At 71.9% G+C, this 55,839-nt stretch carries 56 protein-coding genes and 1 tRNA gene (1 of these 57 running past the window's edge); 25 read left to right on the forward strand and 32 right to left on the reverse strand.

The genetic code is table 11. The features are described 5' to 3' along the window. The first annotated feature begins 706 nt into the window (after nt 1-706). The 4 genes from ctaD (at nt 707) to ACZ63J_RS27500 (ending at nt 5,165) form a co-directional block, all read left to right on the forward strand. Nucleotides 707-2,494: an aa3-type cytochrome oxidase subunit I gene (ctaD, locus tag ACZ63J_RS27485; protein WP_465406260.1), complete on the forward strand. Its 1,788-nt coding sequence runs from the start codon at nt 707-709 to the stop codon at nt 2,492-2,494. Between the two features lie 244 nt (nt 2,495-2,738). Beyond that, complete coding sequence (gene serB / locus ACZ63J_RS27490) at nt 2,739-3,968, forward strand: phosphoserine phosphatase SerB (RefSeq protein WP_465402206.1); 1,230 nt, start codon at nt 2,739-2,741, stop codon at nt 3,966-3,968. Continuing rightward, on the forward strand, nt 3,965-4,744 hold the full coding sequence (locus tag ACZ63J_RS27495) for a peptidyl-tRNA hydrolase (RefSeq protein ID WP_465402204.1): 780 nt from the start codon (nt 3,965-3,967) through the stop codon (nt 4,742-4,744). Before serB ends, ACZ63J_RS27495 begins: the two co-directional genes overlap by 4 nt. Before the next feature lie 16 nt (nt 4,745-4,760). Next, complete coding sequence (locus ACZ63J_RS27500; RefSeq protein ID WP_465402203.1) at nt 4,761-5,165, forward strand: OsmC family protein; 405 nt, start codon at nt 4,761-4,763, stop codon at nt 5,163-5,165. On the opposite strand, the gene ACZ63J_RS27505 is transcribed toward ACZ63J_RS27500, so the two are convergent. From ACZ63J_RS27505 to ACZ63J_RS27520, 4 genes are all read right to left on the reverse strand, one after another. After that, entirely contained in the window at nt 5,162-5,410 is a 249-nt protein-coding gene (locus ACZ63J_RS27505) for a hypothetical protein (RefSeq protein WP_465402202.1), read from the reverse strand. The two genes, ACZ63J_RS27500 and ACZ63J_RS27505, sit on opposite strands and share 4 nt — an antisense overlap. A 1-nt stretch (nt 5,411) precedes the next feature. Beyond that, nucleotides 5,412-5,753 carry a hypothetical protein gene (locus ACZ63J_RS27510; RefSeq protein ID WP_465312632.1) on the reverse strand — a complete coding sequence of 114 codons (342 nt, stop codon included), beginning with the start codon at nt 5,751-5,753 and terminating at the stop codon, nt 5,412-5,414. Nucleotides 5,754-5,811: 58 nt separating this feature from the next. Then, entirely contained in the window at nt 5,812-7,863 is a 2,052-nt protein-coding gene (locus tag ACZ63J_RS27515) for an ATP-dependent DNA helicase (RefSeq protein ID WP_465402200.1), read from the reverse strand. 638 nt (nt 7,864-8,501) lie between these two features. Continuing rightward, a complete protein-coding gene (locus tag ACZ63J_RS27520) occupies nt 8,502-9,089 on the reverse strand; it encodes a biotin transporter BioY (RefSeq protein WP_465402198.1) in 588 nt (195 codons plus the stop codon). A gap of 206 nt (nt 9,090-9,295) precedes the next feature. On the opposite strand from ACZ63J_RS27520, the gene ACZ63J_RS27525 reads away from it, so the two are divergent. Beyond that, on the forward strand, nt 9,296-9,913 hold the full coding sequence (locus ACZ63J_RS27525; protein WP_465402221.1) for a choice-of-anchor P family protein: 618 nt from the start codon (nt 9,296-9,298) through the stop codon (nt 9,911-9,913). Here ACZ63J_RS27525 and ACZ63J_RS27530 read toward each other — a convergent pair whose 3' ends face one another. The 3 genes from ACZ63J_RS27530 to ACZ63J_RS27540 are packed head-to-tail and all read right to left on the reverse strand — an operon-like array spanning nt 9,914 to nt 12,455. Then, on the reverse strand, nt 9,914-10,558 hold the full coding sequence (locus tag ACZ63J_RS27530; RefSeq protein ID WP_465402196.1) for a bifunctional 4-hydroxy-2-oxoglutarate aldolase/2-dehydro-3-deoxy-phosphogluconate aldolase: 645 nt from the start codon (nt 10,556-10,558) through the stop codon (nt 9,914-9,916). Continuing rightward, on the reverse strand, nt 10,555-11,124 hold the full coding sequence (locus ACZ63J_RS27535) for an isochorismatase family protein (RefSeq protein ID WP_465402194.1): 570 nt from the start codon (nt 11,122-11,124) through the stop codon (nt 10,555-10,557). The genes ACZ63J_RS27530 and ACZ63J_RS27535 overlap by 4 nt, the downstream gene beginning before the upstream one ends. A 29-nt stretch (nt 11,125-11,153) precedes the next feature. Beyond that, a complete protein-coding gene (locus ACZ63J_RS27540; RefSeq protein ID WP_465402192.1) occupies nt 11,154-12,455 on the reverse strand; it encodes a nicotinate phosphoribosyltransferase in 1,302 nt (433 codons plus the stop codon). A 73-nt stretch (nt 12,456-12,528) separates the two neighbouring features. On the opposite strand from ACZ63J_RS27540, the gene clpS reads away from it, so the two are divergent. The 6 genes from clpS (at nt 12,529) to ACZ63J_RS27570 (ending at nt 16,131) form a co-directional block, all read left to right on the forward strand. Continuing rightward, complete coding sequence (gene clpS, locus ACZ63J_RS27545; protein WP_465312625.1) at nt 12,529-12,828, forward strand: ATP-dependent Clp protease adapter ClpS; 300 nt, start codon at nt 12,529-12,531, stop codon at nt 12,826-12,828. Continuing rightward, complete coding sequence (locus ACZ63J_RS27550) at nt 12,825-13,382, forward strand: DUF2017 domain-containing protein (RefSeq protein ID WP_125313000.1); 558 nt, start codon at nt 12,825-12,827, stop codon at nt 13,380-13,382. The genes clpS and ACZ63J_RS27550 overlap by 4 nt, the downstream gene beginning before the upstream one ends. After that, on the forward strand, nt 13,379-14,362 hold the full coding sequence (locus ACZ63J_RS27555; protein ID WP_465402191.1) for a P1 family peptidase: 984 nt from the start codon (nt 13,379-13,381) through the stop codon (nt 14,360-14,362). Before ACZ63J_RS27550 ends, ACZ63J_RS27555 begins: the two co-directional genes overlap by 4 nt. Before the next feature lie 68 nt (nt 14,363-14,430). Beyond that, nucleotides 14,431-14,838: a M67 family metallopeptidase gene (locus ACZ63J_RS27560; RefSeq protein WP_465312623.1), complete on the forward strand. Its 408-nt coding sequence runs from the start codon at nt 14,431-14,433 to the stop codon at nt 14,836-14,838. A 66-nt stretch (nt 14,839-14,904) separates the two neighbouring features. Then, nucleotides 14,905-15,177 (forward strand): MoaD/ThiS family protein, encoded by a 273-nt coding sequence (locus tag ACZ63J_RS27565; protein ID WP_086679767.1) that lies wholly within the window; start codon nt 14,905-14,907, stop codon nt 15,175-15,177. Nucleotides 15,178-15,180: 3 nt separating this feature from the next. Continuing rightward, nucleotides 15,181-16,131, forward strand: coding sequence for a PLP-dependent cysteine synthase family protein (locus tag ACZ63J_RS27570; protein ID WP_465312622.1), 951 nt, complete (start codon nt 15,181-15,183; stop codon nt 16,129-16,131). Nucleotide 16,132: 1 nt separating this feature from the next. Here the strand turns inward: ACZ63J_RS27570 and ACZ63J_RS27575 are convergent, their stop codons facing one another. After that, nucleotides 16,133-16,960 (reverse strand): MBL fold metallo-hydrolase, encoded by an 828-nt coding sequence (locus ACZ63J_RS27575; protein ID WP_465402189.1) that lies wholly within the window; start codon nt 16,958-16,960, stop codon nt 16,133-16,135. 9 nt (nt 16,961-16,969) lie between these two features. Between ACZ63J_RS27575 and ACZ63J_RS27580 the strand changes: the two genes are divergently transcribed. Continuing rightward, the gene (locus ACZ63J_RS27580; protein WP_465402188.1) at nt 16,970-17,677 is read left to right on the forward strand and encodes an aspartate/glutamate racemase family protein; all 708 of its coding nucleotides are present in this window, start codon (nt 16,970-16,972) and stop codon (nt 17,675-17,677) included. A 1-nt stretch (nt 17,678) separates the two neighbouring features. Here the strand turns inward: ACZ63J_RS27580 and ACZ63J_RS27585 are convergent, their stop codons facing one another. Next, nucleotides 17,679-18,521, reverse strand: coding sequence for an arylamine N-acetyltransferase family protein (locus ACZ63J_RS27585; protein WP_465402187.1), 843 nt, complete (start codon nt 18,519-18,521; stop codon nt 17,679-17,681). Between the two features lie 93 nt (nt 18,522-18,614). Between ACZ63J_RS27585 and ACZ63J_RS27590 the strand changes: the two genes are divergently transcribed. The 5 genes from ACZ63J_RS27590 to rdgB are packed head-to-tail and all read left to right on the forward strand — an operon-like array spanning nt 18,615 to nt 22,270. Then, on the forward strand, nt 18,615-19,265 hold the full coding sequence (locus ACZ63J_RS27590) for a rhomboid family protein (RefSeq protein ID WP_465336423.1): 651 nt from the start codon (nt 18,615-18,617) through the stop codon (nt 19,263-19,265). Then, nucleotides 19,262-20,068, forward strand: coding sequence for a glutamate racemase (murI, locus tag ACZ63J_RS27595; RefSeq protein WP_465402186.1), 807 nt, complete (start codon nt 19,262-19,264; stop codon nt 20,066-20,068). The genes ACZ63J_RS27590 and murI overlap by 4 nt, the downstream gene beginning before the upstream one ends. Nucleotides 20,069-20,097: 29 nt before the next feature. Continuing rightward, on the forward strand, nt 20,098-20,865 hold the full coding sequence (locus tag ACZ63J_RS27600) for an MBL fold metallo-hydrolase (protein WP_465312616.1): 768 nt from the start codon (nt 20,098-20,100) through the stop codon (nt 20,863-20,865). Nucleotides 20,866-20,888: 23 nt separating this feature from the next. Further along, the gene (rph, locus tag ACZ63J_RS27605) at nt 20,889-21,665 is read left to right on the forward strand and encodes a ribonuclease PH (protein WP_155541338.1); all 777 of its coding nucleotides are present in this window, start codon (nt 20,889-20,891) and stop codon (nt 21,663-21,665) included. Then, complete coding sequence (gene rdgB / locus ACZ63J_RS27610) at nt 21,662-22,270, forward strand: RdgB/HAM1 family non-canonical purine NTP pyrophosphatase (RefSeq protein WP_465402184.1); 609 nt, start codon at nt 21,662-21,664, stop codon at nt 22,268-22,270. Before rph ends, rdgB begins: the two co-directional genes overlap by 4 nt. Here the strand turns inward: rdgB and ACZ63J_RS27615 are convergent. The 6 genes from ACZ63J_RS27615 to ACZ63J_RS27640 all read right to left on the reverse strand — a co-directional run bounded on the left by ACZ63J_RS27615 (nt 22,267) and on the right by ACZ63J_RS27640 (nt 29,519). Further along, nucleotides 22,267-25,467, reverse strand: coding sequence for an NACHT domain-containing protein (locus ACZ63J_RS27615; protein WP_465402182.1), 3,201 nt, complete (start codon nt 25,465-25,467; stop codon nt 22,267-22,269). The two genes, rdgB and ACZ63J_RS27615, sit on opposite strands and share 4 nt — an antisense overlap. Before the next feature lie 78 nt (nt 25,468-25,545). Continuing rightward, nucleotides 25,546-26,010 (reverse strand): VOC family protein, encoded by a 465-nt coding sequence (locus ACZ63J_RS27620; RefSeq protein ID WP_465402180.1) that lies wholly within the window; start codon nt 26,008-26,010, stop codon nt 25,546-25,548. 38 nt (nt 26,011-26,048) lie between these two features. Further along, on the reverse strand, nt 26,049-26,591 hold the full coding sequence (locus ACZ63J_RS27625; protein ID WP_465336427.1) for a hypothetical protein: 543 nt from the start codon (nt 26,589-26,591) through the stop codon (nt 26,049-26,051). 53 nt (nt 26,592-26,644) lie between these two features. Then, on the reverse strand, nt 26,645-27,808 hold the full coding sequence (locus ACZ63J_RS27630) for an ABC transporter permease (RefSeq protein ID WP_465402178.1): 1,164 nt from the start codon (nt 27,806-27,808) through the stop codon (nt 26,645-26,647). Next, on the reverse strand, nt 27,805-28,476 hold the full coding sequence (locus tag ACZ63J_RS27635; RefSeq protein WP_465402176.1) for an ABC transporter ATP-binding protein: 672 nt from the start codon (nt 28,474-28,476) through the stop codon (nt 27,805-27,807). Before ACZ63J_RS27635 ends, ACZ63J_RS27630 begins: the two co-directional genes overlap by 4 nt. Next, entirely contained in the window at nt 28,473-29,519 is a 1,047-nt protein-coding gene (locus ACZ63J_RS27640; protein ID WP_465402174.1) for an efflux RND transporter periplasmic adaptor subunit, read from the reverse strand. The genes ACZ63J_RS27635 and ACZ63J_RS27640 overlap by 4 nt, the downstream gene beginning before the upstream one ends. Before the next feature lie 79 nt (nt 29,520-29,598). Between ACZ63J_RS27640 and ACZ63J_RS27645 the strand changes: the two genes are divergently transcribed. Together ACZ63J_RS27645 and ACZ63J_RS27650 are read left to right on the forward strand one after the other, a co-directional pair. Further along, the gene (locus ACZ63J_RS27645; RefSeq protein ID WP_465336430.1) at nt 29,599-30,291 is read left to right on the forward strand and encodes a response regulator transcription factor; all 693 of its coding nucleotides are present in this window, start codon (nt 29,599-29,601) and stop codon (nt 30,289-30,291) included. After that, the gene (locus ACZ63J_RS27650) at nt 30,281-32,041 is read left to right on the forward strand and encodes a sensor histidine kinase (RefSeq protein ID WP_465402173.1); all 1,761 of its coding nucleotides are present in this window, start codon (nt 30,281-30,283) and stop codon (nt 32,039-32,041) included. Before ACZ63J_RS27645 ends, ACZ63J_RS27650 begins: the two co-directional genes overlap by 11 nt. Here the strand turns inward: ACZ63J_RS27650 and ACZ63J_RS27655 are convergent. From ACZ63J_RS27655 to ACZ63J_RS27680, 6 genes are all read right to left on the reverse strand, one after another. Further along, nucleotides 32,004-32,999 carry a trypsin-like serine peptidase gene (locus tag ACZ63J_RS27655; protein WP_465402171.1) on the reverse strand — a complete coding sequence of 332 codons (996 nt, stop codon included), beginning with the start codon at nt 32,997-32,999 and terminating at the stop codon, nt 32,004-32,006. The two genes, ACZ63J_RS27650 and ACZ63J_RS27655, sit on opposite strands and share 38 nt — an antisense overlap. Before the next feature lie 75 nt (nt 33,000-33,074). Further along, complete coding sequence (gene bcp, locus ACZ63J_RS27660) at nt 33,075-33,548, reverse strand: thioredoxin-dependent thiol peroxidase (protein WP_465336433.1); 474 nt, start codon at nt 33,546-33,548, stop codon at nt 33,075-33,077. Between the two features lie 24 nt (nt 33,549-33,572). Continuing rightward, nucleotides 33,573-34,112, reverse strand: coding sequence for a hypothetical protein (locus ACZ63J_RS27665; protein WP_465303055.1), 540 nt, complete (start codon nt 34,110-34,112; stop codon nt 33,573-33,575). 195 nt (nt 34,113-34,307) lie between these two features. Beyond that, nucleotides 34,308-34,490: a hypothetical protein gene (locus ACZ63J_RS27670; protein ID WP_465303057.1), complete on the reverse strand. Its 183-nt coding sequence runs from the start codon at nt 34,488-34,490 to the stop codon at nt 34,308-34,310. A 446-nt stretch (nt 34,491-34,936) separates the two neighbouring features. Further along, the gene (locus ACZ63J_RS27675; protein WP_465402170.1) at nt 34,937-35,824 is read right to left on the reverse strand and encodes a hypothetical protein; all 888 of its coding nucleotides are present in this window, start codon (nt 35,822-35,824) and stop codon (nt 34,937-34,939) included. 49 nt (nt 35,825-35,873) lie between these two features. Next, a complete protein-coding gene (locus tag ACZ63J_RS27680; protein ID WP_465402168.1) occupies nt 35,874-36,764 on the reverse strand; it encodes an AraC family transcriptional regulator in 891 nt (296 codons plus the stop codon). 141 nt (nt 36,765-36,905) lie between these two features. On the opposite strand from ACZ63J_RS27680, the gene ACZ63J_RS27685 reads away from it, so the two are divergent. Then, on the forward strand, nt 36,906-37,988 hold the full coding sequence (locus ACZ63J_RS27685) for an aldo/keto reductase (RefSeq protein ID WP_465402166.1): 1,083 nt from the start codon (nt 36,906-36,908) through the stop codon (nt 37,986-37,988). Here the strand turns inward: ACZ63J_RS27685 and ACZ63J_RS27690 are convergent. Next, nucleotides 37,982-38,752: an NAD(P)-binding domain-containing protein gene (locus ACZ63J_RS27690; RefSeq protein WP_465402164.1), complete on the reverse strand. Its 771-nt coding sequence runs from the start codon at nt 38,750-38,752 to the stop codon at nt 37,982-37,984. The two genes, ACZ63J_RS27685 and ACZ63J_RS27690, sit on opposite strands and share 7 nt — an antisense overlap. Nucleotides 38,753-38,760: 8 nt before the next feature. Beyond that, nucleotides 38,761-39,678 carry a helix-turn-helix domain-containing protein gene (locus ACZ63J_RS27695; protein ID WP_465402162.1) on the reverse strand — a complete coding sequence of 306 codons (918 nt, stop codon included), beginning with the start codon at nt 39,676-39,678 and terminating at the stop codon, nt 38,761-38,763. A gap of 71 nt (nt 39,679-39,749) precedes the next feature. Here ACZ63J_RS27695 and ACZ63J_RS27700 point away from each other — a divergent pair, with 71 nt between their 5' ends. Then, nucleotides 39,750-40,694, forward strand: a complete 945-nt coding sequence (locus ACZ63J_RS27700; protein WP_465402160.1) for an NAD(P)H-binding protein — start codon at nt 39,750-39,752, stop codon at nt 40,692-40,694. A gap of 3 nt (nt 40,695-40,697) precedes the next feature. Here the strand turns inward: ACZ63J_RS27700 and ACZ63J_RS27705 are convergent. After that, nucleotides 40,698-40,771, reverse strand: a tRNA-Leu gene (locus ACZ63J_RS27705). A 98-nt stretch (nt 40,772-40,869) separates the two neighbouring features. On the opposite strand from ACZ63J_RS27705, the gene ACZ63J_RS27710 reads away from it, so the two are divergent. Further along, nucleotides 40,870-41,091, forward strand: a complete 222-nt coding sequence (locus ACZ63J_RS27710) for a DUF3618 domain-containing protein (protein WP_395925820.1) — start codon at nt 40,870-40,872, stop codon at nt 41,089-41,091. Nucleotide 41,092: 1 nt separating this feature from the next. Here the strand turns inward: ACZ63J_RS27710 and ACZ63J_RS27715 are convergent, their stop codons facing one another. Further along, nucleotides 41,093-41,527 (reverse strand): hypothetical protein, encoded by a 435-nt coding sequence (locus ACZ63J_RS27715; protein ID WP_465402220.1) that lies wholly within the window; start codon nt 41,525-41,527, stop codon nt 41,093-41,095. A 194-nt stretch (nt 41,528-41,721) separates the two neighbouring features. Then, nucleotides 41,722-42,321, reverse strand: a complete 600-nt coding sequence (locus tag ACZ63J_RS27720) for a TetR/AcrR family transcriptional regulator (RefSeq protein ID WP_465336441.1) — start codon at nt 42,319-42,321, stop codon at nt 41,722-41,724. A gap of 61 nt (nt 42,322-42,382) precedes the next feature. On the opposite strand from ACZ63J_RS27720, the gene ACZ63J_RS27725 reads away from it, so the two are divergent. Beyond that, nucleotides 42,383-43,840 (forward strand): flavin-containing monooxygenase, encoded by a 1,458-nt coding sequence (locus tag ACZ63J_RS27725; RefSeq protein WP_465402159.1) that lies wholly within the window; start codon nt 42,383-42,385, stop codon nt 43,838-43,840. A 45-nt stretch (nt 43,841-43,885) separates the two neighbouring features. On the opposite strand, the gene ACZ63J_RS27730 is transcribed toward ACZ63J_RS27725, so the two are convergent. The 3 genes from ACZ63J_RS27730 to ACZ63J_RS27740 all read right to left on the reverse strand — a co-directional run bounded on the left by ACZ63J_RS27730 (nt 43,886) and on the right by ACZ63J_RS27740 (nt 48,911). Next, nucleotides 43,886-44,356, reverse strand: coding sequence for a helix-turn-helix domain-containing protein (locus ACZ63J_RS27730; protein ID WP_465303075.1), 471 nt, complete (start codon nt 44,354-44,356; stop codon nt 43,886-43,888). A gap of 200 nt (nt 44,357-44,556) precedes the next feature. After that, nucleotides 44,557-46,206: an LCP family protein gene (locus tag ACZ63J_RS27735; protein ID WP_465402157.1), complete on the reverse strand. Its 1,650-nt coding sequence runs from the start codon at nt 46,204-46,206 to the stop codon at nt 44,557-44,559. A gap of 551 nt (nt 46,207-46,757) precedes the next feature. Further along, nucleotides 46,758-48,911 (reverse strand): phospholipase A2, encoded by a 2,154-nt coding sequence (locus ACZ63J_RS27740; protein ID WP_465402155.1) that lies wholly within the window; start codon nt 48,909-48,911, stop codon nt 46,758-46,760. 167 nt (nt 48,912-49,078) lie between these two features. Between ACZ63J_RS27740 and ACZ63J_RS27745 the strand changes: the two genes are divergently transcribed. Further along, nucleotides 49,079-50,176, forward strand: a complete 1,098-nt coding sequence (locus tag ACZ63J_RS27745; RefSeq protein WP_465402153.1) for a hypothetical protein — start codon at nt 49,079-49,081, stop codon at nt 50,174-50,176. On the opposite strand, the gene ACZ63J_RS27750 is transcribed toward ACZ63J_RS27745, so the two are convergent. Both ACZ63J_RS27750 and ACZ63J_RS27755 read right to left on the reverse strand, forming a co-directional pair. After that, complete coding sequence (locus tag ACZ63J_RS27750) at nt 50,154-51,557, reverse strand: GGDEF domain-containing protein (protein ID WP_465402151.1); 1,404 nt, start codon at nt 51,555-51,557, stop codon at nt 50,154-50,156. The two genes, ACZ63J_RS27745 and ACZ63J_RS27750, sit on opposite strands and share 23 nt — an antisense overlap. Nucleotides 51,558-51,874: 317 nt before the next feature. Beyond that, nucleotides 51,875-53,089 carry an MFS transporter gene (locus ACZ63J_RS27755; protein WP_465336449.1) on the reverse strand — a complete coding sequence of 405 codons (1,215 nt, stop codon included), beginning with the start codon at nt 53,087-53,089 and terminating at the stop codon, nt 51,875-51,877. A 380-nt stretch (nt 53,090-53,469) separates the two neighbouring features. Between ACZ63J_RS27755 and ACZ63J_RS27760 the strand changes: the two genes are divergently transcribed. Further along, nucleotides 53,470-54,369, forward strand: a complete 900-nt coding sequence (locus tag ACZ63J_RS27760; protein WP_465303087.1) for an SDR family NAD(P)-dependent oxidoreductase — start codon at nt 53,470-53,472, stop codon at nt 54,367-54,369. Here the strand turns inward: ACZ63J_RS27760 and ACZ63J_RS27765 are convergent. Further along, a protein-coding gene (locus ACZ63J_RS27765) for an AMP-dependent synthetase/ligase (RefSeq protein WP_465402149.1) crosses the window boundary here: on the reverse strand, nt 54,366-55,839 show its 3' portion. 383 nt of this gene lie beyond the right edge of the window; 1,474 of the gene's 1,857 nt are visible here — the last part of the coding sequence; its start codon lies off the right edge, out of view; its stop codon occupies nt 54,366-54,368. The genes ACZ63J_RS27760 and ACZ63J_RS27765 overlap by 4 nt on opposite strands.

Consider the following 55,839-nt stretch of genomic DNA (forward strand, 5'->3'; position numbering starts at 1 on the left):
TGGGGGGGGGGGGGTTTGGGGGGGGGGGGGGGGGGGGGGGGGGGGGAAGGGGGGGGGGGGGGGGGGGGGGGGGGGGGCGCCCCGCCTCCGCGCGCAACCGGGGTGTCTCGCCGTCGAGGTCCTGCCGCTCGAAGATGCGCTCGAGGTCGTCGAGCGGGCCGCGCCGGGGCAGTTCGCCGGGATACTCCCGCAACGCCGCGTGCACTTCGGCGAGCGAGCGCGCGACGACGTCCGGTGCGTACCGGTGGTCCGGATCGTGCGGGGTGTGGTGCCAGAGCGTGACCGGCAGGCCCTCGGCGAAATGCGGTCCGGCCGGGGGATCCGTGGCCGGTGAGACGACGAGCACACCACGTTCGGTGAGGAACCGGGACAGCGCCACGTCCCGCTCCTGCCACGCCGGACCGGGCCGCGCCAGGCGGGTGGTCCCCGGCACCCGCGCGACCAGCGGACCCAGCTTCACCAGCACGTTCGAGCGCTCGTGGAGCACCTCCGGCTCGTGCTCGCGCAGGCCCAGCCGCGAGGTCACGGTCAGTGCCGCGCGAACCGCGGCGCGCGTGTATTCGTCGGCCACGGACCGATCTTGCCAGCCGGTGCGCGCGACTGTCGGTAGCGAGGGCTACGATCCCCCTAAGCCGTCGGACCGGGTGTTCCCGGGCCGGTGGCGCGACGATGACCACCACAAGGTTTTCAAGTGTTGGAGGCAGGAGTGACGGCCGTAGCCCCCAAGCCGATCGCGACGCGCCCGTACCCCGCGCACGAGTCGGTCAAGGGTTCGTACCTGCTGCGGTTGTTCCGCACGACGGACCACAAGCAGATCGGGATCATGTACCTGGTCACGTCGTTCGCCTTCTTCATGGCGGGCGGCGCGATGGCCATGCTCATCCGCACCGAGCTGGCGCGCCCGGGACAGCAGTTCCTCTCGCAGGAGCAGTACAACCAGCTGTTCACCATGCACGGCACGGTGATGCTGCTGCTGTACGCGACCCCGATCCTCTTCGGCTTCGCGAACTTCGTGCTCCCGCTGCAGATCGGCTCGCCGGACGTCGCGTTCCCGCGGCTGAACGCGTTCTCGTACTGGCTGTACCTCTTCGGCGGCCTGATCGTGCTGTCGGGCTTCCTGACGCCGGGTGGCGCCGCCGACTTCGGCTGGTTCGCCTACACCCCGCTGTCGGACGCGATCCACTCGCCGGGCGTCGGCGCGGACCTGTGGATCTCCGGCCTGGTGGTCTCCGGTCTCGGCACCATCCTCGGCGCGGTCAACATGGTCACCACCGTGGTCTGCCTGCGCGCGCCGGGCATGACGATGTACCGGATGCCGATCTTCACCTGGAACATCCTGGTGACGTCGATCCTGATCCTGCTCGCCTTCCCGATCCTGACCGCGGCCCTGATGGGCCTGCTGGCGGACCGGCATCTGGGCGCGCACGTGTTCGACCCCGAAAACGGCGGGGTGATCCTCTGGCAGCACCTCTTCTGGTTCTTCGGCCATCCAGAGGTCTACATCGTCGCCCTACCGTTCTTCGGGATCGTGTCGGAGATCTTCCCGGTCTTCAGCCGCAAGCCCATGTTCGGCTACAAGAGCCTGGTCTGGGCGACGCTGGCCATCGCGGCGCTGTCGGTCGCGGTGTGGGCGCACCACATGTACGCCACCGGCGCCGTGCTGCTGCCGTTCTTCTCCTTCATGACGTTCCTGATCGCGGTCCCGACCGGCGTGAAGTTCTTCAACTGGATCGGCACGATGTGGAAGGGCCAGCTGTCCTTCGAGACGCCGATGATCTTCTCGATGGGCTTCATCGTCACGTTCCTCTTCGGCGGCCTGACCGGCATCCTGCTGGCCGCGCCGGCGATCGACTTCCACGTGTCGGACAGCTACTTCGTCGTCGCGCACTTCCACTACGTGCTCTACGGCACGATCGTGTTCGCCACCTTCGCCGGCATCTACTTCTGGTTCCCGAAGATCACCGGCCGGATGATGGACGAGAAGCTCGGCAAGTGGCACTTCTGGACCACGTTCATCGGCTTCCACGGCACGTTCCTCGTCCAGCACTGGCTGGGCGCGGAGGGCATGCCGCGGCGGTACGCGGACTACCTCACCAGTGACGGCTTCACGACGCTGAACACGATCTCGACGATCGGCGCGTACATCCTCGGCGCCTCGACGCTGCCGTTCATCTGGAACGTCTTCAAGAGCTACCGGTACGGCGAGATCGTCACGGTGGACGACCCGTGGGGCTACGGCAACTCGCTCGAGTGGGCGACGTCCTGCCCGCCGCCGCGGCACAACTTCACCGAGCTGCCCCGGATCCGCTCCGAGCGGCCGGCCTTCGAGCTGCACTACCCGCACATGATCGAGCGCATCCACAGCGAGGGTGAGATCGGCTTCTTCGGGAAGCAGAAGGACAACAGCCACGGGGCGCCGTCGCAGGTGCTCACCGAGGCGTTGATCCCGGGAGACCACTCGAACGACAACGCGAGCGAGCAAGGCGACAAGTAGGACCCCTGATCGAGTGAGCGCGGGGCGGGGGGTTTTGGGGGCAGGGCGAAACGTCACCTTTGTTCGCGTCCCGAGCGGCGCAACGCAAATGCAGAATTTCCCAAAAAAGAAGACACACCAACGCCCACCCCCTGGCTGCGGCCCCCCCTTCCCTGTTTTTCGCACCCCCCCCCCCCCCCTCTACTTGTGTCCGGGTCCGGACCGGCAGACTGACCGTGCAGCGTTGCCGAACGAGGGATGACCAGTGAGCCAGACGCCCGTCCTGATCACGACGACCGGCCCCGACAAGCCCGGTGTCTCGTCCGTGCTGTTCGCCGTGCTGACCCGCCACGACGTCGACGTGCTCGACGTCGAGCAGGTCGTCATCCGCGGGCGGCTCGTGCTCGGGGTGCTCGCCGGGGTCTACCGCGACCCCGAGGGTCTGCAGGAGTCGGTCGAGCAGGCGATGGCGTCGGTCGGCATGCAGGTCGACGTCACCATCGGGGCGGCCATCGGGGACGACCCGTTCGCGCTCGGCCGCCGCGACTCCACCCACGTGCTGGTCGTGCTGGGCCGCCCGGTCACCGCGCGGGGCTTTTCCGAGGTCGCGCGCCGGCTGGCGTCGCTCGGCGCCAACATCGACGCGATCCGCAGTGTGGCCGACTACCCGGTGACCGGCCTGGAGCTGTACGTCTCGGTCGACCAGGACACGCCGGAAGCGGACGCCGCCCTGCGCTCGGAGCTCGCCGACGCCGCGGTCGAGGCCGGGATCGACATCGCCGTCGAGCGGGCCGGGATCACCCGGCGCGCGAAGCGGATGGTCGTCTTCGACGTCGACTCGACCCTGATCCAGGGCGAGGTCATCGAGATGCTGGGCGCGCACGCCGGGGTCGAGCCGGAGATCCGCGAGATCACCGAGGCGGCCATGCGTGGCGAGCTGAACTTCACCGAGTCGCTGGAGCAGCGGGTCGCGCTGCTGGAGGGCCTGCCCGCGACGGCGATCGACGAGGTCGCCGCGTCGATCGAGCTGACGCCGGGAGCGCGCACGACCATCCGCACGCTCAAGCGGATGGGGTTCAAGACCGGGGTGGTGTCCGGCGGGTTCACGCAGGTCATCGGCGGTCTGGTCGAGGACCTCGGCCTGGACTTCGCGGCGGCGAACGAGCTCGAGATCGTCGACGGCAAGCTGACCGGCAAGGTGGTCGGCGAGATCGTCGACCGTGCAGGCAAGGCGAAGGTGCTTCGCCGCTTCGCCGGCGAGTACGACATCCCGCTCGAGCAGTGCGTCGCGGTCGGGGACGGCGCCAACGACATCGACATGCTTTCGGCGGCCGGCATGGGCGTCGCGTTCAACGCCAAGCCCGCGCTGCGCGAGGTGGCCGACACCGCGCTGTCGCACCCGTACCTCGACGCCGTGCTGTTCGTGCTCGGCCTGACCCGGGGCGAGGTCGAAGCGGCCGACGCCGCCGACGGCCTCGAGCTGCTGCGTCCATGAGCAGCGTTCTCGACCCGCTGGGCGCCCGGTACGCCTACTGGCTGGGGCTCCCGGCCGAAGACACGTCGGACACCTCCGACGAGCTCCCGGAGGAAGTCCGGGCGATGCCGGTGGTCCTGCGCATCGAACGCGCCGAGCCGCCGGCCCGCACCGCCCTGCTGGAGGCCGCGGCGGCGGCCGCGCTCGCCGTCTGCCTCGACGAGCGCGCCGAGCCCGGCGGGGAGTGGGCCGAGCCGATGCACGCGTGGCTCGACAACCGGATCCGGAAGGTCGCCCGCCGCGCGCGGGGCGCGCACTGGGCGGCGGCCCAGGACTTCCCCGGCATCACCGTCGAGGTCGACGGCGCCGAGGCGCGGGCCTTGGTGCCCGGCCTGGTCACCGAGACGCCCAAGGAGATCGCGCGGCTGCAGATCTCGGGCAGCGAGCTGCCGCCGGACGAGCCGGGCCCGGTCCCGGCCGGCGTGCCGCTGCTCCTGCTCAACCCGCACACGCCGATGACCGTCGGCAAGGCCGCCGCCCAGGTCGGGCACGCCACGATGATCCTCGCCGCGCTGCTGGGCGACGCCGAGCGGGCCGCCTGGGCCGAGCGGGGTTACCGGACGGCGGTGCGCACGGCGAGCGAGGCGCGGTGGAAGGAGCTGCACCCCGGTGACGACCCCGAAGGCGCGTGGCGGCGCGACCGCGTGGTCGCCGTGCGGGACGCGGGGTTCACCGAGGTCGACCCCGGCACCCTCACGGTTCTTGCCCAGTGGGAGCCGGAACAAGCAGCTTCCTGAGCCGGTTGGAGCGGGCATGGGACTCGAAGTACAGCGCGACGGGCAGCACTCCTTCGTCGGCCGCAACGAGCGGGGCGCCGAGGTCCGGCTGGGCCGCACGGGCGCCGAAGGGGCGTTCTCGCCCGCGGAGCTGCTGCAGATCGCGGCCGCGGGCTGCAGCGCGGTGACGGCCGAAGAGCTGATCACCCGGCGGGTCGGCGAAGACGCGAAGTTCCGCGTCGCCGTCACGGCCGACCGGCGTGAGGGCGCTTCGGAGCTGGACGCGGTGCACGTCGCCTTTGATGTCGACGTGTCGACACTGGCGGCGGATCAGCGGGAAGCGCTGGCCGGCGCGGTGGACCGGGCGATCGAGCGGCTCTGCACGGTGAGCCGGACGCTCAAGAAGGGGATCCCGGTGACGGAGAGCTTCCCGGAGGCCTAGCGGTCGTACGGGATCAGCTCGTCCATCGCGGTGGCGAGCGTGCTGCGCTGCTGGAAGTCCAGGAACGGCAGCAGGACCCCGCACTTGACGCACGCCCGCGCCAGCTTGGCGGTGAACGTCGGCTCGGCGTGGATCGCGTTCCGCCGCTTGAAGCGCAGTTCCGGGCTGCCTCCGTGCGGGGTGGTGCTCACCAGCTTGCCGAGCGGGCTCAGGCTGCCTTCGGCGCCGCAGACGGGACAGCGCATCTCAGTTCTCGCTGGATTCCCAGACCACGTAGGCCTGGTCGGCGTCCGTGGTCATGGCTTCGATGAACTTCTCGTTGTCGAAACCCGGAAGCGCCTGCAGGCGCTCGATCAGCGCGTCGGCCGCCGGGTCGCCGCTGGGGATGGCCGTGCCCTTGCCGTCGGTGCCCACCAGCATGAAGAAGACGTCTTCATTCCACGGGCCGTCCGGGATCACCCGCACCATCACCGACGACAGGTCGGACCACGTGACGGCCTCTTCGCTGCCGTCCGCGAGCCGCCGTCGCACGCCGGTGTCGTCGACGCTGACGGTCCGGGACTGGGCGCTGGAGGAATCCTGGCTCAACCGGTGCTCCCTTGTTGCTTCGGTTGCTTCACCGTACCGGTCGGTGTTGTGGACCGCGTCACGCGGGCGCGGCTGCGTCCAGCCGGCGCAGGGCGTCACGCGCCACTTTCGGATCCATCGTCGGCCAGAACGGCGGCAGGGACGCACGGAGGAATCCGCCGTAGCGGGCGTTCGCCAGCCGCGAATCCAGCACCGCGACTACCCCGCGGTCGGTGACCGACCGGTGCAGCCGGCCGGTGCCCTGCGCCAGCAGCAGCGCCGCGTGCGTCGCCGCCACGGTGAGGAAGCCGTTGCCGCCGCGGGCTTCCACCGCGCGCTGGCGCGCCGAGGACACCGGGTCGTCCGGGCGCGGGAACGGGATCCGGTCGACCACCACGAGCTGCAGCGACGGCCCGGGCACGTCCACGCCCTGCCAGAGGCTGAGCGTGCCGAACAGGCACGTGCGGACGTCTTCGGAGAACTTCTGGACCAGCAGCGACGTCGCGTCTTCGCCCTGGCAGAGGATCGGGAAGTCGAGCCGTCCGCGCATCTCCTCGGCGGCCTGCTTGGCCGCGCGCATCGAGGAGAACAAGCCGAGCGTGCGCCCGCCCGCGGCCTCGACCAGCTCGGCCAGTTCGTCCATTGTGGACGACGCGAGGCCGTCGCGCCCCGGCGGCGGCAGGTGCTTGGCCAGGTAGAGGATCCCGTTGCGCTTGTGGTCGAACGGCGAGCCGACGTCCAGGCCGGTCCACTTCGGGCCGGAGTCGACGTCCGACGGGACTTCCTTCTCCGTCGCGGCGCCCGGCGCCTGCTCCACGCGCGCCGCGGCCGGCGGGAGCCCCCACTGGCGCGCCATCGTGTCGAACGTGCCGCCCAGGGTCAGCGTCGCCGACGTCAGGATCGTCGTGTGCTGGTTGAACACCCGCTCGCGCAGCAGCCCGGCGACGCCCAGCGGCGCGACCTTCAGCGCCGGCGGCCGCGGGTTCGACGAGTACTTGTCGCCGGAGAGCCAGACGACGTCACGCTGGTGCGCCTGGTCGTCGTCGAACGCCTCCAGCAGGCGGACCGCGGTGTCGTGCACCTCGTCGAGCAGCGAACGCGCCAGCTTGCGCGCGGTGGCCCCTTCGACGTCCTCCTTGCGATCCGAGCCCAGCGCCGTGATGCAGCGGTGCGCGGCGTCGCGGACCGCCGGGATGGCGCCCTTCAACGGCTGCGGCAGCGCGTCCATCCGGCCCGCGGGCAGGTCGTCGACGATCAGCGCCAGGCCGTCACCCGCCTCCAGCAGGCCGTCGGCGACGTCGGCGTCGATCAGCTTGCCGCAGCGGCGGGCGGCGGACGCGCACATCGCGCTGGTCAGCTCGCCGGTGGCGACCGAGGTGACCCGGTCGACGAGGTCGTGGGCCTCGTCGATGATCACGACGTCGTGGTCCGGCAGCACCTGGTAGCCCTGCAGCGCGTCGATGGCCAGCAGCGCGTGGTTGGTGATGATGACGTCGGCGCGGCCGGCCTCGGCGCGGGCCTTCTCGGCGAAGCAGTCCGTGCCGATCGGGCAGCGTGAAGCGCCGAGACATTCCTTCGCCGTCACCGATACCTGGCGCCACGCCTGGTCGGTGACACCCGGGACGAGCTCGTCGCGATCGCCGGTTTCGGTGTCGGACGCCCACTCCCGCAGCCGCGTGACCTCCTTGCCGAGGCGCGACACCGCGAACGGGTCGAAGAGCTGGGCGTCCTCCGGTTCGTCCGGCGCGCCGGAGTCCAGCCGGTGCAGGCACATGTAGTTGCGGCGGCCCTTGAGGATCGCGAAGGTCGGTTCGCGGCCGAGCGGCTTCTTCAGCGCCTTCGCGAGGCGCGGCAGGTCGCGGTCGACGAGCTGGCGCTGCAGCGCGATCGTGGCCGTGGAGACCACGACGGTGGCCTCCTTTTCGACGGCGTGGCGGATCGCGGGCACGAGGTAGGCCAAGGACTTGCCGGTGCCGGTGCCGGCCTGCACGGCCAGGTGCTCACCGGTGCGGATGGCGCGGCCGACCGCGTCGGCCATCTCGACCTGCCCCGGACGCTCGGCGCCGCCGACGGACTCCACCGCGTGGGTGAGGAGTTCGAGGACGCCGGGGAAATCAGTTCGAGCGGGCACAGCGACACATTAGCCGCCGGGCCCGACAGGATCGGTGATCCGTCGCGAACGGGCCACTCGCGCCGCTCGGGGAGGGCTGGGGTGCGGGGCGGGGTGGTGGGAGGGGCCTGGGTGGTGGCGGATGCTCGCCGGGCGCGGGGCTGGGGTGGTCGGCGAAGGTGGCCTGCGGTGATGAGGCCGGGCGCATGGCTGACTGGGGCTGGCGCGGTGAAGAAGGCGGCGGCAGCAGAGGGTGGGCGGCGGAGCGGGCTGAGCGCGGAGGGGCTGGGCGAGGAGAAGGGGGAGGAGGCGGAGGGTGGCGCGTGCGGCGGAGTCGGCTGGGCGAGGAGAAGGGGGCAGCGTGGGAGGAAGCGGAGGGTGGCGCGTGCGGCGGAGTCGGCTGGGCGCGGCGTGGGAGGAGGCGGCGCGGCAGAGGGTGGTGGGTGCGGCGGCACCGGCTGACCGCGGAGGGGCTGGTCGTGGCGGAGCGGGTTGTGGGGGTGAACTGACCCGGTGGTGGGAGGCGTTCGACCAGCCAGGCGCGGCGAAAGGGGCCTCGCCGCAAAAGTCGGCCTGCAGTCAAGGGCGAAGGGGACCTCCCCGCGACAGTCGCGGAGAAGCCCCCTTCGAGCCCAACAGAGGCGAGAGCGCCCCGTACCTCACTCCTCGGTGCGGCCCGAGACCAGCTTCCAGGTCAACGGCAGCAGCCCCGCCGCCACGATGATCTTGATCGCGTCGCCCACCAGGAACGGGGTCACGCCCTTGGCGAACGCCGTCGAGAGGTCGAAGCCGGTCGAGGCCATCAGCCATGGCACGCCGAACGCGTAGATCACCATGTTGCCGAGCACCATCGTGCCCGCCGTGCGCGCCGGGGTCCGGTCGCCGCCGCGACCGGCGAGGGCGCCGACCAGTGCGCCGGCGAAGACGAACCCGACGATGTAACCCGCGCTCGCGCCGGACAGGCCCGCGGTGCCGTGCTGGAACCACGGCACGCCCACCGCGCCGACGAGCAGGTACACCAGCATCGACGCGGCGCCGCGCGACATGCCGAGCGACGCGCCCACGAGCAGCGCCGCGAACGTCTGGCCGGTCATCGGCACCGGGCTGCCCGGCACCGGGATCGTCAGCTGCGCGGCGGCGCCGGTGAGCACGGCGCCACCCGCGACCAGCGCGATGTCCCGGACGAGCGAACCGGGCACGAGGTCGGCCAGCACGGGCCGCCTGCCGGCGAAGGACAGCGAAGACACAAAACCTCCCTGGGTGAGCGGACGCCCGAGGTTAACGCTCGTTACCCCAGGAAAAAGCCGGAAGTTGCGTTCCTCACCGGCCACCCGACCGGGTGGACCCGATCAGGGCGCGGCCCGGGGCTGCCGATGACGAAAGGGGTAACTACGAACAGTCACGAAACCGAGGAGGCCGGTGCATGCGAAACGCCAGGAAGAGGACATTCCGGTTGCTGGCGGTGACCGCACTGACCGTGCCGCTCCTGGCCGCGGCGACCCCCGGGACGTCCACCGGATGGGCGTCTTCGGGCTCACTGGACGTGATGATCGACAACGAGCACGTCATGACCGGTGAGCTGGCCAAATGCACCGTCGACGGCCCGCTGAGCGCGCGGACGTCAGGCGGGGTGACCGGGGACGTCGCCGCGTTCGGCCTCGGGGAGAGCGGCTGCGGGCGCTCGGGCGCCGTCTCGGTCGCGCAGGCGTCCGGGCACCGCTTCGAAGCCGGCGTGCTCAAGCGCTACGGCGGCCCGGTGCTCACCGTGCGCACCTACTCCGCGAAGTGCGCCACGAACGCCACCGGCAGCGGTGGTGAGGTCTCGATCGGCGCGGTCACCGGCATCACCGTGCCGGCGGAGATCCCCGCGAACCACCGGATCGTCATCCCGGGCGGCCCGGCCGGGACCGCGCTCGCGACCGTGATCCTCAACGAGACCGTGACGCCCCAGCCGCCGGACGGCAGCCTCGTGACCCACGCCGTGCACATCAAGCTGTTCCCGCAGGGCGGCCCGGCGAGCGGGGACATCTACCTGGGCACGGCCGCCTGCGACCCCTACGGCAAGAAGTAGCTACGCGGTCGCGAAGCGGCTCGCGGCGGCGACGAACTCGCCGGCCCGCGTGGCCAGGTCCGGCAGGCTGCCGCCCGAGGTCAGCGCGTCGCCGAGCAGCGGGGTCGCCGCCGCCACCGCGATCGCGCCCGAGCGCAGGTAGCCCTCGACGTCGGCCAGGTGGACACCGCCGGTCGGCACCAGCGGAACGTCCGGCAGCGGCGCCCGCACCGCGCGCAGGTACGCGATCCCGCCGACGGCCGCGACCGGGAACACCTTCACCGCGGCCGCGCCGAGCCGCCAGGCCTGGTCGATCTCCGTCGGTGTCAGCGCGCCGCAGACCACGGGGGTGTCCAGCGCCGCCGCGCGCTCCAGGACCGCCGGGTTGACCGTCGGCGTGATCAGGTACGCGGCGCCCGCGTCGACCGCGACGTCCACATCGGACGGTTCGCGGACGCTGCCCGCGCCGATCAGTGCGTCGGCCCCGAGCGCGAGACGCAGCGCGGTGATCGCCGCCGGCGCGCCCGGGGTCGTCAGCGTCGCTTCGAGCAGGCGGATGCCGGCCGCGTGCAGCACCATCGCCGCGTCGGCGAACCGGGACGCGTCGGAGGCGCGCAGGATCGCGACCAGCCGGTGCTCGGCCAGAAGAGCCTTCAGGTCCTTCACGCGACGTGCGCCGTTCCGGTGTGCGTGACGCCGGCTTCGTCGAAGTCCCGCAGCGCGCTGTCGACCGAAGCCCGCGCGATCCCGGCGGTGTGGTCGAGCAGGACACGCACGCCGAACCCGGCGCGGGCCGCGTCCAGCGCCGTCGCCCGCACGCAGTAGTCGGTCGCGATGCCGACGACGTCGACGTCGGTCACGTCGTGTTCGCGCAGCCAGGTCTCCAGGGACTGCCCGCTCCGGGACGCGCCTTCGAAGCCCGAGTAGGCCGCGCTGTACTCGCCCTTGGAGAACACCTCGCCGATCGGGACGACGTCGAGCGCCGGGTGGAACGACGCCCCGGGCGTGCCGGCGACGCAGTGCGGCGGCCAGCTCTCCCGGAAGTCCGGGGTGTCGCTGAAGTGGGCGCCCGGGTCGATGTGGTGGTCCCGGGTGGCGACGACGTGCGAGTAGCCGCCGGTGGCGCTCAGCGCGGAGATCGTCTCCGCGGCCGCCGCGCCGCCCGCGACGGCCAGCGAGCCGCCTTCGCAGAAGTCGTTCTGCACGTCCACCACGATCAGCGCGGTTGCCATGGTGACCTCCGGGTCAGAGACAGTGTCGATCAGAAAAACTGGGTCGGGATCGCCGGGTCGCCGTGCGAGAGCTTCAGGCCCTCCCACGGCAGGCTGACCAGGCCGTGGCGCAGCCGTTGCCGCGCGTCGTCGAGCGTAGGCAGGTCCGCCTCCACACGGCCGCCGCGGATCAGCGGGATCTGCAGCGGCCGGTCGTTCGGCTGGGGCTCGGGCGCGCCGCCCGCCGTGGTCCAGACGACCTCCTCGACCGCCGTGCCGGTGCCGCGGTGACGCCGCAGCGCGGACTTCCGGCCGCCGCGGGACTCCTTGTGCGCGCTGCGCTTGGCGACCGGCTTGCCGTCCACCTCGACCAGCTTGTAGACCATCCCGGCGGTCGGCGCGCCGGACCCGGTGACCACCGAGGTGCCGACGCCGTACGCGTCCACCGGCTCCGCGCGCAGCGCCGCGATGGCGTGCTCGTCGAGGTCGCCGGAGACGACGATCCGGGTGTCCTTGGCGCCGAGGGAGTCCAGCTGCTCACGCGCGCGGCGGGCGAGTGGGCCGACGTCGCCGGAGTCGATCCGGATCGCGCCCAGCTCCGGCCCGGCGGCGCGGACCGCGCTCTCGATCCCGGCGGTGATGTCGTAGGTGTCGACCAGCAGCGTCGTGTCGGAGCCCATTTTGCTCACCTGCGCGCGGAAGGCCTCCTCCTCGCTGTCGTGCAGGAGCATGAAGGCGTGCGCGACGGTGCCGCGGGTCGGGATGCCGTAGCGGCGGCCGGCTTCGAGGTTGGACGTCGTCGCGAAGCCGGCCAGGTAGGCGGCGCGCGCGGCGGCGACGGCGGCGTACTCGTGCGTGCGGCGCCCGCCCATCTCGATGATCGGCCGGCCGTGCGCGGCGCCGGACATCCGGGCCGCCGCCGACGCGATGGCGCTGTCGTGGTTGAGGATCGACAGGACCAGCGTCTCCAGCAGCACGCACTCGGCGAACGAGCCGGTGACGGTGAGGATCGGCGAGCCGGGGAAGTACAGCTCGCCCTCCGGGTAACCGTCGAGGTCACCGGCGAACTCGTAGTCCGCGAGCCAGGCCAGCGTCGCGTCGTCGACGACGGCGGTCGCCTCCAGCTGCGCCAGCTCGGCGTCGGTGAAGCGGAAGTCCGCGATCGCGTCCAGGACGCGGGCGGTGCCGGCGACGACGCCGTAGCGCCGCCCGTCCGGCAGGCGCCGGGCGAACACCTCGAACACGCAGGGGCGCGCGTGCGTCCCGTCGGCGAGCGCGCTGCCCAGCATGGTCAGCTCGTAGTGGTCGGTGAGCAGCGCAGTGCTGGCCGTGGCCGGCTCCGGTGAACCCATGTGGTCAGCCTATTCACCCACATGGCCGGACCTGGCGCGGCATACCCCGTCACCCCCGTGACACCATGGGTGCATGTCCACGCCTGTCGCATCCGAACAGACGCAGGTCGAACCGGCCGGGGCCGAGGTCGCGGAGTCGGACACCCCCTGGCGGACCGTGGTCTGGAACGACCCGGTGAACCTGATGTCGTACGTGACGTACGTCTTCCAGAAGCTGTTCGGCTACAGCCGCGACCATGCCACCAAGCTGATGATGGACGTGCACCACAAGGGCAAGGCGATCGTGTCGTCGGGCAGCAAGGAGAAGGTGGAGACGGACGTGGCGAAACTCCACGCGGCGGGCCTGTGGGCCACCATGGAGCAGCCTTCGTGAACGGCTGGCGGCGCAAGGGCGCGGTCATCCACGCGGGCTTCGAGCAGCAGGAGGCCGCCGTGCTGCGCGGCCTGGTCAGCCAGCTCGAGGACATGCTCACCGCGCGGGCCGAGGAGGCGCCGCAGGACGAGCTCGCCGAGCTGACCGGCATCCGGACCGGGCCCACCGAGTCCCCGGACGACCCGGTCCTCTCGCGGCTGCTGCCGGACTTCCACAAGCTCGACCCGGACAACCCGACCCGCGAGGACCTCGACTCCGCGTCGGCGATGCGCTCGCTGCACGAGCCGGAGCTGCTGGACATCAAGGTCGGCGTGGCCAAGATCGTGCTCGACACGCTGCCTCGCGACGGCGGCCACGTCCGGCTGACCGAGGAGCAGGCCGACGCCTGGCTGGGCGCGCTCAACGACGTCCGGCTGGCGCTGGGCACCGCCCTCGACGTCACCGAAGACATGCCGGACGAGCTGCCCGAGGACGACCCGCGGGCGCCCCACCTGGGCGTCTACCACTGGCTGACCTGGGTGCAGGAGACGCTGATCCAGGCGCTGACCGGATGATCACCGACGTCGCCGGGGTGCTCGTCGGGCACCACGAGCGGATCGGCGACGGCTGGGCGACCGGGACGACGGTGGTCCTGGTGCCCGACGGCGCGGTCGGGGCCGTCGACCAGCGCGGCGGCGCGCCCGGCACCCGCGAGACGAACCTGCTCGAGCCGGAGAACCTGGTGCAGCGGGTCAACGCCGTCTGCCTCTCGGGCGGAAGCGCGTACGGCCTGGCCGCGGCCGACGGCGTCATGCGGTGGCTGGCGGAGCGGAACCTCGGGTTCCCGGTCGGGGCGCAGCCGCACGAGGTCGTGCCGATCGTGCCCGCGGCGGTCCTGTTCGACCTCCCGCGCAGCGAGTGGGGCAACCGGCCCGACGCGGCCTTCGGCTATGCGGCCTGCGACGCGGCCGCTCCGGGCCCGGTCGCGCAGGGCACGGTCGGGGCGGGTGCGGGCGCCGCCGTCGGGTCGCTGAAGGGCGGCATCGGCACGGCGAGCGAAGTGGTGGGCGAGTTCACCGTGGGCGCGCTGGCGGCGGTCAACGCGGCCGGGGAAGCGGTCGACCTCTCGACCGGCCGCGCGTACGCCGCCGACCACGGTGACTTCGGCGTCACCTGGCCCTCGCGGCCCGCGGACCTGCCGTCGAAGCGGACGGACCTGAACACGACGATCGGCGTGGTCGCCGTCGACGCGGCGCTGTCGAAGGCCGAGGCGCGGCGGATCGCCGTCGCGGCGCAGGACGGGCTCGCCCGCGCGGTCCGGCCGGCGCACTCGATGTTCGACGGCGACACGGTGTTCGCGCTGGCCACGGGCGCGCACGAGCTGCCGGACGCGAGCGGCCCGTTCGGCGCGGCGGCCCGGCCTGCTGCGCTGGACACGCTGTGCGCGGCGGCCGCCCGGGTGTTCGCGCGGGCGATGGTGCACGGCCTGCTGGCGGCGACCACCGCGGGCGGGGTGCCGGCCTACCGGGACGTCTGGCCGGAGGCCTTCGGCTGAGCCGGTGTGCGCCGCAGCACAGCATCTCACGATATGGATTGTTCCCGTCCACCACCTAAGATGTCGGTGTGCTCCGGATTCGCCGTGAACTCGTCGACGAGATCGTCGCCCACGCCCGCCGTGACCACCCCGACGAAGCCTGCGGGGTGATCGCCGGGCCCGAGGGCAGTGACTCGCCGGAACGGTTCATCCCGATGCTCAACGCCGCGCGGTCGCCGACGTTCTACGAGTTCGACTCCGGTGACCTGCTGAAGCTCTACCGCGAGCTCGACGCGAACGACGAAGAGCCGGTGGTCATCTACCACTCGCACACCGCGACCGAGGCGTACCCGTCGCGGACCGACGCGTCGATCGCGGCCGAGCCCGGCGCGCACTACGTGCTCGTGTCGACCCGGGACCCCGAAGTGCACGAATTCCGCTCGTACCGGATCGTGGACGCCGAGATCACCGAGGAGCCGGTCGAGATCGTCGGCTGAGCCGTCTCGGAACAAACCGCGCGCCACCGGCGTCTGCGTGTAGGAACCCACCGGAGGTAAGAACCCATGGCCGTGACCGTCTCCATCCCGACGATCCTGCGCACCCACACCGGCGGCGAGAAGTCCGTCGAGGCGAAGGGCGCGACCGTGCTCGAGGTCATCGACGACGTCGAGTCCCGGCACGCCGGCATCAAGGGCCGCCTGGTGAAGGAAGAGAAGCTGCACCGCTTCATCAACGTCTACGTCAACGACGAGGACGTGCGCTTCGCCGGCGGGCTCGAGGCCGAGGTCAAGGACGGCGACACGCTGACCATCCTCCCCGCCGTGGCCGGTGGCTGATCGATGGCTCGCTTCGAGTCCCTGCTCGACGCGCTCGGCGGCACCCCGCTGGTCGGGCTGCCCCGGCTCTCGCCCACGCACGACGTGCGCCTGTGGGCGAAGCTGGAGGACCGCAACCCGACCGGCTCGATCAAGGACCGCCCCGCGCTGGCCATGATCGAAGCCGCCGAGCGTGAGGGAAGGCTGCGGCGCGGCTCCACGATCCTGGAGCCGACGTCGGGCAACACCGGCATCTCGCTGGCCATGGCCGCCAAGCTCAAGGGCTACGGGCTGGTCTGCGTGATGCCGGAGAACACCTCGACCGAGCGCAAGCAGCTGCTGCAGGCCTACGGCGCGCGGATCGTGTTCTCCCCGGCCGCGGGCGGCTCGAACGAGGCCGTCCGGCGGGCGAAGGAGCTGGCGGAGGCGAACCCGGAATGGGTGATGCTCTACCAGTACGGCAACCCGGCCAACGCCGACGCGCACTACCGCGGCACCGGGCCCGAGCTGCTCAAGGACCTGCCGACGCTGACGCACTTCGTCGGCGGCCTCGGCACGACCGGGACGCTCGTCGGGTGCGGCCGGTACCTGCACGAGGCGAAGCCGGACGTCCAGATCATCGCGGCCGAGCCGCGCTACGGCGAGCTGGTGTACGGCCTGCGCAACCTCGACGAGGGGTTCGTGCCGGAGCTGTACGACGCCAGCGTGCTCAACGGCCGGTACTCCGTCGGCGCGTACGACGCCCTGCGCCGGACGCGGGAGCTGCTGGAGCACGAAGGCATCTTCGCGGGCATCTCGACGGGCGCGGTGCTGCACGCGGCGCTCGCCGTCGCGGAGAAGGCCGCGGCGGCCGGTAAGCCCGCCGACGTCGCCTTCGTCGTCGCGGACGCCGGGTGGAAGTACCTGTCGACCGGGGCTTACTCCGGCTCGCTCGACGAGGCCGCCGAGCGGCTCGACGGGCAGCTCTGGGCCTGAGTCACTCCGCCTTCCACAGCTCGGGCAGGGCGAGGTCGACGCCGTCGGCCTCGGCCAGCCGCTGGAAGGTGGCCATGGTCGTGCCCAGGTCGTCGACCAGCTTCGGCAGCAGCTTGAGCGGCTTCGACAGCGGGCGCCAGAAGGCGTCCCAGTGGATCGGGCGGACCTTGCGCGGGCCGAGCGCGCCGACCGTCTCCCGCCAGTACTCCTCGCGCCATTCCTCCGTCTGCTTGCCGGCGGCTCCGGCGCCCAGGTAGACGACGTCCGCGGTGTAGCCGGCCAGTGCGCCGGGCACGAAGTTCGCGGACGCGTGGACCAGGACGCTGCCCGCCGCGTGCGCGAGGTGGAACGAGTAGCACCGGCCGGTCTTGAACGCGCCGGTCTTCGCCGGCGGCCGGACGGGCTCGGTGATCTCACCCGGGTAGCGGTCGCCGGCGCTGTGCTCGGCTTCGACCGGGGTCACGGTGAAGGCGCCGAACCCGACGGGCTTGCCCGGCACCAGCTCCTTGAACGGCTCGGCGGCCAGGCCGTACCCCTCCTGGACCTGCCGCGTCGACGGCGAGCCGGCCAGCGTGGCGCCGGTCAGCTCGGCGACGACCGGCGCGTCGAGCACGTGGTCGACGTGCGAGTGCGCCACCACGACGGCGTCGAGCTTCGTGACGCCGAGGCGGCGGAGGGCCTCCTTGATCCGGCCGCGGTCCGGCGCCACGCGGGTCGCCAGCTTCAGCAGGGACGGCCGCGAGAAGAAGCCGTCGACCAGCACGGCGGAGCGGCCGTCGGTGACCAGCACGTTCGAGACCCCGGCGAACGTCGTGCGCAGTTCGGGCATGCTGTCAGCATGAAGGTCATCGGGCTGCTCGGCGGGATGAGCTGGGAATCTTCGGCCGAGTACTACCGGCTCGTAAACGAACGGGTGAAAGCCGCGCTCGGCGGGTTCCACTCGGCGCGCACGGTGCTCTACTCCGTCGACTTCGCCGCGATCGAGGCCATGCAGGCCGATGGCCGCTGGGACGACGCCGGCGCCGAGCTGAACCGGGCGGCTCGCGCGCTCGAAGCCGCCGGGGCCGACTTCGTGGTGCTCTGCACCAACACCATGCACAAGGTCGCCGACCGGCTCACCGACGGCCTCGGCATCCCGCTGCTGCACCTCGCCGACGCGACGGCGGCCGCGGTCAAGGCCGCCGGGATCGGCCGGGTCGGCCTGCTCGGGACCGGGTTCACCATGAGCCAGCCGTTCTACCGCGACCGCCTCGCCGCGCACGGCCTCGACGTGCTCGTGCCCGCCGAGGAAGACCGCGACCTCGTGCACCGCGTGATCTACGACGAGCTCGTGCTCGGCGTGGTCAAGCCCGAGTCCCGAGACGCCTACCGCGGCGTGATCGCGCGGCTCGTCGAGGCGGGCGCCGAGGGAGTCATCTACGGCTGCACCGAGATCGAGCTGCTGGTCGGCCCCGAGGACGCCCCGGTGCCGACCTTCCCCACGACGCGGCTGCACGCCGAGGCCGCCGTCGACTACGCGCTGGGCAAGGCTCCGCTGCCCGCTTGAGTCACACCGCGACCACCGGCCCGCCGCTCGTGTGGGCCTCGTGCTGGGCCACGACCTTCCGCCACAGCCGCTCGCGCTCCTCGGCGGTGAACAGGTCCGGCGTGATGCCGAAGACGTCCGCCGCGGCCGCCCACCAGGCTTCGGTTGTCTCGACCAGCTCCTTGGCGCCGTGGCGGTTCAGGGTCAGCGCCCGCAGCGTGTCGACGCCCGCCGCGTCCCGCCGCTGGATGACGCAGACCCGGACGAACCCGGACTCCGGGGACGTCGACAGGTACGCGTGCTTCTCCGCGAAGTCGGTCATCTCCGCGACGCCGGGCGCGAAGTCGAAGCCGACGAAGCTGCCCGCCGGGTCGTGGTCGAAGTGCCAGCCGCCCGGCGCCACCTCGGACGGCCGCAGCCGGTAGGTGTGCGGGCCCTGGGTGTACGAGCCTTCCCGCAGAGGCAGCGGCTCGTGGATGCCGTCACCGAGGCCGGTGTCGACCAGCCACGCCGTCTCCGGCTCGTCCGGCAGGCCTTCGACGGTCAGCGCCAGGTGGTTCCGGCCGATGTTCGGCGCGACGCCCGGCTCGCCTTGCACCCCGCCCAGATGGCGCGTGACCTGGTAACCGAGCTCGCGCAGCAGCGCCGAGAAGGCGCCGTTGAGGTGGTAGCAGTACCCGCCGCGGCCCCGCAGGATCCGCGCCAGCGACGCCGACGGCTCCAGCGGCGTCGGCCGCTCCAGCTGGATCTCCAAGGCCTCGTACGGCACGCGCTCGACGTGCGCCGCGTGCAGCCGCCGCAGCGCGTCCAGGCTCGGCGGCTCCGCTTCGAGGCCGAGCCGCGCCAGGTAACCGGTGACGTTCATGCCGGCCACGCTAGCGAGGGGCACCGACAAAAACCCCGGATCAGGGATTTCACCCGAGGCGGGGCCGCCGAACACCGACGTAGCCTCGAAGACGTGAGCACCTTGCCCGTGAACCCGGCCCCGGAATCCGACGTCCGCAAGCGCGTGCTGCCGCCGAAACCGAAGGCGGCCGCGCTCGTGGCGCTGTCGTTCGTCGTCGTGCTGTACCTGGTCGAGCTGGTGGACGTGATCCTGCCCGGCGACCTCGACCAGGGCGGCATCATCTCCCGCAAGCTCTCCGGCCTGGACGGCGTCCTGTTCGCGCCGGTGCTGCACGCCGGCTGGTCGCACCTGTTCGCGAACACGGTGCCCGTGCTCGTGTTCTCCTTCCTCGCGATGGCCGCCGGGATCGGCCGGTTCGCGCTGGTCACGGCCATCATCTGGGTGCTGTCCGGGCTCGGGGTGTGGCTGGCCGGGCCGTCGGACACGGTCACCGTCGGCGCGTCGGGGCTGGCCTTCGGCTGGCTCGCCTACCTGCTGGTCCGCGGCATCTTCAACCGCGCGGCGGGCCAGATCCTCGTCGCCGTCGTCCTGCTGGGCGTGTGGAGCGGGATGCTGGCCGGGCTGCTGCCGGGCAACCCCGGCGTCTCCTGGCAGGGGCACGTCTTCGGCGCGCTGGCCGGGGTCCTCGCGGCCTGGCTGACCAGCCGCACCGGCAAGTCCGCGAAAACGGAGCCCGCGGCCCCGGGTAACCTCGGGGTGTGACGTCCCCGCCCGCTGATGCCCCGATCGCCGTGTTCGATTCCGGCGTCGGCGGGCTGACGGTGGCGAGGGCGATCCTCGAGCAGCTGCCCGCCGAGCAGCTCCGCTACGTCGGCGACACGGCGCACAACCCGTACGGCCCGCTCCCGATCGCCACCGCCCGCAGCTACGCGCTCGCGGCCTTCGACGAGCTCGTCGAGAGTGGCGTGAAGGCGCTGGTCATCGCCTGCAACACCGCGTCCGCGGCCTGCCTGCGCGACGCCCGCGAGCGCTACGACGTCCCGGTGATCGAGGTCGTCCTGCCCGCCGCGCGCCGCGCCGTCGTCGCCACGCACACCGGCCGGGTCGGGGTGATCGGCACCGAGGGCACCGTGCGCTCGCGGGCCTACGAAGACGCGTTCGCCGCGGCGCCGGGCATCACGCTCACCAGCGTCGCCTGCCCGCGGTTCGTCGACTTCGTCGAGCGCGGCATCACCTCCGGCCGCCAGGTGCTCGGGCTCGCGCAGGGCTACCTCCAGCCGTTGCTCGACGCCGAGGTCGACACGCTCGTGCTCGGCTGCACGCACTACCCGCTCCTGCAGGGGGTGCTGCAGATCGTGATGGGCCAGGAGGTCACGCTCGTCTCGAGCGCCGAGGAGACCGCGAAGGACCTCGTGCGCGTCCTCACCGAGCAGGACCTGCTGACGACCAGGGACACCCCGCCGCGGCACGAGTTCCTCGCCACCGGCTCGGCCGAGCCGTTCACCCGGCTCGCCCAGCGGTTCATGGGGTTCGCCCCGGGTGTCCTCGCTCCCACCACCGCGTGATGAGACCTTCCGGCGCTTAGGGTGGCGACGTGCGACTGACCATCCTCGGGTGCTCCGGCAGCATCCCCGGGCCGAACACCGCCGCGTCCGGTTACCTGGTCGAGGCCGAGGGCTTCCTGCTCGGCCTCGAACTGGGCAACGGCACGCTGGCGCAGCTGCAGGCCGTGGCCGACCCGTTCGACCTGGACGCGCTCGTGCTCACGCACCTGCACCCCGACCACTGCGCCGACGTCAGCGCGCTCACCGTCCTGCGGCGCTACCACCCGGCGCCGCCGTACCCGGCGCGCCCGCGGCTGCTGCCGCTGTACGCGCCGCCGGACGCGCCGGTCCGGCTAGCGAACGCGTACGCGCCGAACGAGACCGAGCGGGCCGTCACGGACCTCTCGGACGTCTACGCGTTCCACCCGCTGCGGGCGGAGCCGTTCCGGATCGGGCCGTTCGAGGTCGTCGCGGTCGAGGTCGACCACCCGACGCCGGCGTTCGGCGTGCGCATCTCCTACGGCGGCCGGATCCTCGCCTTCACCGGCGACACCGGGCCGTGCCGGGCGCTGAACGAGCTCGCCGACGGTGTCGACCTGCTGCTCGCCGAGGCGTCGTGGACGGACTCGGCCGAGCGCCCGGCCGGGGTGCACCTGTCCGGCAGGCAGGCCGGCGAGCTGGCGCGCGACGCCGGCGTCGGCCGCCTGCTGCTGACGCACATCGCGCCGTGGACGGACGCGGGGGCGGTGCTGGCCGAGGCGTCGGCCGAGTTCCCCGGCGCCGAGGTCGTCAAGCAGGGTGCCGTCTACGACGTGTGAACGCCCGGTTCTAGAGTGCTCACGTGGCTCGAAAAGATGGCAGGAACGACGACCAGCTCCGGGACATCAAGATCACGCGGGGCTTCCAGCAGTGGCCTGCCGGGTCGGTGCTGATCGAATTCGGCAACACGCGGGTGCTGTGCGCGGCGAGCGTCACCGAAGGGGTGCCGCGCTGGCGGGCCGGTTCGGGCCTCGGCTGGGTGACGGCCGAGTACGCGATGCTGCCGTCCGCGACCAACACCCGCGGTGACCGCGAGTCGGTGAAGGGCCGCATCGGTGGCCGCACCCACGAGATCTCACGGCTGATCGGCCGTTCGCTGCGCGCCTGCATCGACCTGGCGGCGCTGGGCGAGAACACGATCGTCATCGACTGCGACGTCATCCAGGCCGACGGCGGCACCCGCACGGCCGCGGTGACCGGCGGGTACGTGGCGCTGGCCGACGCGATCACGTGGCTGGGCGCGGCGAACCGGCTGAACGACCCGCAGCCGCTGTCGTCGTCGGTGGCGGCGGTGAGCGTCGGCGTGGTCGACGGCCGGGTGCGCCTCGACCTGCCGTACGAGGAGGACTCGCGCGCCGAGGTCGACATGAACGTGGTGGCGACGGACGCGGGCACGCTCATCGAGGTCCAGGGCACCGGCGAGGGCGCGACCTTCGCCCGGTCCACATTGGACAAGATGCTCGACCTGGCCCAGGCCGGCTGCGAAGAGCTGACCCGTCTGCAGAACGAGGCGCTGGCGCTGCCGTACCCGGGCGAGCTGCCGGAGCCGCGTCCGGACAAGAAGAAGGGCTCGAAGTGACGAAGCTGCTTCTGGCCACTCGGAACGAGAAGAAGCTTGGCGAGCTGCGGCGGATTCTTGCCGCGGAAGGGATCTCCGGGCTGGAGGTCATCGGTCTCGCGGACGTGCCTTCGTTCCCGGAGGCCCCGGAGACCGCGCCGGACTTCGAGGGCAATGCGGTGGCGAAGGCCCGGGACGCCGTCGCGGCTTGTGGGTTGCCTGCCATCGCTGACGACTCGGGCATCGCGATCGACGCGTTGAACGGGATGCCGGGGGTGCTGTCGGCCCGGTGGTCGGGCCGGCACGGCGACGACGAAGCGAACCTGGAGCTGGTGCTGGGTCAGCTCGGGGATGTTCCCGACGAGCGCCGGGGAGCGCAGTTCGTCTGCGCGGCGGCGTTCGTGTTGGTGTCCGGCGAGGAGACGGTGGTCCGCGGCGAGTGGCGCGGGACGATGGTGCGCGCGCGCCGGGGGACGAACGGGTTCGGGTACGACCCGATTTTTCAGCCGGACGGGGAGTCGCGGACGTCGGCGGAGATGGAGCCGGCGGAGAAGGACGCGGTTTCCCACCGGGGGCGGGCTTTGCGGGCGTTGTTGCCTGCCTTGCGGGAGCTGGCGGAGGGCTAACGGACGATCAGCCTGACCCCCGGGCCGAGCTTTTCGGCACCGACGAATTCGGTCCTGACCAGCTCGACGGTGATGTTCAGGTCGGCCAGGGGGGTCAGGTCGACCGGTTCCGGGATGCTGTCGAAGACAACCTCCTGCAGGCTCGGCAGCAAAGGCAACTGGTCGATCACCCTCGGGACGGCGTTGTGAAGCGAGAGCCAGCGCACCGGCGTGGTGGTCAATGGGGCGAGATTGTGTAACTCGATCGCGCTCAACGCGAGAGCCTGTGCGTGCGGAAACATTCGAGCGAGCTCTTCTCCTGAAATCGAGCTGCTGCCTCCTGCGTCCCCTCGAAAAAGCTCGACCTGGGAAATGCCCGGAAGAGGGTTGGATCCTTCGATCGTCTCCACTGGTATGTCCCACATCCGGAGCAGCCTGAGATTCTCCAGGGCCGAGATGCTGTCAATGTCTTGCACCTGGGTCAGCTGGTCGATGTTGAGGTACTCGATGTTTCCGAGTACCTCGATCTGCTTCAAGCTGCGCCAAGGTTCCTTGCGGAGCAAGGTGAGTGTGTGCAGCTCCGTCAGGTCCTTCAGTGTGTGTACGTTGGTGAATTTTTTCGCGAAGAAGAGATGAAGCTCATTGAGCTCGGTGTGCCGGGCCAATGGGCTCAGGTCGATGGTCGCATTTCGTTCGAAGGAGGCCCTGAGATCGTGGAGATGGGGTAGCTCTTCGAGGAACCGCAGGTCCTTTTGCGAATCCGACTCGGAAATATCGACGGTGAGCCGCGTCAGGTTCCGCAGGCGATGGACGTGGGCGAGCAGGCGAAGGCTGGTCACCTTCGTCCATCCCGCGGTCAGGGGTGAATCGCCGAGCACCTTCATGGCGTACTGCTCGGGATCGAAGTACTGCCAGGCGTGGGTGAGCTGGTCCTGCACCGGCCGGCGAGGATCCTGTGCGTAGGTGTGCAGCATCTCCAGGGCGTCGTCGCTCGCCGTGAGAGCCGCCGCCCGGACCGACGCCGCGGCCACCGCGTCCGACAAGCCCTCCAGGCTCTCGGGCAGGTACCTCAGGATCCGCGGCCCGATGGAGGCCAGCGACTGCGTCTCCCGGGTGCTTCGCGGCGGTACCAGCTGCTCCCGGATCACCTCCTCCACCCGGGCGATGACCTTCGGGTTCGCGTTGCTGACCGTCTCCAAACACGCCGCTGCCAGCAGCCGCAGGTGGCGTGCGTGCCGGGGCTCCTCGGCCGCCCGGTCGAGAATTCCGGTCAGCAGCCGGCCGGCCTGGTGGTGCTTCGCGTGCCCGCAGGCCATCACGATCGTCTCCCACCACGTGTCGAGGTGGGCCCGGTCGATCAACGTCTCCAGGTGGTCCTGCTCGGTCGCCTCGTTCGCCGCCAAGCACTCCTGGAACGTCCGGTGCACGAAGTCGACACGATCGCGCACCGGCTCGCGGAGCACGCCGCTGCGCTCCAGAAGGTGGTCGAGCACCTCCGCGGGCGTGTGGTCGACGTGCGGCAACGACGGCAGCCGCCGGGCGATGTGCTCCTGAGCGCGGTCCTTCGACAGCTCCACCTTCGAGGCGAGGGACAGGCGCCAGGCCAGGTCGCCGAGCAGGAGCTGCTTCTGCGCCTCGGTCAGGATCACGCCGATCTTGCGCTCGGCGTCACGCAGGTGCAGCAACATCGACAGGGCCTTGCGGTACAGGTCCATCCGGTCTCGGGGCAGCTCCGACCGGTGAGCCAGGTTGAGCGCGCACAGCATCGCGCACAACAACGGGCTCGCCGCCAGCGTCCGCAGGTGCGGCCGGCTGTCGAGCTGGTTGAGCAGCCGCCGCTGGACCGCCGGGAGGTCCGCGTCCGGGCGGACCGTTCCGCCGGTCGCCGCCGCCTTGTGCCAGCGGCTCACCAGCGCCTCGATGTCGTCGGCGCTCATCGACTCCAGCAGGACGCAGTCGAAGCCCTCCTGGGCCAGCCAGCGCTGGTCCGCCGCGGCCGTGCGGGACGTAACTACGAACAACGTGCCCTCGAAGGCCAGGGACAGCTCCCGCAGCCAGGCCTTGACCTCTCGGCGGTGGTTGGCGCCGACTTCGTCGACGCCGTCGACCAGGAGCATCGCGCAGCCCGACTCCAGGACCCGGCGCGCCCAGCCTTCGGGCGGGGCCAGCATCGGCGCGATGTGCCCGACGAACTCCTCCGGACGCGGCAAGGGCTCGGCGGCGAAGCTGCGCAACCGGATCGGGAACGGGATCCGGCCGTTCCAGCCGGCGAGCTTTCCGGTGAAGCCGCGTCGGGCAGCGGTGACCGCCAGCCAGTCCAGCAGCGTCGTCTTTCCCGACCCCGCCTCGCCGCGGACGAGGATGTGGGTCGTCCCGCCAAGCGCGGCCTCGACGCGCATGTTCGCGCTGCCCATCCGGCTCCGCCGCTTCTCGAACCACAGCTCGTCCATGCGCCGGTCGACCCGCCGGGACTCACCCTCGGCGGACACGCTCAAGCTCAGGTAGGCGACCGTCAACGGCAGGGCCGGCTGGTCGTCCATGGTCAGGCCGAGCAGCTCGAGGCGGTCCAGGTCGTGGGCGAGCAGGCGCAGGTACGCCGCCTCGAACTCGGCGTCGTGGTCGATGCCCTCGGGCGCCGCGAGGCTCGTCTTCGGTACGCGGGCCAGCAGCTCCTCCAGCTGGTCGCTCTGCCTGCTCAGCCGGGCGAGCACCTCGGCCAGCGCGCGGGGCTGGAACGACGGCAGGTGCCGGACCACCTGGACCAGGTGGCGGCACGCCTGGTCCAGCGCCAGCTCGTACAGCGCCGCCGCCTTGGGGGCGAAGAGCCGGTCGGCCGCCAGGTCCGGGAGCTCGGCGCGGATCTTCCTGGCCAGCTGCTCCGGGTCCGCGTCCGTGGCCAGGAAGGCATCGTCCGACAGGTCGGCCTTGGCCAGCGCGTCCTCGACCGCCAGGAAGGCCGCGTCGATCTCGTTCTGCGGCAGCGTCGCGAACCGGTCCGCGAGGACCTGCTCCAGCTGCTCGGCGACCTGCGTGCCGATGTTCCGGACGAGGTTTTCCAGCTTCCGCCGTTCGAGGGGACCCTTCAGCTCCCCGGCGGCCAGGTCGCTCAGGTCGGCGGACCGCTCGGCCGCCGCCTTCCGGCGTTGCAGCCACGACTTCGCCGCCGACGTGGCGATCTGACCACCGAGCTTCAGTGCCGGCGCTTCCAGGCCCGTCAATGCGTCCTCCCACCCTCAGACCGCCGGATGTTCCCCGGCGAACGGAGCAGGGACAAGCCTGCAACAGGGTGGAACTCGCTAAACCCCGGCGACGTCCGGGGTGACGGCGTGCGGCGGGCCCGCGTCGACCTGTGTCGCGACGTCGCGGGTCCACAGCTCCACCACGTGCCCGTCCGGGTCCGTCACGTACGCCGAACGCTGGCCGGGCGCCGCCGGGTCGTCGCCGAAGTACACCTCGTCGACCCGCACGCCCTGCGAACGCGCCCGGGCCACCGCCGCGGTGTAGTCCTCCTCCGACACCGTCATCGCGAAGTGGACGTGCGCTCCCGGACGCGCGCCCGCGATGCCGGTGAACGGCGTCCACAAGCCGATCCGCGTGCGGTCGCCGGACTGGACCCACACGGCTTCGCGGCCCTTCCAGGCCGGGCCTTCCCAGCGCAGCACCACCGGCAGGCCCAGCACTTCGGTGTAGAAGCGTTCGGACGCCTCGAGATCACGGGCTTCCAGCACCAGCTCGGTGACGCCCTTCGTCAAGTCGGTCATGCCCCCATGCTGGAACCTCCAGGAAGCTGGAGGTCAAGTCACTTGTCACTCGGGCCGAGGATCGCCACTTCGCAGTCGTGTTCGATCTTGTCCGCGTTGGGCGGCTGGGAGTCGCTCGAGTACGTCCACGGCGACTCGTCGTTGTCCGGGGTCTCGACCACGTGCATGCCCTTGTCGTTCATGCACTGGACCCACTTGTGCATGTTGTCCTGGTACGCCGGGTTCTCGCGGTCCATGCCCCACGGCAGCAGCGGCAGCTTCGAACGGCACGCGTCGCCCGCGTCCTTGTGGTCGGCGCTCCACTTCTTCGCGCCTTCGATGCTGTTCGGCTGGGTGTCGACGTCCGCGCCGTGGTCCTTCATGCACGTGCGCCACGGCTCGATCAGGCGCTGGGACTCCTCCGCCGTCTCGTCGACGCGGTGGCGGGGGCGGCCGCCGTCCGCGTCCGTCGACGGGGTGACCGAAGTGGACGACGACGAAGGCGTCGACAGCGAAGCCACCTGCGGCGCGGCGGGCGGGGGTGCGGAACACGCGGCCAGACCCAGGGCCACGGCGGGGAGGAGCAACCAGCGAAGTGCCATGGCGCCAGCATGACCGGCGCTTTTCAGGAACTCGTGAGCACGCCGTGAGCGACTCATGCCAACGCCTGCGTCGGCGGCATCCGCGCGGCCCGCAGCGACGGGTGCAACCCCGCCAGCACCCCGACGACGAGTGCCCCGAGCACGCCGCCCGCGACCGCCGGGACCGGGATCACCGGTGGCCACCCCTGGTACGTCACGTATCCCAGCGTTCCCAACACCCCCAGCACCGTCCCCGCGAAGCCGCCGAGACCGGACAGCGCCACGGCTTCGGTGAGGAACTGGTCGCGGATGTTCCCGCGCGTCGCGCCCAGCGCGCGGCGCAGGCCGATCTCACGACGGCGTTCCAGCACCGAGACGAACATCGTGTTCGCGACGCCGACCCCGCCGACCAGCAGCGCCACGCCGGCCAGCCCGAGGAACAACGCCGAGAACGCCGTCTGTGTCGCCTGTTTCGCCGCCAGCGCGTCCGACGGCCGGGACACCTGGACCAGGCCCGGCAACGCGGGGTTCAGCGTCGCCGGCAGCACCGCGCGGACGTCGCCGATCGCGTCTTCGCGCGCCTTCACGTACACCACCGTCGGATGCCCGTCGAAACCCAGGAACCGCTTGGCCGAGTCCCAGCCGACCAGCACCGCGCGCTCGACGTCCGGCGCCAGCGGCATCGGCGCGAGCACCCCGCCGACGGTGTACCAGGTCGTCCCGATCAGCACGACCGGCGGCGGCTGCCCCGGCACGACCCGCGGGATCCCGAGCCGCGACGCCGCGACGTACCCGAGGGTCACCAGGGGCAGCGCGCCGTCGTCGAAGCGTCCTGATTGGACTGTCCCGTTGAGAGCGTCCAGCAGGCCGGGTGACGCGGCCAGCACCGCGAGTCCCGAGCCGTCCTGCGGGTCGACGCGGTCGGACCGGCGGACGACGGCGTGCGTGTTCGCGACGGCCGCCGCCGTGGTCACCGGCCCGATCCGCCGGACACTGCCCACCGCCGACTCCGGCAGCGCCACCGGCGGGGTCTGGTTCGGCTGCGGTTCGGCGCGCAGCATGTTCGTGCCCAGCGCGGTCAGCCGGTCGAGCAGCGCCGCCTGGCTCGACGCCGGGATGCCGGTGACCACGATCAGCGTCGCGATGCCGAGGGCGATCCCGAGCGCGGACAGCACCGCCCGCAGCGGCCGGGTCCGGACCCCCAGCAGGCCCAGGCCGAGCACGTCGGCGGGCGTCACGCCGAATCCCCGACGACCCGGCCGTCGCGGAACTCGACGCGCCGTGGCAGCCGGGCCGCGATGTCCCGGTCGTGCGTGATGACGGCGATCGTCGTGCCCTCGGCGTGCAGCCCGGTCAGCAGGTCGAGCACGGCCTCGCCGTTCGTGGTGTCCAGGGCGCCGGTCGGCTCGTCGGCCAGCACCAGCGCCGGACTGTTGACGACGGCGCGGGCGATCGCGACACGCTGGCGTTCGCCGCCGGAGAGCTCGTGCGGCCGGTGCGAGACGCGGTGCGCGAGCCCGACCCGGCCGAGCGCCTCCAGCGCCATCGGACGGCGAAGGCGGCGCGGCACCCCCGCGTACAGCAGGCCGGTCGCCACGTTGTCCACTGCGGACAGTCCGTCGGTGAGGTGGAACTGCTGGAACACGAACCCCAGCCGGCGCCCCCGCAGCGCCGACACCGCGCGGTCGGACAACGTCGTGACGTCGTCACCGCCCAGGGAAACCGTTCCGGACGTGGGCCGGTCGAGCGTGCCGGCGATGTGCAGCAACGTCGACTTCCCGGAGCCGGACGGCCCGGTGATCGCCAGCAGTTCGCCGTCGGACACGGTCAGGGTGACGTCGTCGAGCGCGACGACGTCACCGGGGTAGCGCTTGCCGACCCCGCGCAGGGCCAGGACCGGCGTCACGACGTCGTCACCACCTGCAGGCCTTCGGTGATCCCCGCGCCGCTGACCTCGACGAGGTCCCGCGCGAACATCCCGGTCTTGACCGGCTTCAGCGTCCCGTCCGGCAGCTGCACGGCGTACCCACCTTCGCGCAACGCCAGCAGCGCGCCGACCGGCACCGCGAGCACTCCCGCGTGCGTCTCGGTGGCGATCCGCACCTCGACGGACGCCGAATCGAGGTCGGCGACGGCTTTCGGGTCGTCCGGGCTGACCGTGACGTTCACCTTGGGCGGCCCCTGCGGCCCGCCTTCGGGGGTGCCCGTGACGTCCGTGCTCACGGACGTCACCTTGCCCGGGACCGCCGCGCCGTCCGGCCGGACCACCGTCACCGGCGCGCCCGTCTTGATCGCCGCGACGTCCGAAGCGGACACCGGCGCGACCACGACCTTCGCCGTCGGCGTGACCGTGAGCAGCGGCCCGGCGACCGGGTCGCCGGGCTGGGCGGTCACGGAGTTGACCCGCACCGGCCCGGGCAGGACAACGACCTGCCCGACGTCGAGGGTCCCGGTTTCGTCGAGCCCGGCCTTCTTCTGCCACTTCTTCAGGGTTTCGGCAAACGTGAACGCTTTCGGGTGACCCACGGCGTACCCGAGCGCCTTCAGGTTCGCCGCGACCACGTCGACGTCCGGCCCGGTGAGCTCCGGGTTGTCGAGCTTGCGGAACAGCGGGGTGTCGCCGAAGAAGACCGGCACCGGCCGCCCGTCCACCGAGTACAGCGCCTTTCCGCGCTGCGCGACGTCGCCGACCGCGGGCAGTTTGGTCACGGTCCCGGCCCCGCCGCCCTTCAGCGGCGCCGGCGTGCCGAACCCGAGGGTGCCGGTGAACGACTGGGTGTTCGCCAGGTCCGTCTTGCGCACGGCGACGGTCGTGACGGCGGGCGGCGGCGCGGCGGCCGGAGCCGTCCCGCGGCCGTGGTCGAGCACGAAGAACACACTCGCGCCCAGCACGGCGACCACCACGACGGTGACGGCCGCCCACCGGCCACCCGATCGGGTCGATCTCATGGCGTCACGCTCGCAGCGGAATGTCAGGGACCGGTCAGGAAACCGTGGTCTTCCGGTAGCCGCGCCTATATTCGGGATCATGTGCGCCCACATCGTGCTGGCCGAGGACGACGTCAAGCAGGCCGAACTCGTCCGGCGCTACCTCGAGCGGGAGCGGCACACGGTGGTCGTCGTCGGCGACGGCGTGGCCGCGCTCGACCTGGTCCGCCGGCACCCGCCGGACCTGCTCGTGCTCGACGTGATGCTGCCCGGCGTCGACGGCCTCGAGATCTGCCGCGTGGTGCGGGCCGAGTCCGACCTGCCGGTGCTGATGCTCACCGCGCGGTCCACAGAGGACGATCTGCTCGCCGGGCTCGACCTCGGCGCCGACGACTACGTCACCAAGCCGTTCAGCCCGCGCGAGCTGATGGCGCGGATCCGGACGCTGCTGCGCCGCACCGCCCCGGCGCGCCCCGGCGGCACGACGAGGGTGGGCACATTGACCGTCGACCCCGTGCGGCACCAGGTGACCGTCGACGGCCGCGCGATCGACTGCACACCGGGGGAGTTCCGGCTGCTGGAGCTGATGGCGACCCAGCCCGAGCGGGTCTTCACCCGCGGCCAGCTGCTGGAGCACCTGCACGGCTTCGACCGCTACATCACCCAGCGCGCGATCGACGTGCACGTGATGAACCTGCGCAAGAAGATCGAGGACCGGCCGCGGCGCCCGGCGCGGTTGCTGACCGTCTACGGCGTCGGGTACAAGCTGACCGCGGGCGCCGATGCGCCGTAGCCTCCTCCTGCGGTTGTTCGTGCTGTCCGCGCTGGTCGCGGTGGCCTCGATCGCCGCGACCGCGTGGCTCGCCGCGCGCACGACGTCCGGCGCCATCCAGCAGGAGCAGGGCCAGGCGCTGGCCGACGACGGGAACATCTACCGCGGGCTGCTGAAGTACGCCGCGACCCACCCGGACTGGCGCGGTGTCGCCGACCAGGTCCGCGGCACCGCCGCGACGACCGGCCGCCGGGTCGCGCTGACGCTCACCGACGGCACCCCGGTCGTCGACTCCGCCACGGACGGCAGGCCGCTGCCGCTGCGGCCGTCGATCGTCGTCGACCCGCTGTCGGTCGACTCGGGACTCGGGCAGGACACCACCGCCGACCGCATCGACCCGGACGCCGTCGGCCCGTACGCGCTCCCCGACGCCGACCGCGCGTACCTCGGCGCGCTCGCCCAGCGTGTGCTGCGGTGCGTCCAGGGCCGCTCGGGGGTGGGCACGGTCGAGACGTCGCCGGGCGGGCACCCGCGGATCGAGGGCGCCGACCCGTTTGTGCTGTCCTCCTGCAACGGCAGCACGCTCGGCCTGCCGACGAAGACCGAGCAGAAGGCGCTGGACCAGCTGTCCACGCTGGTCAACGCCTGTCTCAACCGCGGGCCCGAGTCGAAGCCGCTGGCCCAGGTCCAGGTGCTGCTCGACTTCACGTGGGTGCACAAGGGCGTCGCGGCCGAGGAGTCCGAGCAGGCGACGCAGTCGTGCGTGAACGCGGCGCGCCGGGAGCAGCTGACGCCGTTCGTCGCGCCGGCCGCGTCGCTCTACCTCACCGCGCCCTCGGGCGAGCCGCCCGCGGGGTTCACGCTGTCGCCGGAGAACCAGGTCCGGCTCTTCCAGGTCGCGGGCGGCATCCTGCTGCTGACGCTGCTGGTCACCGCGTTCGCCGGGCTCCGCTTGATCCGGCCGCTGCGCGCGCTCACCGGCGCGGCGCAGCGGATGGAGGCGGGCGAGACCGGCGCGCAGGTGAAGGTGCGCGGGGGTGACGAGATCGCCCGGCTCGGCACCGCGTTCAACGCCATGTCCGCCAGCCGGGAACGCCTGGAAGAGACGCGCAAGGCGATGGTCAGCGACATCGCGCACGAGCTGCGCACGCCGTTGAGCAACATCCGCGGCTGGCTCGAAGCGACCCAGGACGGCATCAGCACACTCGACGACGAGCTCATCGACTCGCTGCTCGAAGAGGCCGTCCACCTGCAGCACATCGTCGACGACCTGCAGGACCTCGCGCTCGCCGACGCCGGTGCCTTGCGCCTGCACCCGGAGCCGGTCGACGCGGCGCACCTGCTGGCCCAGGCCGCTGCCGCGCACCGGCCGGCGGGCGTCTCGCTTTCGGTCGAGACGCCCGCCTCGCTGGTGCTGACCGCCGACCCGGTGCGGCTGCGGCAGGCCGTCGGCAACCTGGTGTCCAACGCCGTCCGGCACACCCCCGAGGGCGGTTCGGTGGTGCTGCGCGGGCGTCTCGACGGTGACGACGTGGTCATCGAGGTCGCCGACACCGGCGCCGGGATCGCCGCCGAGGACCTTCCGCACGTGTTCGACCGGTTCTGGCGCGCCGACAAGGCCCGCACCCGGGGGACCGGCGGCAGCGGCCTCGGGCTGGCGATCGTCCGGAAGCTCGCGGAGGCCCACGGCGGGACCGCGACCGCGGCTTCCGTGCCCGGTCAGGGCGCCACGTTCACGCTGCGGCTGCCCGCCGGTACAGCGGTTCAGTGATCTTCGCGGTGAACTGCGGGCCGAAGAGGTACCGCGTGCAGTCCGGCGTCTGGTCGAGGCAGAGGTCGCCGTCAGGCTCGAGGTACCAGCCTTCGGTGTCGACGCCGACGACCACGCCGTAGCCGGTCTTCTCCGAGAACGACGTCAGGCGCGGTCCGCCGCTGGAGCCGCCGCCCATGTCGCACGGCACGCCCCACTGGCCGCGCGGCATCTCGACCTCGGCGTTGCCCGGGTTCTCCTTCGGCGCGCCCCAGCAGTGCGCGACACGCTGCCCGGTGAACTCCGGCCGCCCCTGGTGACCGGGCTGTCTCGCCGCCCGCGGGTACCCGAACTCCTGCGCCGGGAGGTTGCCGGGCAGGCCGATGCCGAGTGGCTGCGCGGCCTTCGTCACGTCGGCGGCACGGCGGCCGTGCGCGTCCGGGTTGAGGACGAGGAACGCCTGGTCGTGGCCGTTCTGCTGGTCGTCGGTGACCCAGGTCGAGTCGGCGAACGCGGTCCGCGCGACGAACTCGCCGTAGGGCCGGGTGTTGTCGCGGAAGCTGGGGACGAACAGCAGCTTGTCCGTCCACTGTGGATCGTTGCCGATCAGGTCCATCGTGTGCACGCAGTGCCCGGCGGTGACGATCGTGGCCCGGTTGGCCGCCGCGACCAGCGTCGCGGTGCAGCTTTCGTCCTCACCGCGGTCGACGAAGAACAGCCGGCCGATCGTGCGGTCGACCGCGGTGCCGGCGCGGAACCCGGCGCCGTCCGGGCCGTCGGCCGGGGGTGTGCCGGGTGTCGACGGACCGGTCGGCATGGCGGCGACGCGCTCGGGCGTCCAGTAGTCGAGCACGGCCTGACGCTCGGCGGCCGACACCGCCAGATCGTGCGTGACGACGGTGTCGGCGGCCTGCGCGGGTGGCGCGCCGAGGCTCGCCGCCAGGGTGACGGCGGCGAGGATTGTGGTTGCCTGGAACAAGGTTCCTCCCTTGGGTAGCCCAGGCAGCGTCCCGAAAGGGTGTGTGGAACCGGTGAGCGAGCGGTCAGGCGGTGATCAGGAGGCGACGCCGAGGTCGCGGATCAGCTTGGCCACGTGCCCGGTCGCGCGGACGTTGTAGAAGGCGTGCGCGATCTTGCCGTCCGGGTCGACGACGAAGGTCGAGCGGATCACGCCGAGGTAGGTCTTGCCGTAGTTCTTCTTCTCGCCGTACGCGCCCCAGGCCTCGATGACCGACTTCTCCGGGTCGCCCAGCAGCGGGAAGGTCAGCTTCTCGTTCTCGGCGAACTTCGCGAGCTTCGCCTGCGTGTCCGGCGAAACGCCGATGACCTGGTAACCGGCGTCGTTCAGCTCGGCGAGGTTGTCGCGGAAGTCGCAGGCCTGCTTCGTGCAGCCCGGGGTGCTCGCCGCCGGGTAGAAGTACACGACGACGGACTGGCCGCGGAAGTCGCGCAGCGACACCTCCTTGCCCTCGCTGTCGGGCAGGGTGAGGTCCGGGGCGTCGTCACCCGGGGAAAGGCGCTCGGTCATGACCCCGAGCCTAACCGCGGCCGGTCAGGCGGGACCGCAGTAGGTGACCGCCATGGCCTCGGTCGCGCTCGGCCGGACCTGCAGGCGCAGCTGCGTCTGCTCCTGCGGCACCGCGAAGGCCAGCGTGACGTGCACCGAGCGGCCCGGCAGCACGTCCTTGCCCGCGTCGGTGATGCCGGTGAAACCCTGCGTCGTGTCGACGACCTGCTTGACCGTGGACCCGGCGGAGGTGGCGCTGACGGTGAGGCCCGAGAGCTTGTACGTCGTCGCGCCGTTGTTGGTCAGCTGGACGTCGAAGGCCGCGCCGCGCGGGCTCTGCGGGTACGCCGAGGTGCTGGGCTTGAACGACTGGGGTGAGCCGACGGAGATGGTGAGGCCGCTGGCGAATCGGTGGTCGGCGCCGAACTTGAGGTCGTTGCCCGCCTGCGCCGCGCTGGCGCCCGCGGGACCGCCGCCCGCGCCGAGCGCCGCGGTGCCTTCCTGAGCCGCCGGGACCCCGCACGCCACCGCCAGGGAAAGCAGTCCTGTGGTGAACATGATCTTGCACGTGCGCGCGAGCGCCATCGCGGGTACTCCAGTCGGGGTGTTCGGGGGTGGCCGTTCGGCATCGGGGGCGTGCCGGGCGAACCCGCTCCACTCTGGCCGTGATCGCGCGTGGTTACGAGGCAACACGGGGGGTTGTCGCGCACCTGGTGCCGCCCCGTGGCCAATCCGTGACCGGAACGGCACGGGTGGTGACAATCACTCTCGACATGCCACTTAAACGGCGAGGGCGAACAACAGGATGAAGATCGCCACCCCGAACACCCAGGCGGCCATCAACCAGCCGAAATCCCGGACCGGATCCACCGCGCGGCTCTCCTCGCCGGGCACGTAGACACCCCGGCCTTCGAACCAGTCGGCCCAGCGGGCGAACCACCGCAACGGATTGCGCGACGACACGTTTCACCTCCGGGACCGGCTCTCCCGTCACAGTACGGGTTCGCCGGAGGACACCGAAAGGTGCGTGGCCGCTCACCGTCGGTGAGGTGATCTTCCACGGTCGGGTGAGGTTGGGTGGTGGTCGTGTAGCAGTTTTTGACCTTCGGTTCGGCTTTGCGATCAGCCCGCCGCGGCGGGCTGCTTCGCCCGGGGGCGAGCGTCGCGAATGACCCATTGGGGACGCGAGACGTCCCGAATGGGCCATTCGCGACACTCCCTGCGGGGTCCGCTGAGGTGTCCGGCGCTGCCGCCGCGACCGAGCGGTGCCGCGGTGGCTGGGCGGTGCTGCTGGGGTGACCCGGGCTGGCGGGCGGTGCGGCGGTGGCCGGGCGGTCCTGCCGGGGTGACCCGCGCTGCCGGGCGGTGCCGCGACCGGAGCTGACGCTGGAGCCGCAGCCGAGCCTCGCTCAGAGCTGCCCGTTGCGCTGCAGGGTCGACACCGCACCGACCGTCGCATAACCGCGCCACTCCAAAGCCGCGGCAGGCGAGAAGCTCGCGAAATCGACCCGCCAGCCACCATCATCCTGCTGCTCACCCGCCAACCGGCGCAGCTCCGCGTCGATCACGTCGTCCTTGAACAACGCCCGCGCCGGCCGGTCCGGCAGGGGCGCGAAGTCCAACGCACGCAACGTCTCCCCCTCCGAACCGCCGGCCACGGCGACCAGGCCGTCCGGCGGGAGGAACGTCGCCAGGTGCTCCAGCAGGCCCGGCGCCTCCGGGTGGAGGTCGCACGCCGCGTCGGCGAACCGGACCGCGAACGACAGTGCGATCGCGTGCGGCGGCTCCGTGAGCTCGCGGATCTCCCGGAAGCAGTACTGCGTCGCCGCGGCCAGCCATGGGTGTTCGCGCACGGCCGCATCGTGGCGGGCGACGCGCAGCGCCACCCCCGCGGCGAACGCCGTGCTCTGCAACGTCGCCACCTTCGGGTCGGCCTGGGCCCAGAAAGGCGCGCAGCCCGCGGGATCCGCCACCGGCAGGGCGAAGGGGAGCCCACCGTCCGGGAGGGACGCCGACGCCAGCCAGTCGCAGAGCCTCGCCACATGCGGTGTCGTGCGCGGGGCGATGTCTTCGAACACCTCGAACGCGTGGAGGGCGCCGCCGGGCTGGCTCTCCGGGGCGCGCAGGTCGGGCTCGAGGCCCCAGCCGTACCCGCCGTCGGGGTTGCGGTACCCGTCGACGGCGGCCAGCACCGCGTCGGTGGTCGTTTCGCCGCTGAGCAGCTGGAAGCGGCGGCTGTCGAGGAGCCGGGCGTGCGTCGCCATGAACGACGCCGCCGCGGAGAGGTTCACTGCCATGCCGCCAGCGTCGCACCGGCCGGCCCGGACATCTTGAACGGATCGGACCTCACGGCAGCTGCGCGGCCGGCGCGGTGGCCGCGCGCAGCCGGGCCGCGTCCGCGCCGGGCGGCGCGCCGAAGAGGCGGCGGTACTCGCGGTTGAACTGCGACGGGCTGTCGTAGCCGACGAGGTGCCCGACCCCGGCGACGTCCCCCGCGTCGGCCAGCAGCAGCGAGCGGGCCTCCTGCAGGCGGATCCGCTTCTGGAACTGCAGCGGGCTCATCGCCGTCACCGCGCGGAAGTGCCGGTGGAACGCCGACGCGCTCATCCCGCTCAGCTTCGCGAGCTCGTCGATCCGCATCGGCTCGGCGTAGTTCTCGCGGATCCACCGGATCGCGCGGCCGACGTGCGCCAGCCCGCTGTCGGCCAGGCCGATCTGCCGGAGCAGGCCGCCGTGCGGGCCGGTCAGCAACCGCCAGAGGATCTCGCGCTCGATCAGCGGCGCCAGCACCGGCACGTCCGCGGGGTGATCGAGCAGCCGCAGCAGCCGGACGGCCGCGTCGAGCAGCTCCGGGCCCGCGTCCCCCGTCGCGATCGGCGACGTCGGCGCGGCGCGGACCCACCGGCCGGGCGGCGCCTCCAGCAGCAGCGGCGCGATGGCCGCGGGCCGCAGGGTCAGGCCCAGCCCCAGCGCCGGCGTCTCCGGTGTCGCGCCGACGAAGTGCCCGGTCACCGGCAGCTCGGTGCTGACCAGCAGGTACTGCCCGGCGCCGTACTCGTGCACGTGGTCACCGAGCAGCAGCTGCTTGCCGCCCTGCGCCATCACGACCAGGAGCGGCTCGGCCAGCGAGTGGTGCTGCTCGCTCGTCCCGACGCGGGACAGCAGCAGGCCCGGCACTCGCGTGCGCATGTCGTCGCGGACGTGGGTGGTGATCAGGGCGCGGAGTTCGTCGAGCACCCGTCCAGGAAAGCAGCCACGCCTGCCTGTCGCAACCAGGGTTGCGAGGATCGTGCAAGAGTCCGCGTTGATCGATCTACCGCTGTACTGGGGTTACGCGGTTTCCTGGTGTTAGCCAATCCGACACCCAAGGAGAGTTCCATGCCACTCGACCACTACGTCACCCTCGGCCGGTCCGGGCTGCGCGTCAGCCCCTTCGCCCTCGGCGCGATGACCTTCGGCGAGGACCCGGGCGGCGCCGGCTGCAGCGTCGAGGAGTCGGAGAAGATCCTCGCGACCTACCTCGACCTCGGCGGCAACTTCGTCGACACGGCGAACTTCTACACCAACGGCCACTCGGAGAAGATCCTCGGCGACTTCTTCGCCGCCCACCCCGGCCGTCGTGAGCACGTCGTGCTGGCGTCGAAGTTCTTCGGCAACATGTTCCCCGGCGACCCCAACGGCGGCGGCGCGGGCCGCGCGTCGGTCATCGCGCAGCTGGAGCAGTCCCTCCGGCGGCTGCAGACGGACCACCTCGACCTCTACTGGCTGCACAACTGGGACCGCAGCACGCCGATCGAAGAGACCCTGCGGACGCTCGACGACCTCGTCCGCGCGGGCAAGATCCGCTACGTCGGCTTCTCCAACACCCCGGCGTGGGTGACCGCGCAGGCCCAGACGACGGCGCTGCTGCGCGGCTGGACGCCGTTGGTCGCGCTGCAGGTCGAGTACTCGCTGCTGGCGCGGACGGTCGAGGGGGAGCTGGCGCCGTTCGCGCTCGACCAGGGCATCGCGCTGACGCCGTGGAGCCCGCTGAAGAACGGCTTCCTGTCCGGCAAGTACCGGCGCGGCGCCGACGTCGCCGATTCGGCCCGCACGGCGTTCGTGGGCGGCCCGAGCGAGGCGGAGTACGCCGTCATCGACGCCGTCGCCTCGGTCGCCGCCGAGCTGGGGACGACGTCCGCCGCGGTGGCGCTGCAGTGGCTGCGGTCGCGGCCGGGCACCGTCGTCCCGATCGTCGGCGCGCGGCGGCTGGAGCACCTGACCGGCAACCTCGCCGGCCTCGACGTCATGCTCACACCGGCGCACCTCGCCGTGCTGGACGAGGTTTCGGCGCCGGAGCTGGACTACCCGGCCCCGATGCACGGCGCCCAGCGGGCGATGCTGCAGTTCGCGGGCACCACGGTCGACGGCGAACCGTCCACTGTGTACCCGCCGCTGCTGCAGAGCGACGTCCGCTACTGACCCTTGACGCGGGCGAGGACGTCGTCGAGTCCTCGCCGCACGAGGTCGGGCACGCCGTCGCGGCGCAGGCCGGCCAGGAACTGCTCGTTGATCCCGCCCGGGGTCATGTGCTTGCCGGCCAGCGCTTCGAGGGTGCCGTCGTGCTGGGAGAGCGTGTGGCCGAGCTCGCCGTAGACGTGGGCGACGTAGCCGTTCGCGTCCTCGGTCGCGACGCCGTGCTCGGCCATCCAGCTCGCGATCGTGGCGAGCTGGTCGAGGTGCGCGGCGAAGGTGGCCGTCGCCGCGCTGAAGGCGTCCAACGTCGCTTCGTCGCCGGGGACGACAACGTCGCCGACGCTCTCGTAGAGGGTCCGCGCGACGGCGTCGTCGGGGTACATCGCGGTGCGGCTCGAGGCCCGGCTCGCCGTCGGCAGCGGGATGGACCGGACGATCCGCGTGGCCGGCGCGACCCACTCGCGCAGCTGCGCCAGCCCGACGCCGGCGAGCACGCTCACGACGACGTGCTCCGGCCGGAAAGCCAGCTGTGCCAGCACTTCCTGGGCGACCTGCGGACGCACGGCGACGACGACCACCGTGGCGGTGTCCAGCACTTCCTGGTTGTCCGCGCCCACGCGCACGTTCGGGAACCGCGCGGCCAGGCCGTGTGCGACGTCGTGGTTGCGCGGGGAGAGGACGATCGGCGGCGGATCGGCGACGCCGGTGCTGAGGCCTTCGACGATGGCGGCCGCGATCTCGCCGGCACCCACGAACCCGTAGGACTGCATGGCGAACCCTAACCGCGGAAGGTGCGGCGGTAGGTGTCCGGGGGCACGCCGACGGTGCGGTTGAAGTGCCGCCGCAGGGTGGCCGCCGTGCCCATGCCGACCGCCTCCGCGATGGAGTCGACGCTGTCGCCCGTCTTCTCCAGCAGTTCCTGCGCCCGCCGGATCCGCTGGACGAGCAGCCACTGCAACGGCGTTGTGCCGGTCACCGTCCGGAAGTGCCGGCCCAGGTGACGGGAGCTGAGGTTGGCCTGGCGGGCGAGATCGGCCACCGTGAGCGGCTGGTCGAGCCGGGCCGTCACCCACGGCAGCAGGCCGGTCAGCGGGTGGTCGTCGCGCGCGGGCACCGGCGCGGTGACGTACTGGGCCTGCCCGCCGGCCCGGTGCGGCGGCACGACCAGCCGGCGGGCGACGGTGTTGGCGGCCGCCGAGCCGTGGTCGGCGCGGACGAGGTGCAGGCACAGGTCCATCGCGGCGGCCTTGCCGGCCGAGGTGAGCACACTGCCGTTGTCGACGTAGAGGACGTCCGGGTCGACCGTGACGGCGGGATAGCGGGCGGCCAGCGCGTCGGTGTGCGCCCAGTGCGTGGTCGCGCGCAGCCCGTCGAGCAGGCCGGCGGCGGCCAGCACGAACGCGCCCGTGCAGAGCGACGCCACCCGCGCGCCGGCCGTGTGGGCCGCGCGGACGGCGTCGACCAGGTCGGCCGGCGGGTCGCTGCCGACGTCGGCCCACCCGGGCACGATCACGGTGCCGGCGCGCGCCAGCCGGTCGAGCCCGTGGTCCGGCTCCAGCCGGAACCGCCCGACCCGGACCGGCGCCGAGCCGCAGACGGCGAAGTCGTACCGGCGGTCGTCCCCGAAGACCTCGGTGGCGATGGCCAGCTCGAAGGACAACATCCCGTCGGTGGCGGCGAGCGCGACTGCGTGCATGTCCGAAACTGTACGCAGGAGGGCGTTCCGGACACTGGTGACGCTGCCGGGTCGCCGCGAGGATCGGCTACATGACTTCGGTACTGGTTTACGGCGCTTACGGACACACCGGGCGCTTCGTGGTGGACGAGCTGCTCGCCCGCGGGTTTTCGCCGGTCCTGTCCGGCCGTGACGCGGCGAAGCTGCCCACCGGCCGCCCGGCGCGGGTGGACGACCCGGCGGCGCTCGACCGCGCTTTCGAGGGGGTCGCGGCGGTGATCAACACGGCGGGCCCGTTCGCGGCGACGGCCGTCCCGCTCATCGAGGCGGCGGCGCGCGCCGGCGTCCCGTACGTGGACGTCGCGGCCGAGATCGAGGCGAACCTGGACACGTTCGCGCTGGACGTGCCGATCGCGGTGGTCCCGGCGATGGCGTTCTTCGGCGGCCTGGGCGACCTCCTGGCCACGACGGCGATGGGCGACTGGGAGAAGGCGGACGAGGTCCACGTCGCGTACGGGCTCAGCGGCTGGCACCCGACACCCGGCACGCTGGCGGCGGGCCGAGTGTCCCGCGAACGCCGCGACGGCCGGCGCCTCCGTTATGCGAACGGCCGCCTGGAGCACCGCGAGGACGCGCTGCCGTCGCTGGAGTGGGCGTTCCCGGCGCCGCTGGGGCCGCGGCCGGTCCTGGGCGAGTTCACGATGGCGGACGTCGTGACGATCCCCCGCCACATCGAGGTCCCGAACGTGACGACGTACATGACGACGTCCGCGGCCGAGGAGCTGTCGGCGGGCAGTTCGCGGGGCGACGAGCCGGAGACGTTCGTGGTGGACGTCGTGGTGCGCTCAGGGGCTTCGGAACGCCGGGCGGTGGCTCGTGGCCGGGACATCTACGCGGTGAGCGCGCCGCTGGCGGTGGAGGCGGTGGAGCGGCTCCTGACCGGCCGGGCGCGGGTGAAGGGGGTCGCCTCGGCGGGGGAGATGTTCGACGCGCCGGACTTCCTCCGCGCGCTGGCGCCGCACATCAAGCTCGACTAGGGGTGGGCCCGGAGAGACTCGAACTCTCACTGGCATGGACCTAAACCATGTGCCTCTGCCAATTGGGCTACGGGCCCCCAGCACTCGGAAGCGTAGCGTGCGGCGTGGCCCGTGCGGCGGCGGTGGGGGCGTCGACTAAGTTGTCGCTGGAAGCACCTTGCGGCGAGGAGGACACGTGGCTCGCGATCCCGAGACGATCGAGCGTGAGATCGAGCAGGCCAGGACCGCTCTGGCGGCGACGCTCGACCAGCTGACCGTCAAAGCGGACCCCAAGAAGCTCGCGGAGTCGGCGAAGGACGGCGTGCGCGCCAAGCTGGACAACCCCAAGGTGAAGTACCCGCTGATCGGCGCGGGTGTGCTCGTGCTCGTCCTGCTGGTGCGCAAGCTCCTCAAGTAGCTCAGGCGTCGGCCGGAGTCTTGGTCTCCGGGGCCGGCTCCGGCTCCGGGGCCTTGGCCTCCTCGACGGCCTTGGGCAGCTGCTTGCTCGGCGGCAACGCGGGCTTCTTGTCTGCGGGAGCAGCCGCGGCCGCTGCCGGCTCTTCGGTCTGCTGCTTCGGCACACTGCCGGGCGGCGGGACCTCGAGCGGCGGGAGCTTCGGGAGCGTCAGCCGGGCGGTCATGTAAGCGCTGGTGAAGTCGAACGCACTGCCGTTGAGCAGGTGCACCACCGTCGCCTTGCCGTTGCCGCCGAGCTCCTCGACCAGCTGGTCGGCCCGGTCGCGCGCGGCGATGATGCCGGGCGCCCGCGCGGTCAGCTCCTTGCCGTGGCCGCTGACCGTGATCGCCCAGTCGGCGTCCTCCTGGACGTACGTCGCCGTGATCGCTTCCACCATCTGCCTCACGCCCCTCTCCATGCCTACACAACCGTGACGCGGTCGCCGCGATTCCATGACGCGGTAACTGCGCCCCCTCTCGGCCGTGAAGGTCCAGCACACTTTCTACCGTGTCTTCAGTACCGTAGAGCAACTCTGTGTCACACGACACGACAGCGCTGAGTAACGACCGAATGGCCTAATGCACGCGCAGGTTACCGTGCACGGCTCCCGAGGCCGCTCCACAGCACGTCCATGGCGTATTCGGTGGCCATTTCGGGGGTCACCTCATCGTGTCGCTCACACCAGATCGCGAGCCGTTCGCACGCCCCGACCACGAATTCCGCCGCCGCTTCGGCCCTCAGGTCGTCCCCGCTGTCGAAGTGGCCACTCATCAGTGCGGCGATCAGGTCGGTCTGCTGACGGCGGGTCTCCTCGACCTCGTCGGCGGCCGGCGTGCCGATCAGCGCCATCTCGTGCCGCAGCAGCGACCACGCCTCGCGTCGCTCCCGGATGAAGACGAAGAACGCCAGCAGGCCGCGGCGCAGCGCGTCCTCGGCGGTGGCCGCGCCGACGGTCGCCTGCTCGGTGACCTCGCGCAGCACCGACCGCGACTCGCGGATGCAGGCCAGGAGCAGGCCTTCCTTCGAGTTGAAGTACTCGTAGAGCATCGGCTTCGAGACGCCCACCAGCTCGGCGATCTCGTCCATGGACGCCGCCGCGTAGCCGCGCGCCGAAAAGACCTGTTCGGCGACCTCGACCATCTGCCGCATCCGCTCGGCCCGGGGCATGCGCTTGCGCTTCGCGGTGGTCACGGGCGACACTCTACCGGTAGTAACCTACTCTGAGTAAGTTAGCTCGCAACCGGGAGGCGTCATGGGCAACCGCACGGAGACCGGGGTCGTCATCGTCGGGACCGGGTTCTCCGGTCTCGGCATGGCGATCCAGCTGCGCAAGGAGGGCCGCGACGACTTCGTCATCCTCGAAAAGGCGCACGACGTCGGCGGCACCTGGCGCGACAACAGCTACCCCGGCTGCGCCTGCGACATCCCGTCGCACATGTACTCGTTCTCGTTCGAGCAGAACCCGGGCTGGTCGCGGGCCTACTCGCCGCAGCCGGAGATCTGGCGCTACATGCGCGAGGTCGCCGACAAGTACGACCTGCGGAAGTTCGTCCGCTTCGGCCAGGAGATGACCGGCGCGCGCTGGGACGGTGACGAGAACCGCTGGCACGTCGCCACGAGGGGCGGCGACGAGTTCGTGGCGGGCGCGCTGGTCGCCGGGGTCGGGGCGCTGCACCTGCCGCAGATCCCGGAGCTGCCGGGGATCGAGAAGTTCGCCGGCCCGGCGTTCCACTCGGCACAGTGGCGCCACGACGTCGACCTCGCCGGCAAGAAGGTCGCCGTGATCGGCACCGGCGCCAGCGCCGTCCAGTTCGTGCCGAAGATCGCCCCGGACGTCGAAGCGCTGACGCTGTTCCAGCGCACCCCGCCGTGGATCATGCCGAAGGCCGACCACGAGATGTCCGGGCGCACGCGCGCGCTGTTCAAAGCGTTCCCGCCGGCCCAGCGCGCCTACCGCACCCTGCTGTACTGGCTGCTCGAAGCCCGCGCGATCGGCTTCAACGGCCAGTCGTGGGTGATGAAGCTCGGCCAGCGCCTGGCCAAGCGCAACATCGACGGCGCGATCCAGGACCCGGCGCTGCGCCGCAAGGTCACGCCGGACTACACCATGGGCTGCAAGCGCGTGCTCATCTCCAACGACTACTACCCGGCGCTCGCGCGGGACAACGTCGACGTCGTCACCGACGGCGTCCGGGAGGTCCGCGAGCACAGCGTCGTCGACGCGGCCGGCGTCGAGCACGAGGTCGACGCCATCGTCTACGGCACCGGCTTCCACGTCACCGACGCCTTCGACGACCTGGAGATCGTCGGGCGCGACGGGCGCAACCTCGGCAAGGAGTGGGCGACCGAGGGGATGCGGACGCACCTCGGGATCACCGTCGCCGGCTTCCCGAACCTGTTCTTCCTGCTCGGGCCGAACACCGGCCTCGGGCACAACTCGGTCGTGTTCATGATCGAGGCGCAGATCTCCTACGTCGCCGAGGCGCTGCGGCTGGCCCGCGGCAAGGCCATCGAGCCGAAGGAGGACGTGCAGGAGCGGTTCAACCGCGACATCCAGCGGAAGCTGGCGAAGGGCATCTGGACGCGCGGGGGCTGCAAGAGCTGGTACCTGGACGCGAAGGGCGTCAACCGGACGATCTGGCCGGGCTTCACGTGGCGCTACTGGCTCGACACGCGGAAGGTGCGGCGCGAGGACTACCTGGTCGGCTGACCGGTGCGGCCCCACCGGCGGAGGAGGCCGGTGGGGCCGCGGGGATCAGCGGGAGGCGTACCGGCGGAGGCGGGCGATCAGGTCCACCGTGGGCAGCCCGCACAGCTCGGCCATGCGCTCCAGCGCGGGCAGGTCGAGCGCGACCTCGCCGGCGCCCTGCTCGCCGGCCTGGCGCAGGCGGTCTTCGGCCCAGCGGCGCAGCGGGAGGAGCTCGGGGGAGGCGTCGGCGACCACCTTGCGCAGGTCGACGCGGACGCGGCCGGGCTCGTCGACGAACACGCGGCGGTGCACCTTGGCCAGCAGGTCCTGGGGCAGCTCGTCCATAGCGACGCAGAGCTCGACCAGCCGCACCACGGAACACTGTCTGGTGCCCAGCTCGTAGGTGGCCAGCGTCTGCAGGGAGATCTCGCTCTGCAGGTGCTGGTTCAGCTCCTTGCGCGTCCACCCTCGGCTGCGCCTGAGCTTGCGGAGCTCGTCCCCGAGTATCCGCTGGTAGTCCTCGGCGTCGATCAGCACATCAATGTCCCCTGCCGTGCTCCTCCACGGCACCCGCACGGACGTGACAGTCCGGTGCGCGTGCACCCTCACGTGTATGTAAGTGCGCGGGTGCCCGGGCATTACGCGGATTCGGGCATGTCTTTGATACCGATTGCTTGAGTTAGGCCGAACGGGTTAACGGCACGGGGAGTCACGGTGCAAGTTGCAGACGCCGTGACTCAGTTGACGCAGGGCACGCCCTCGGCCGTGATCGGCTTGGACCCCTCGTCGGCCGGCGGCGGCGCGGCCTGCGACGTCGGCGCCGCGGAGGCTCCGGCGCCGCTGGAGTTCGAGCTCGGCGCCTGGTAGTCGGCGCCGAGGAACACCATCACGTGCCCGGTCTGGACGCTCTTGTCCTCTTGGATCGTCGGCGAGCCGCCGAGTGCGTCCGCGACGGCCTGGCCCTTGTCCTTGCCGCCCTTGGGCACCCAGATCACGGTCGTCTTGCGCGAGGTCGCGTTCGCCGTGTCGCCGGAGCTGAAGCCCTTGCCTTCGAGCGTCTTGGCGACGCTCGCGGCCAGGCCGGTCTTGCCGGAGGCGTTGCGGACGTCGACCGTGGTCGCCTTGTTCGCGGGGTCGGCCTGCTGGGCCGGCGGCGCCGTCTGGCCGGGCTGCGGCCCGGCGAGGCCCTGCACGAACTGCTTGACCTCGGCCGGGTCGACCTGGATCGCGGTGCCGTCCTCGGGGGTCTTGTACTCGATGTTCTTCACCGGGATCGTGCGGAACTCGAGCTGACCGCCGGTCAGGCCCTTCATCTGCTGGGCGAACCCGAAGACGTCCCAGTTCTGGTTGAGCACGACCGACTTCTTGATGGCGTCGATCAGGTCGGTGAGCTTGCCCGGGTTGGTCAGCGTGCCGGCCGAGAGCACCTTGCGGGCCATGCCGGCCATGAACACCTGCTGCCGGACGACCCGGTCGAGGTCGCCGTTGGGCAGGCCGTGGCGCTGCCGGACGAACTCGAGCGCCTCGACGCCGGAGATCGTGTGCTGCCCCTTGGTGAAGTTCGCGCCAGAGTACTGGTCCTTGACGTTGTCGTTCAGGCAGACGTCGACCCCGCCGATGGCCTTGGTGATGTCGCTGAAGCCGAGCAGGTTGACCGCGGCGTAGTTGTCGATGGTGGACCCGGTGAGCTTCTGGATCGTCTCGATCAGCTCCTTCGCCCCGGCCTGGTTGGCCTTGACGTCGAGCTCCTTCGGGTCGGAGACGCCCTGTTTCTGCAGGTCCTTGCGCGCCGACAGCATCGCGCGCGCGTACGCCGAGTTGATCTTGTGCTTGCCGTAGCCGCCGGGGATGTCGACGTAGGTGTCACGGGGGATCGAGATCGCGACGGCCTTGCTGCCGTCGTTCGGGATGTGCACGAAGATCAGCGAGTCGGTGTTGAGCTCGCCGTCGGACTCGCCGGCCCGCAGCTGGTCGAGCACCTCGCGCGACAGCGGGTTGCCCTGGGCGTCGGTCCGGCTGTCCAGGCCGACGAGGAGGATGTCGCGGGCGCCGTCGGCGGGCTTCTCGCCACCGCCGTTGTCGTCGATCACGTTGGCGTAGTTCAGCCCGTTGACCAGGCCCTGCATCGCGGCCCACGCGTAGCCGGTCAGGCCCATCACCAGCAGCGACACGACGGTCAGCGCGATCTTCGCGCCCCGGAAGGAGTTGCGGCGGGCTCGCGGGGCCGGTCGCGGCTCGGGCCGCCGGCGCGCGTCCACCGGCTCACGCCGGGGTGCGGGACGGCGGGGCGGCGGCGTCGCGCGCCGGACGTCGTCCCGGCCTGGCTCGTCCTGCCAGGGCCGGGCGGGGCGGCGGCCGCCTTGCCCGTTCCGAGGCGGGTGATCCACGCGGGTGACTCCTCACTGCATTCGATCGGTGGTCTCCAGGTTGGGACGCATGGTGCCTCCCCGGGGTTGCGGTAGCGTTACACATCCCCCTCCGAATGTGGCGCGCACCACCCAGTTTCCCGCATGTTCGCCGGTTTCGCCTGGTCAGGACGGTGCGTTCACCGGGCGGCGGAGAGGTGGAGCTGGTCGGGCGTGGTTCGCGGGCCGGTGGGACGGGCGAGGCGTGGCCGGGCGAGGCTGGCCCGGGCCGGGCCGGGCCGGGCCGGGTCAGGCGGGGCCGGGCCGGGTCAGCCGGGTCAGGAGGGGCAGGGCCAGGCGTGACCAGGCGAGGCGTGACCAGGCGAGGCCGGGTCAGGCGGGGCAGGGCAGGGCCAGGCGAGGCAGGGCCAGGCGAGGCCAGGCGCTCGGCGGGGCGAGGCCGGGCCAGGTGAGGCCAGGCGCTCGGCGGGGCGAGGCAGGGCAGGGCGTGGCCGGGCGAGGCGTGGCCAGGTGGGGCCGGGCCGGGTCAGGCGTGGCAGAGCCGGGCCGCGGTGGGTCGTGCGCGTCGCCGGTCAGGGCGTTGCGTTCACCGGGCGGCGGGCCGGCAGCAGGGTGCCGGCCGCGGCGAGCAGGGCGAACGCCGCCGTCACCGCGTGCAGCGTGACGCCGAGGAACCCTGGTGTCGTGCCGTCGGCGGCGAACAGCAGCGAGGGCGCGCAGGCCAGCGCCGTCGCGAGCCAGGTGCCCGTGGCCGCGCCCGCGCCGAGGCGGATCGTGTGCAGCAGGAACACCCCGAGCAGCAGGTGCACCAGGCTCTGGATCGGGTCGAGTCGCAGGCCCAGCAGGTCGGCGTCCGCCGCGACCCCGCCGAAGCGGGTCAGGGCGAAGCCGAACACGCCGAGCGTCGCGTAGCCGATGCCGAACCCGGCCGCGGCGCGGGTCAGCACCGCCGCCCGGCGGCCGGGGAGCTCGGCCGCGCGCGGCGGCCGCCCGTGGTGGCTGTGCCGCTCGAACCACCAGAACACCAGCGTCGCCGGGACCGCGAGCAGCCCGACGGCGACCAGCGTCCGCGGCCGGACCAGCCAGCTCAGCCCGTCGGCGATCCGGCCGGGGAGGTAGACGACCGCGACCAGCAGCAGCATCGCGGCGAGGAACGCCAGGTAGAGGCTCATCGGCGCGCGCAGCACGAACCGGCACGCGCGGGCGACGCCCGGCCGCCGCGCCAGCCGCGTCAGCGGGCCGGCCAGCAGCCCGAGCAGGCCCAGCTGCACCAAACCCAGCAGGAGCACGCCCCACGGCGGCGCCGAGAACGCCGCCGGGGCGCCCGGGCTGCCGAGCAGGACAGGCGGCCCGTCCCGCAGGACGCTCGCCACGGCGAGGCCCGCGACACCGGTCGCGGCGGCGAAGGCGAGCAGACGTCGTGACGGGCGTACGCCGTCAGCGTGCGCGAAGGCGAGTTGCTGGGCGAGGAGCGCGAGGGCGAACGTCGCCGCGTAGCGCGGCAGCGGCGAGCCGGACCAGTTCGCGACGACCTCACCGGCGACGACCAGCACCAGCAACCCGGCGGCCGCGCTCACCGGCGCCCGGCGGTGCAGGGCCAGCAGCGGCGGCGCGCAGACGATCGTCAGCAGGTAGACCCCGAGCAGCCAGAGCGGATGCACGGCGATGCGCATGACCGTCGCCGTGGTGCCCGCCGGGATGCCGAGGAGCTCGAGCGCGAGCGGCGTCAGCAGCGCGACGACCGCGAAGATCAGCGCCGGCCGCAGCAGCGGGCTGGCGCGTTCGGCCAGGTAGTGGCGGTAACCGCTGCCGTCGGCCCGGCCGGCGCGCCAGCCCGCCGCGTTGGCGTGGCCGCCGGCGAAGTAGATCAGCGGGGTGAGCTGGGCGAGCCAGGTCAACGGCCAGAGCGCCGGCTCGGGCGCGCCCGCCCAGTGCGCGAGCGCCGTCACGGACTCGCCGAGCAGCAGGAGGACAACACCGCCGGCGCCGAGCAGCGCCCAGTTGGTGACCGGCGCCGGGGTGGCGGGCGGTGCGGGGACGGGGGCCTGACGGCGGGTGTGCAGCCAGCCGCGCAGCCGGAACACCAGCAGGCAGCCGATCACGAGCACCCCGGCGACCATCGGGCCGATCGGGTCGCCGACCGGCGGGCCCCAGCGCTGGTGCCAGGAGTTGACGACCAGCCCGGCCGAGTAGAGGGACGCGACGATCCGGCAGGTGCCCGCGGAGTTCATCGGGTTGAGGTCGCACGCGTGGTGCATGTCGTGCGAGAGCTGGTTGTCCAGGGCCTCGCGGACCTCGGGCCCGAGCGGGTGGCCCTTGCGGTCGGCGTAGCGCAGCAGGTCGTAGCCGAGGTCGTGGGACTTGCACGGCACGGCGTAGTCCCACTTCGTGTTGTCGTCGCCCCACGGGGTGGAACAGCCGCCGTCGACGTGCACCGCGCGGACCGTGCCGTCGCGGGCCGTCAGGACCCCCGGGGTGACGCCGCTGAGCGCGGTGAAGTCCTTCGGCAGCCGCGCCAGCGCGTCGGGGTGCGGGCCGGGGTGGACGAGCGCCTCGATCGCGTTCTGCGCGGCGAGGACGTCGCCGGTCGGCGGGCCCTGGTCCGGCGGCGACGGCGGGCGCGAGGCGATCAGCCCGAACGCGAAGACGACCAGCAGGACCAGCAGCAGCCAGCCCGACGTCGACCAGGGTCGGCGGACACGCGGCGGCTCGGGCGGGGCTGGCATGGGTTCCAGGGTGCCAGCCCCGCCTCGGCGCCGACATGGGGATAACCCCAAGGGTTCGCGGCTGCTTTCCCCTAGGCTGCCCCGTCGGCTGCCCGTTCTTACGTTCCCCTGTGTCACGCCGCGGCGGAGACTGGTGGAAGGGGGCACGGCGACCAGGAGGGCGTCCAGTGGGCTCGACCGATCCCGGCGGCGGGCGGCCCGCCGTGCCCGTGGAGAACACCGTCCGCGCGCTGCGCCACCTCGCGCCCGGAGCGTGCCTGCGCGAACCACGGTCTCCGGAGCTGCGCGCTTTGGCCCGGGTGTTGCGCGCGGCCTCGCCGGCGACGCTGGCCCGGACCCATCCCCGGCTGGTCGGCCGGGTGGTGCTGGCCCACCAGCTGCGCCTGCTCGACCGCGCGATGACGGGCCTGTTCGGCGCGAGCTGCCCGGAGTCGGCCCGGCTGGTCCGGGCGGCCCGGTTCAGCGGAACGTGGCGCGCGGGCCGGCGGGCGGGCCCGCTGCTCGACCGCCTGCGTGCGGAGCCGGGCCTGCGAGCGGCCGCGTTGGGGTGGGCGGAGGTCATGGGGTGCCGGCTGCTGGCCGGGGAGCTGTGCGGGGCCGAGGTGGTTCCGCGGGATGAGGACGGCTTGCTGGCCGCGGAGCTGACGGTGGCCGCGCTGCTGCCACGACCGGACTTCGGCGAGTACGAGGGCGGGGTCCTGCTGGGCGGGGCGGGCCGCGAGTGCGCGCGTGGAGCTGGGCCGGGTGGTCGGCCTGCGCCCGGCGATGGCGCTGGGCTGGGCGCCCCGTCCGCGCCGAGCGAGCGAGCCGAGCCTGCCGGCGAGTTCGCGCCGGAGCATCGCGCTGAACAAAGCGGCGGCGCCGAAGCCAAGCCGATCGACCCAGCCGACCCCAGCCGCACCGGTTTCCTCGACGTGCGCTCCCTGGCCGTCGGCGCCACCGGCTTCCGGGTCGACGTCGAAGCGGACACCCCCGTCGAACTCCGCCACGACGGCACTGCCCTCACCCTGCGCGCGCTCTGGTGGAACGGGCTCGGGCGGGTCACCGACGATCTCGGCCACGCCTACCTCGTCCTCGCCAAGGACCCCGCCGGGACCGGCACCGTCCGGCACTGGTGTCACCCGCGCCCGGATCCGCGTGCGAGCGTGCTGCGGCTGGAGTCCGCCGGTTACCGCGGGGAACGGCTGCGGCTCGACCCCGCGTCGGCCGGGACTTCCGCTGAAGTGCTCGTCAAGCTGGAGCTCACCGTTCGGCTGGGGGCGTGACGTCCGGGGCGAAGCAGACCTGGTCGCGGCCGTTCTCCTTCGCCAGGTAAACCGCCGCGTCCGCGGATTGGAGGAGGCGGTCGAGCGTGTCGCCGTGGCGGGGGTGGCGGGCGACGCCGATGGACGTCGTGCGGTCGGTGATCGTGGCCGGGTCGCCGCGTTTGTCCGTGGTCACGATATGCAACTTCGCAATCGCAACACGTATGCGCTCGGCGGCGTCCCAGGTCGCCTCTTCGTTGATGTCCGGGAGCAGAATGAGGAATTCCTCACCGCCGAAACGGCCGACCAAGTCGCTCGGTCTCGTCACTTCGTCGAGCGTTTGCGCAACGGTGCGGAGCACGTCGTCGCCCGCCGGATGTCCATAGGTGTCGTTAATCCACTTGAAGTGGTCGAGATCGACCATCAGGAGGGCCAGTTGATCACCCGATCGAGCGGTCCGTTCCAGCGCCCGCTCCGCTGACTCCGACCAGCCGCGCATGTTGAGAATGCCGGTTTTCGGGTCGGTCCGGACGTCGTTCTGCAGCTGGTCCAGTTCCGCGAGGCGATTGAAGACCACCGTCGCGACGGCCATCACGACGACCATCGGCGGCACCACGGCAAGCAGGATCGCGGTCACCGCGCCGAGGCCGATGGTGACCGCTTCGAGAAGGTTGTCGGCCGGGCTGCCCAGTACGTTACGCAAGGTCGGCTCGGACGAAAGCCCGAGCGCCAGTGCGCCGCCGACGTAGAGGATCTGGATGGCTTCGTAGACGACACCGGTGACGACGATCGCGCCCGCCTCGTGCCAGAACGTGCCCCACCCCGGCTGCCCGAGCAGGTGCGGTCCGAGCGCCCCGTAGGTGAGGTGGGCGAGCGCGCCGGCGAGGCCGTGCGTGATCGACGAGAAAATGAAGTTGTGGGCCGGGCGCCGGGCGATGAACCAGTGTTGCAACCGGATGAGGAAAACGATGAGCAGCGTCAACGGGACCGGCAGGATCAACGCGGCGGAAAACGTCCACACGGCGGTGAGGTCGATCAGCACCTTTTTGGTGCGGTTTCGCCTTCGTTCTTCCTGGCGCTGCGTCAGTTGGATGTGGACGGTGGCGCCGACGGCGAGTATTCCGAAATTGATCCAGTCGCGCCCGCCGGGAATCGCGGAACGGGAGAACGAAATCGCCAGCACGGCGACCGCGACGACCTCGAGCCCGAGCATGAACGCGATCAGCACCGGCGGGCGGCGCCAGAGCGCCCAGTTGCCGGGCAGATACGGATGGTCGCGTCCGGTGGTCCGGTCCGGACCGCCCGCCGGTTCGGCGTGCGTGTTCACCGGCGGGCTCGCGGCCGGTCGCCCGGCGGCGGCCCGGCCGGCCGCGGACGGGTCGTCGTCTGCTCCGGGATGCAATTGGTCACCTCCTTTCCAGCCTAGCCGCGGACTTGAGTAATCTCATCGGTACCCGCCTAGAGTGTTGACGCATTCCGTGGTTGGGTATCATCCTTCAGCAACGCCAACCACCGGGTTGTCGGCCGAACTGCCGGGAACTCGGCTCAATCGGTTGTTCATGCTTCCCAAGATGGAGGTGGACCAGTGCGTAACCGTGACGCCTGAGTCGGCCGCGAATTGCTCGCCGTCCCCAGCTGAATGTCATTCATGATCTTGCCTGTACGGAGAGGTGACGACCGATGTCGAACCGTGACGGCTGAAACCCGGTGAGTTTCCGTTCATGACAACCGCGGCTCCGGTCGCGGTTCGGCGGCCCGGCGCCAGGCCAACGCCACCGGGACGGCCAGCAGCAGCCCCACCGCGCCGGCGAGCGCGATGGTCGTGTTCGCCGAACCGAGCCATTGCGCCACCAGTCCGCCGATGCCCACGCCCACCCCCTGGGCGACCCGCAGCCCGGTCCGGTACAGCCCGCCGGCGCTGCCGCGGATGTCGTTGGGCACCCACGTGATGAACGTGGCCGACACCGTGATGACGTAGGCGCCCGTCGCCCCGGCGAGCGCGAGCAGGACCAGCGCGAACGCGAGGTTCGGGCGCAGGACGAACGCCGCGAGCGCGGCCAGCGGCAACGCGGCCAGCACGCCCAGCAGCTTGCGGCGGTGCTCGGTCGAGACGTACCGCGAGAGCAGGAACGTGCCGAGCACGAAGCCCAGCGGGTCGGCGGCCAGCAGCCAGCCGACCGCTTGGTCGCCCGCGCCGAGCTGTGCGGCGAGCGGCGCCGCGAGGCCCTCCGGGATCACCGCGAGGCCGACGAGCCAGGACAGGTAGAGCAGCACGCGCAGCCGTTCGTCGCCGAAAACCTGCCGGACGGCGCCGAACCACGGGGCGCCCCCGTTCCCGGCGGCCGGCCGGCGCAGCACCAGCACCCGCACGGCGACGGCGGCGACGAGGAACGTCAGCGCGTCGATCCCGAGCGCCCACGACGTGCCGATGGTGGTCACCAGCAGCCCGCCGACGGCGAGGCCGGCCAGCATCGCGGTGTTGTTCGTGATCCCGCGCAGGTCCTGGCTCTGCAGGTAGATGTCGTCGTCGTCGAAGATCTCCCGGCCGAGCGCGTTCTGCGCCGCGTTGCACGGCGCGTTCGCCAGCCGGGCGAAGACGAACAGGACGAACAGCCAGCCCATCGGCATGCCCGGCACGGCCATCAGCCCGATCAGCACGGCCTGCGCGAACGACCCGGTGACGAGCACCGCGCGCCGCGGGAACCGGTCCGCGAGCTGGGACAACCCGAGCCCGCCGGCGAGCGCGGGCAGGAACGTGAGCGAGTAGACGACGGCCGAGAGCAGCGGCGACCCGGTCCGGTCGAAGATCAGGATCGCCAGCGCGACGATGGTGAGCTGGTCGCCGAGCATGGACTGCGTTTCGGCGAACCACAGCGCGCGGAACTCGCGGTTGGCCAGGACGGCCCGGAGCCGGGGCTTCGCGCGCGTCGCCACCTGTTAACCACCGTCCCCCGATCGAGTGAACCTGGACCGTCCGCATTGTGCCTCGTCCGTGACGACCCCGTCCGGGGGTGTCACGGCCGACCTCCCGGAAGCACTATCAGTATGCCGCCGACTACACGCCGATGTCCCCGGAACGCGCATCCCTGCTCCGTTCGGAGCCGATCGGGTTACGCCACCCGCGAGGGACGGCGGTTCGCCGTGACCGGCGCGCGGGTACCTCCGGACTGATCGAACCGGACTCGCTCGGCGCAGAGCGGCGGCCGCTCGTCGTGGCGACGATGCCCCGTTGGCCCGAATGGGCCAAGACTGGACACAGATCCGGCCGGGGTGGACGGACCGCGCCGCCGGCGCCGCAGAGCGGGGAGTGGACGATGGACGGGTTGATGCAGGGCAAGTCGGTCGTGGTGACCGGCGCCGGCCGGGGGCTGGGTGAGGCGTTCGCCGTGCACGTCGCGCGGGCGGGCGGGTCGGTGGTCGTCAACGACATCGACGTCGAGCTGGCCGAGCGGACGGCCGAGAACATCCGCGCGCACGGCGGCCGCGCCGTCGCCAGCGGGCACAGCGTGGCCGACGCCGGGGAGGCGCAGGAGATCGTCGACCTCTGCGTCAAGGAGTTCGGCGGGCTCGACGGCCTGGTCAACAACGCCGGGCTGAACTATGAGGCACTGCCCTGGGAAGACGACGCCGAGCAGGCGCGCGAGCTCGTCCAGGTGAACGTCCTCGGCGTGGTGAACACCGGGCTGGCGGCCATCAAGGCGATGGTCGACGCGGGCACCGGCGGCTCGATCGTCAACATCTCTTCCGGCGCTTCCCTCGGGCAGCGCAAGCTCGGCGTGTACGCGGCGAGCAAGGGCGCGGTCGCGTCCCTCACCTACTCCTGGGCGCTCGACCTCGAAGACGTCGGGATCCGGGTCAACGCCGTCTGCCCGCTCGCGCACACGCGGATGGTCTGGAAGTCCGAACGCTCGCTGCGCGCCTGCCCGCCGGACCGCACGCCGTCGCGGATCGCCCCGGTGGTGCTGTTCCTGCTCGGGGACGGCTCGCACGGCATCACCGGCCAGATGATCCGCTGCAACGGCCCGCAGCTGCACGTCATGGGCCAGCCGTTCCTCAAGCAGCCGATCCTCGAGCGCCCGGTCTGGGACACCGAGACCGTGCAGAAGGCGTTCGACGAGGTCTTCTCCGCCCACCTGGAGAACTACGGCCTGGAAAAGCGCGTCCCGCCGCGGCTGCGCAAGTGGACGGAGACGACCTCGCCCCGCACGGCTTAGGAACCGGCGGCGGGCTCCGGGTCGCGCGCCGCCGCGTAGAGCGTCTCGATGTCCACCGAGTAGCGGTCGTTGATGACCCGGCGCTTGAGCTTGAGCGTCGGGGTCAGCTCGCCGGACTCGGGGGTCCACGCCTTCGGGAGCACGTGGTAGCGCTTGATCTGCTCGATCCGGGCCAGCCGGCTGTTGGCCGACTCGACCGCGCGCTCCAGCTCCGCGCGGACGGCCGGGTGCGAAGCCAGCTCGTCCGGCGTGGCCTCGACGCCGTTCGCCGCGGCCCAGCCGGGCGCGATCTCGTCGTCGAGCACGATCAGCGCGGTCACGTACGGCCGGTCGTCGCCGATCGCGACCGCCTGGCCGATCAGCGGGTGCTCCTTGAGCAGGCCCTCGATCCTCGTCGGCGCGATGTTCTTGCCGCTCGAGGTGATGATCAGCTCTTTCTTGCGGTCGGTGATCGTCACGAAGCCGTCTTCGTCGATCGTGCCGATGTCGCCGGTGGCGTACCAGCCGTCGGCGTCGGTGGCGTCGGCGATCGTGCCGTCCTCCTGCAGGTAGCCGAGGAAGACGATCGGGCCGCGCACGAGCAGCTCGCCGTCGTCGGCGACCTTCACCTCGACGCCGTCCAGCGGCTTGCCGACGGTGCCCGCGCGGAAGTCCGTGCCGGAGTTGGACGTCGCCGCGCCGGTCGTCTCCGACAGGCCCCAGACCTCGCAGATCTCGACCCCGAGGCCGGCCAGGAAGTAGATGATCTCCACCGGCAGCGCGGCCGCGCCGCTCGAGGCGACCAGCAGCTTGTCCAGCCCGAGCAGCGCGCGCACCGGGGCCAGCGCGGCCTCGTCGGTCTTCGCGATCTTGTCGGCCAGCTCGGCCGGCACCGGCTGCCCGGCGCTGCGCAGCTTGTACCCCTGCTGCAGCAGCTCGTTCGCCTGCAGCAACGCGTTGCGCCGGTCTTCGGGCACACTGCCGAGCATGTTCTTCAGGCCGGCGACCATCTTTTCCCACACGCGCGGCACCCCGAAGAAGCTCTGCGGGTGCACCTTGCCGAGCGCGCCGGCGACGGCCGTCGGGTCGGCGAGCGTGTGCACGTGCCCGGCCCACACGATCGGCAGGTAGATCGACAGCTCCCGCTCGGCGATGTGCGCCAGCGGCAGGTACGCGATGTTCGTCGCGTGCATCGGCGGGTGGTGCAGCTCGGTGACCGCGTACGCCTGGTGGATCGCGTTGCGGTGCGAGAGCACGACGCCCTTCGGGTCGCCGGTGGTGCCGGAGGTGTAGATCATCGACAGCGGGTCGTCGGGCTTGATGTCCGGCCACGACCGCTCGAAGGCGTCGGGATCGGCGGCGAGCGCTTCCCGTCCCTGGGCGCGCAGCGCCGCGAAGGAGACGAACCGCTCGTCGCCGGCGGGGATCACGGCTTCGTCCATCACGACGATGTGGCGCAGCGCCGGGAGGTCGCCGAGCACCGGCCGCCAG

The organism is Amycolatopsis sp. NPDC104863 (assembly GCF_055582965.1).

Excerpts from the sequence above, each read along its gene's own strand:
- ACZ63J_RS27540 (WP_465402192.1), bottom strand. The coding sequence starts at position 12,455 with ATGGGTTCACCGGAGCCGGCCACGGCCAGCACTGCGCTGCTCACCGAC.
- clpS (WP_465312625.1), top strand. The coding sequence starts at position 12,529 with ATGTCCACGCCTGTCGCATCCGAACAGACGCAGGTCGAACCGGCCGGG.
- ACZ63J_RS27740 (WP_465402155.1), bottom strand. The coding sequence starts at position 48,911 with ATGCCAGCCCCGCCCGAGCCGCCGCGTGTCCGCCGACCCTGGTCGACG.
- ACZ63J_RS27640 (WP_465402174.1), bottom strand. The coding sequence starts at position 29,519 with ATGAGATCGACCCGATCGGGTGGCCGGTGGGCGGCCGTCACCGTCGTG.
- ACZ63J_RS27500 (WP_465402203.1), top strand. The coding sequence starts at position 4,761 with ATGGGACTCGAAGTACAGCGCGACGGGCAGCACTCCTTCGTCGGCCGC.
- ACZ63J_RS27555 (WP_465402191.1), top strand. The coding sequence starts at position 13,379 with ATGATCACCGACGTCGCCGGGGTGCTCGTCGGGCACCACGAGCGGATC.
- ACZ63J_RS27725 (WP_465402159.1), top strand. The coding sequence starts at position 42,383 with ATGGGCAACCGCACGGAGACCGGGGTCGTCATCGTCGGGACCGGGTTC.
- ACZ63J_RS27760 (WP_465303087.1), top strand. The coding sequence starts at position 53,470 with ATGGACGGGTTGATGCAGGGCAAGTCGGTCGTGGTGACCGGCGCCGGC.
- ACZ63J_RS27665 (WP_465303055.1), bottom strand. The coding sequence starts at position 34,112 with ATGGCGCTCGCGCGCACGTGCAAGATCATGTTCACCACAGGACTGCTT.
- ACZ63J_RS27575 (WP_465402189.1), bottom strand. The coding sequence starts at position 16,960 with ATGCCCGAACTGCGCACGACGTTCGCCGGGGTCTCGAACGTGCTGGTC.
- ACZ63J_RS27685 (WP_465402166.1), top strand. The coding sequence starts at position 36,906 with ATGCCACTCGACCACTACGTCACCCTCGGCCGGTCCGGGCTGCGCGTC.
- ACZ63J_RS27535 (WP_465402194.1), bottom strand. The coding sequence starts at position 11,124 with ATGGCAACCGCGCTGATCGTGGTGGACGTGCAGAACGACTTCTGCGAA.
- ACZ63J_RS27620 (WP_465402180.1), bottom strand. The coding sequence starts at position 26,010 with ATGACCGACTTGACGAAGGGCGTCACCGAGCTGGTGCTGGAAGCCCGT.
- ACZ63J_RS27715 (WP_465402220.1), bottom strand. The coding sequence starts at position 41,527 with ATGGTGGAAGCGATCACGGCGACGTACGTCCAGGAGGACGCCGACTGG.
- ACZ63J_RS27585 (WP_465402187.1), bottom strand. The coding sequence starts at position 18,521 with ATGAACGTCACCGGTTACCTGGCGCGGCTCGGCCTCGAAGCGGAGCCG.
- ACZ63J_RS27645 (WP_465336430.1), top strand. The coding sequence starts at position 29,599 with ATGTGCGCCCACATCGTGCTGGCCGAGGACGACGTCAAGCAGGCCGAA.
- ACZ63J_RS27565 (WP_086679767.1), top strand. The coding sequence starts at position 14,905 with ATGGCCGTGACCGTCTCCATCCCGACGATCCTGCGCACCCACACCGGC.
- ACZ63J_RS27650 (WP_465402173.1), top strand. The coding sequence starts at position 30,281 with ATGCGCCGTAGCCTCCTCCTGCGGTTGTTCGTGCTGTCCGCGCTGGTC.
- ACZ63J_RS27495 (WP_465402204.1), top strand. The coding sequence starts at position 3,965 with ATGAGCAGCGTTCTCGACCCGCTGGGCGCCCGGTACGCCTACTGGCTG.
- ACZ63J_RS27700 (WP_465402160.1), top strand. The coding sequence starts at position 39,750 with ATGACTTCGGTACTGGTTTACGGCGCTTACGGACACACCGGGCGCTTC.
- ACZ63J_RS27675 (WP_465402170.1), bottom strand. The coding sequence starts at position 35,824 with ATGGCAGTGAACCTCTCCGCGGCGGCGTCGTTCATGGCGACGCACGCC.
- ACZ63J_RS27570 (WP_465312622.1), top strand. The coding sequence starts at position 15,181 with ATGGCTCGCTTCGAGTCCCTGCTCGACGCGCTCGGCGGCACCCCGCTG.
- ACZ63J_RS27695 (WP_465402162.1), bottom strand. The coding sequence starts at position 39,678 with ATGCACGCAGTCGCGCTCGCCGCCACCGACGGGATGTTGTCCTTCGAG.
- ACZ63J_RS27690 (WP_465402164.1), bottom strand. The coding sequence starts at position 38,752 with ATGCAGTCCTACGGGTTCGTGGGTGCCGGCGAGATCGCGGCCGCCATC.
- bcp (WP_465336433.1), bottom strand. The coding sequence starts at position 33,548 with ATGACCGAGCGCCTTTCCCCGGGTGACGACGCCCCGGACCTCACCCTG.
- ACZ63J_RS27505 (WP_465402202.1), bottom strand. The coding sequence starts at position 5,410 with ATGCGCTGTCCCGTCTGCGGCGCCGAAGGCAGCCTGAGCCCGCTCGGC.
- ACZ63J_RS27625 (WP_465336427.1), bottom strand. The coding sequence starts at position 26,591 with ATGGCACTTCGCTGGTTGCTCCTCCCCGCCGTGGCCCTGGGTCTGGCC.
- ACZ63J_RS27580 (WP_465402188.1), top strand. The coding sequence starts at position 16,970 with ATGAAGGTCATCGGGCTGCTCGGCGGGATGAGCTGGGAATCTTCGGCC.